The organism is Streptomyces pluripotens (genome assembly GCF_000802245.2).
GTDB classification, from domain to species: Bacteria; Actinomycetota; Actinomycetes; order Streptomycetales; family Streptomycetaceae; genus Streptomyces; species Streptomyces pluripotens.
Genome location: NZ_CP021080.1, coordinates 3,046,963 through 3,103,470, shown reverse-complemented (window position 1 = coordinate 3,103,470; position 56,508 = coordinate 3,046,963). Strand labels below are relative to the sequence as shown.

Below are 56,508 nucleotides of genomic sequence, written 5' to 3'. Positions count from 1 at the left end.
CGGGTGAGCTTCAAGACCAGGGACGTGGAGGACCTGCTGACGCTGTACGGCATCACCGACGATGCCGAGCGCGAGTCGCTCCTCTCCCTCGCCAGGGAGGCCAACGTGGCGGGTTGGTGGCACAGTTACACGGATGTCCTGCCTACCTGGTTCCCCACCTATGTGGGGCTGGAGGGAGCCGCCTCCCTGATCCGCGCCTACGAGGTCCAGTTCGTGCACGGCCTGCTCCAGACCGAGGAGTACGCCCGCGCAGTGGTCCGGCGCGGCATGAAGGGGGCGAGCGCCGCCGACGTCGACCGGCGGGTGGCACTGCGCCTGGAGCGGCAGAAGTGCCTGCACTCCGACAGCGCCCCGGAGTTCCACATCGTCCTGGACGAGGCCGCGCTGCGCCGCCCCTACGGTGACCGCGAAGTGATGCGCGGTCAGCTGCAGCACCTGATCGACGTCTCCGAGCTGCCCAACGTGCGGCTGCAGATCATGCCGTTCAGCTTCGGCGGGCACTCCGGCGAGAGCGGCGCCTTCACCATCCTCAGTTTCCCCGAGTCCGACCTGTCCGACGTGGTCTACCTGGAGCAACTGACCAGTGCCCTCTACCTGGACAAGGGCGAGGACGTCGCACAGTACGAACAGGCACTGAAGGAGCTGCAGCAGGACAGCCCAGGGCCCGTCGAGAGCCGGGACCTGCTTCGAGGGCTCCTTCAACTCTCTTGAAACGCAAGTACGATGACATGTGATCAGATCTGGCGTAACTCTGGTGTCCGCTAGCGATTGAGGGATCACATGGCGTCCTACTTCACCGACCTGGCCCAGCAGTACATCGACGGCGAGTGGCGCCCGGGCACCGGCTCCTGGGACGTGATCGACTTCAACCCTTACGACGACGAGAAGCTGGCCTCGATCACGGTGGCCACGGTCGACGAGGTGGACCAGGCCTACCGGGCCGCTGCCCGCGCGCAGAAGAAGTGGGCCGAGACCAACCCCTACACCCGGCGCGCGGTCTTCGAGCGGGCGCTCAGGCTGATAGAGGACCGCGAGCAGGAGATAGCCGACCTGATCATCGCGGAACTGGGCGGCACACGCGTGAAGGCCGGCTTCGAGCTGCACCTCGCCAAGGAGTTCCTGCGCGAGTCCATCCACCTCGCGCTGCGCCCCGAGGGCAAGATCCTGCCCTCCCCGGCCGACGGCAAGGAGAACCGCGTCTACCGAGTGCCGGCCGGGGTCGTGGGCGTGATCAGCCCGTTCAACTTCCCCTTCCTGCTGTCGTTGAAGTCGGTGGCACCGGCCCTCGCACTCGGCAACGGCGTGGTTCTCAAGCCGCACCAGAACACCCCGATCGCCGGCGGCACCCTGCTGGCCAGGATCTTCGAGGACGCCGGGCTGCCTGGTGGTCTGCTCAACGTCGTCGTCACCGACATCGCCGAGATCGGTGACGCGTTCATCGAGCATCCCGTACCCAAGGTCATCTCGTTCACGGGTTCCGACAAGGTCGGACGGCACGTCGCCACCGTCTGCGCCGCGAACTTCAAGCGCTCCGTACTCGAACTCGGGGGCAACAGCGCACTGGTGGTCCTGGACGACGCCGACGTCGACTACGCGGTGGACGCGGCGGTCTTCAGCCGGTTCGTCCACCAGGGGCAGGTCTGCATGGCCGCCAACCGGGTCCTCGTGGACCGCTCCGTCGCCGACGAATTCACCGAGAAGTTCGTCGCCAAGGTCCGGACCCTCAAGGTCGGAGACCCGCGTGACCCGCAGACCGTCATCGGCCCAGTGATCAACTCCGCGCAAGCGAACGCGATCTCGGGCACCGTCGAACAGGCGCTCGCCGAGGGCGCCACGGCCCTGGTACGCGGCGCCACGGCCAACAACCTGGTCGAACCCAGTGTCCTGACCGACGTCCCCGCCGGCTCCGCGCTGCTCCAGCAAGAGGTCTTCGGTCCGGTCGTCTTCCTCATCCCGTTCGACGGAGAGGAGGAGGCGGTCCGCATCGTCAACGACACCCCGTACGGCCTCAGCGGCGCCGTCCACACGGGTGACGTCGAGCGGGGTGTCGCCTTCGCCAAGCAGATCGACACCGGCATGTTCCACGTGAACGACGGCACCGTCCACGATGAGCCGCTGGTGCCCTTCGGCGGCGAGAAGCACTCCGGCATCGGCCGGCTGAATGGTGAGACGACGCTGGAGGCATTCACCACGATCAAGTGGATCTCGGTGCAACACGGCCGCAGCGGATTCCCGTTCTAGCCCCAATGCCGTGTAGTTAGGCGCTGAGCTGTTGTGTCAAGGTGCCTGAAGCAGAGATGGAGCTCCTGCTAGAACCGTGTCGACCAAGATCACTGTTCAGCAGGAGCTCCATTGGACGCCAAGTCTGTCATTTCTCATGAGGTAGCGGTTGCCGCGGGGCCGTTCGCCCCTGGCCATCTGGGCGAGTTAACGCGGATCGTCCCGTTCGAGATGGTCGACGAGGTGTTGTCCGAGACCGGCAGGACACAGCAGCGGATACGCGACCTTCCTTCTCGTGTGGTGGTGTATCTGCTGCTGGCCGGGGTCCTGTTCCCCGGGATCGGCTGGCAGCAGGTGTGGCAGCGGCTGACGGCAGGTCTGGAAGGACTGCAGACAGCAACTCCGACGGCCGGCGCGCTGGCGCAGGCCCGCAGGCGGGTCGGGACCGGGCCGCTGCGCTGCTTGCTCGACCTGCTGCGGGGACCGGCCGCCGGGATCGGCACCGTGGGAGCGTGGTGGCGGGGCCTGCTCGTCTGCGCTGTCGACGGCACGCTGGTGGCTGTGCCCGACAGCCCGGCGAACCAGGCCGAGTTCATCAGGCACCGCTGCAACAACGGCGGGGTGGGATACCCCTTCGCTCCGTCTGCTGGTTCTGGTGTCCTGCGGCACCCGTACCGTCCTGGACGCGGTGTTCGGGCCGACCGCGAACGGGGAGACGTTCTATGCACCGAGCCTGGTCCGCAGCCTGCGCGAGGGCATGATCGTTCTGCTGGATCGGAACTTCGCCGTCCAGGCACTGGTTGAGGCGATCACCGGGACGGGCGCGCACGTCCTGGTCCGCGTGAAAGAACACCGCAGGCTGCCGGTCCTGCAGCGTTTCCCTGACGGCTCCTACCTGTCCAGGCTCGGCGCCGTTGCGGTCCGCGTCGTCGACTGCGAGATCACCGTCAGCACCTCCCAGGGACGCCGCACCGCCACCTACCGTCTCGTCACAACCCTGACCGACTCCCAGACGCACCCCGCCGCCGAGCTGATCAGGCTCTACCACGAGCGATGGGAGGTCGAGACCTCCTACCTGGAGATCAAGTCCACCATCCTGGGCGGTCGGGTCCTTCGCGCCCAAACCCCTGCCGGCGTCGCGCAGGAAGTCTTCGCACTGCTGGTCACCTACCAGGTCCTGCGACTGGCCATGGCGGATGCCACCGGCATCCGCCCGGACACCGACCCCGACCGGGCCAGCTTCTCCATCGCCCTGAACACCGCCCGCGACCTGCTGGTCCAAGCCGCAGGCGTCTTCAAGGACACGGCCGTCGACCTCGTCGGCATCATCGGCCGCCGGGTCCTGGCCGACCTCATGCCCGACCGGCGCATCCGCACCCGGCCACGCGTCGTCAAACGGGCCATCTCGAAGTACAACGCCCGAGGCACCATCGACAGGACCAGCTACAAGGGCACCATCAGCATCGACATCCTGACCACCCGCACCCCTTGACGATGCACACCCAGCGCTAACTACACGGCATTGGATCTAGCCCTGTGCGGGAGGGCCGGGCTATTGCGGACAGAACCTGACCGCAATAGCCCGTAACGTCATCGGTGCCGGGGAAACGGACCCCGGCGAACCGACCCGACGAAAGGCGGTAGGCCATGGTCACTCACGTGCCGACGGAGGCGCAGGGCGATGAGCGCGGGGCGCTGTTGTCGTTCCTGGAGGAACAGCGTGGTGGCATCCGCCGGGCGGTGCTCGGCTTGACGGAGGAGCAGGCTCGCTCCCGTCCCAGCGCCAGTGAGCTGTCCCTGGGCGGGTTGCTCAAGCACGTTGCCGAGACCGAGCAGGGCTGGGTGGCCCGTGCGAAACAGGAGCCGCCGGCCGTGCAACGCGACCAGTCGAACTGGAGCGAGTGCTTCCGGCTCGCCGACGACGAAACGGTCGCATCGCAGCTGGCGTACTGGGAAGAGGTCGCCGCCGAGACGGAGAAGTTCATCCGGTCCGTGGCCACCCTGGACGACACCTTCCCCCTGCCGCCCGACCCGTGGTTCCCGCCTCAGGGCCGGGTGTCGTTGCGCTGGTTGTGCCTGCACCTGATCCGGGAGACGGCCCGGCACGCCGGCCACGCCGACATCATCCGTGAGTCCCTGGACGGGAGGACCGCCTTCGAGCTGGTGGCCCTGGAACGGGAGGGGCAGCAAGGGCAGGGCTAGGGCTGAACGGGCCCGGCCACGGCCGGGCCGCAGGGGCTGACCGGTGACCCGGCGGTGGGCGCGTGGCCGTTCAGGGGGAAGGGCCAACCGTTCACGGGCGTGTGCGGCGATGACCGGACCGGGAGAACCCCTTCGCGATGGGTCAGCGGCACCCCGGGAATGACCGAGTGGCACCCCGGGAACGACCACTGGCCGGATTCTCCTAGTGGTGGAAGCCGGTCTCCGTCGCCCTGTCCCCGGTCAGCGGTCCTTGCTGCTGACGCAGCTCCGGCAGCAGCCGGGACAGGTCGTCGATGAACAGGTCGGCCAGGTCGTGCGAGAAGCCGTTGCGGCACACGACCCGCAACACCGACAGGTCCTCACGGTTGGCCGGGAAGGTGTACGCAGGCACCAGCCAGCCGTGCTCGCGTAGCCGCCGGGAGACGTCGTAGACGTCGAAGGCCTTGACGTCGTCGGCCGTGGTGAGCGCGAATACCGGCAGTTCGTCCCCGCGGGTGAGGAGCCGGAAGTCGCCGAGCGCCTCGATCCGTTCGGCGAGCGAGCGTGCCACGTTCCGCGTCGACTGCTGCACCGCCCGGTAACCTCCGCGGCCCAGCCGCAGGAACGAGTAGTACTGCGCCACGACCTGGGCGCCGGGGCGGGAGAAGTTCAGCGCGAAGGTGGGCATCTCGCCGCCCAGGTAGTTGACCCGGAAGACCAACTCCTCGGGCAGCGCCTCCCTGTCCCGCCACAGGGCCCAGCCGACCCCCGGGTACACCAGCCCGTACTTGTGTCCGGAGGTGTTGATCGAGGCCACGCGGGGGAGACGGAAGTCCCACACCAGATCTTCGTCCAGGAAGGGCGCCACCATGGCGCCGGACGCTCCGTCCACATGCACCGGGATGTCCAGCCCGGTGCGCTCCTGGAGGTCGTCCAGTGCCGCGCACAGCGCCGCGATCGGCTCGTAGGAGCCGTCGAAGGTCGAGCCGAGGACGCCGACGACCCCGATGGTGTTCTCGTCACACAGCTCGGCGGCTGCCTCGGGGGCCAGGTGGTAGCGGTCGCCCTCCATCGGGACCTGCCGGGCTTCCACCTCCCAGAAGTTGCAGAACTTCTCCCAGCACACCTGGACGTTGATCCCCATGACCAGGTTGGGCCGCGCGCCCGGGTACCGGTCAGCGTTCCGAGTCGCCCAGCGGCGCTTCAGCGCCATTCCGGCGAGCATGCACGCCTCGCTCGATCCGGTCGTCGAACAGCCCACCGCCGCCGACGGGTCCGGCGCGTTCCACAGATCGGCGAGCATCGCCACACAGCGACGTTCCAGCTCGGCCGTGCGCGGGTACTCGTCCTTGTCGATCATGTTCTTGTCCCGGCACTCCGCCATCAGCACCGCGGCCTCCGGCTCCATCCAGGTGGTGACGAAGGTGGCCAGGTTCAACCGGGAGTTGCCGTCGAGCATCAGCTCGTCGTGGACCAACTGGTAGGCCGTGGACGGGGGCAGCGGGGCATCGGGCAGTCGGTGTGTGGGCGGGGCCTCGGTCATGCCGCCGACGGGGTTGGCCTCGCCGAAGAACGGGTTGACCGACATCGTCCGCTCTTCGTGCTTCGCGGGACCTTTGTGCAGGGCCATGGGGACCTCCTCTCGGCCACCATAAGCGGACGACGGCGGCCCAACATCCGGAACGACCCCGATTTGCCCCGGGAATGACCCGGACTTGCACCTCACGTGGCGTGAGGCCGCAACGTGGGGGCGTACCGACCGAAGGAGCGGAAAAGTGAGCTACTCCGTGGGACAGGTCGCGGGGTTTGCCGGGGTCACGGTGCGTACCCTGCACCACTACGACGAGATCGGCCTGCTCGTGCCCGGCGAGCGCACGTACGCCGGGCACCGGCGCTACAACGACGCCGACCTCGACCGGCTCCAGCAGATCCTGTTCTATCGGGAGCTCGGCTTTCCGCTCGACGAGGTCGCGGTCCTGCTCGACGACTTGGAGACCGGCAGAGGTGACCCGAGCGCGCACCTGCGCCGCCAGCACGAACTGTTGACCGCCCGGATCGAGAAGCTGCAGAAGATGGCCGCGGCCGTGGAGCACGCCATGGAGGCACGCAAGATGGGAATCAACCTCACGCCCGAGGAGCGTTTCGAGGTCTTCGGGGACCAGGACCCCTTCAACGAGGAATATGCCGAGGAGGCGGAGCAGCGGTGGGGGGACACCGAGGCGTGGACCGAGTCCCAGCGCCGTACCACCCGCTACTCCAAGGAGGACTGGAAGCGCATCAAGGCCGAGAGCGACGCCTGGAACGAGCGGTACGTCGCGCTGGTGGCCGCGGGTGAGCCGGCGGGCAGCGAGGCCGCCACGGACTTGGCCGAGGAACACCGGCAGCACATCAGCAGGTGGTTCTACGAGTGCCCGTACGAGATGCACCGGTGCCTCGGGGAGATGTACGTCTCCGACGAGCGCTTCACGGCGTACTACGACGCCATGCGGCCCGGGCTCGCCGAGCACCTGCGTGACGCGATCCTCATCAACGCCGACCGTCGCACCGCCTGAGCCGCCAAGCGGCGGGTCGTCCTGCACGAGTGGTCGGGACGGGTCGCACCGCGGGATCGGTTGCCGCGGGAGGCCGGTCCCGGCCCGGGGCGGACGGGGTCACTCCCGGGCCAGCACCACCGCCGTGCCGTAGGCGCACACCTCGGTGCCGACGTCCGCGGCCTCCGCCACGTCGAAGCGGAACATGAGTACCCCGTTGGCCCCGCGTGCGCGTGCCTGTGCCACCAGGCGTTCCATGGCCTGGTTGCGGGTCTGCACGAGCGTCTTGGTGAGCCCCTTCAGCTCGCCGCCGATCATCGACTTCAGCCCGGCGCCGATCTGGCTCCCGAGGTGCCGGGAGCGCACGGTCAGCCCGAAGACCTCGCCGAGCACCTCCTGCACCCGGTACCCGGGTACGTCGTTCGTCGTCACGACCAGCACATCCGACGCGGGTTCCTGGCCACCGCCGTACTCATCGAGTCCCATGGGGCACAGCTTTCTCCGAGTCGGCCCACAGTGCATCCTGGAGGCACCGGTGGAACCTGTGGTGGCCACCTCGCGTTGGTAGCTTTGTACGGCCCCACACGGCCGCCGAAGTTCCCTTCACCCTCCCAGGAGCCGGACTCGTGACGACACTCGCCCTCGGCCCGAGCTGGCTGGACCCCAACTATCTGCTTGACACCTACGGCATCTGGGGTCTGCTGCTCGTCGTCTTCGCCGAGTCCGGCCTGCTCATCGGGTTCTTCCTACCGGGCGACTCGCTGCTGTTCACCTGCGGTCTGCTGATCACGTCGAAGCAGCTGGACTTCCCGCTGTGGGCCGCCATCGCGCTGATCTGCCTGGCCGCGGTCCTGGGCGACCAGGCGGGTTTCATGTTCGGTAGAAAGGTCGGACCGTCCCTGTTCAACCGGCCGGACTCACGCCTGTTCAAACAGGAGAACGTCACCAAGGCGCATGAGTTCTTCGAGAAGTACGGGCCGAAGTCCTTGGTCCTGGCCCGCTTCGTCCCGATCGTGCGCACGTTCACGCCGATCGTCGTCGGCGTGAGTGGTATGCGGTACCGCCCGTTCCTGACCTTCAACGTCATGGGTGGCGTGCTGTGGGGCGCGGGCGTCACCCTGCTCGGCTCCTGGCTCGGCAACATCGACTTCGTCAAGAAGCACATCGAGTCGATCCTCATGCTGATCATCCTCGTTTCGGTGGTCCCGATCGCGATCGAGTTCCTCCGGGCCCGTGGCAAGAACAGCAAGGCCGAGCGGACCGACCCCACCGAGCCGCCGTCCTCGCAGCAGTCCCAGTACCAGCAGCCCCAGCCCCACCCCCAGTTCCAGCAGTCCCAGTACCAGCAGTCCCACCCTCAGTACCAGTACCAGCAGCAGCCCCCGGTCTTGGACGACGCCACGACCCGCCTGCGCCGCATCGAGCCCGAGGAGCAGTACGGCCAGCGGTACGAGCAGCAGGATCAGCAGCCGCAGCAGCAGGACTGGAACAATCAGTACTACGATCAGCCCCAGTACCAGCACCCCCAGTACCAGCACCCCCAGTTCCAGCACCCCCAGTTCCAGCAGCCCCAGTACCCGGAGCAGCAGTACGGCCAGCAGCAGTACCCCTATGACCCTCGCAACCAGTGAGGGTCAGAACCCCCGGGTCCTCTTGGCAGCCCTCCGCTTCCCGGCGGAACCGACCCGCAGGAACAGCCGGGAGATCTCCGACCCCAGATTGACCCCAATGGCGATGGCCAGCGCCAGGGAAGCCGCCTTCGCCAGCGACACCAGACCCTTGTCCACCTCGTTCTGCGCGATCGACAGCAGCCCGAAGTAGGTCGCCGAACCGGGCAGCAGCGGACCGACCGCCGCCGTCGTGTACGGCAGCGCCGATGCGAAGCGGTACCGCGACAGCAGCTGCCCGAACAGGCCCACGAGCCCCGCGGCCACAGCCGTCGAGGCCACCGGCGAGATGTTCCCGGCATAGTGCATCGCGCCGTACACGGACCACGCCACGCCCCCGTTGAGGGTCACCCAGAGCACTGTGGACCGCTCCTGCTGCAGCAGCACCGCGAAGGTCAGTGACAGCAGCATGGAGGCCGCGATCTGGATCAGGGGCCGTCCGGTGATGCTGAGCGTCGCGTCCGGGTTCAGCTTTCCGCCGACCTTCACGCCGAAGTACAGGACGACCAGCACGCCGGCGACGATGCCGACGAAGAAGTACATGACCTCCAGCAGGCGGGCGGAGGCGGTGATGTAGAAACCCGTCAGGCCGTCCTGTACGCCTGCCACCAGCGCTCGCCCGGGCAGCAGCGCGAACAGCCCACCGGTGATCACGGCGGAGGCCTTCACGTCGACGTGTGCCAGCGTGAGCGCGACCCCGATCGCCGCGGGCGGCATCGCGGCCACGGTGAACTGGTAGAACTCCGGCAGCCCGCGTCCCGCGCACAGCCAGGCCAGCCGGTCCCCGAGCATCGCGCCGAACGCCGCTGCGACGAACACCAGTGCACCACCACCGACCAGCACCGACGCGGTCCCGGCCAGCAGACCACTGGCCAGGGTCAGCGCCCAACTGGGGTAGGGGTGCCGGTTGCGGCGGATCTCCGCCAGGCGCCGGTAGGCCTCCTCCAGTGAGACATGGGTCTCCGGGTCAGTCAGGTCGTCCACCAGCTGGAACACGGCTGCCAGACGCGTGTAGTCGGTGATCCGCCGCCGCACCGTCCGGGACGCCGTCACCGGGTCCTCCACCAGGGAGGGCTGGTGCGAGATGGACAGCAGGGTGAAGGTGACGGTGGGCTCGCAGCGGTCCAGGCCGTAGGACCGGCACACCGCGAACATCGCGGCCTCCACGTCCTCGGCTCCCTCACCGCCCGCCAGGAGCAGCTCGCCGATGCGCAGGGTCAGGTCGAGCACGCGCGGGACGGCCGGACCGCCCTCCTCCGCGCGCTGCACCGGTTCCGGTGCCGGCCGCTCGGTCACCGGCATCCGCAGCATCGTGCGCATCCGGTCCTGCCAGGGAGCGTCCCCGATCAGCCCGACCAGCGGCACTCCGGTGGCCGGCGTGAACGCGGTGGGGGCCGGCCCGGCGCCGTAAGTGCTCGGCGCGCTGAACGCCGATCCCTCCGGCTCGGCGCCCGACGACTGTGGCGCCACCAGTCCCTCCGGCACGGCGAACTCGGAGATCGTCTCTGGTTCGGCGGGTGCTCTGGGGGCGTCCAGGCCTTCGGGAACGGCGAACTCCGACGTGATCTCCGGGTCGTACCGCGCCTCGTCCGACCGGGGCTTGCGGTCCTCCGCCTCCGACACCTCGCACCGCTCCCTGAACGACACCTTCCGTAGGCCTCAGTATGCGCGCGCGCAGCTGAACGCATGCACGCGTGCGGGGCGGGCGCACGCAGGCACGCAAAGGGCCGCGGCACCAGCAGGGTGCCGCGGCCCTTTGCGGAACGAACCGGCCGGTCAGTGGCCGCCCTGGTCCTTGAAGCGCTTGTAGGATCGCTCGATCTCGGCCTCCGCGTCGGAGCGGCCGACCCAGTCGGCGCCCTCGACGGACTTGCCGGGCTCCAGGTCCTTGTACACCTCGAAGAAGTGCTGGATCTCCAGGCGGTCGAACTCCGACACGTGGTGGATGTCACGCAGGTGCTCGACGCGCGGGTCGGTGGCCGGAACGCACAGCAGCTTGTCGTCGCCGCCGGCTTCGTCCGTCATGCGGAACATGCCGATCGCACGGCAGCGGATGAGGCAGCCCGGGAAGGTCGGTTCGTCCAGGATGACCAGCGCGTCCAGCGGGTCACCGTCCTCGCCGAGGGTGTTCTCGACGAAGCCGTAGTCAGTCGGGTAGGCGGTCGAGGTGAAGAGACGACGGTCCAGGCGGATCCGACCGGTCTCGTGGTCCACCTCGTACTTGTTCCGCGAACCCTTCGGAATCTCGATCGTGACGTCGAACTCCACCGGTGGCTCCTCCATGATCAGCACATAGTTCTGGTGGTTAAGTGTCCCTCACGCAGGTGTGTGATCGCGAAAGGGGCTGGTGGTAGTGCCAGAGCTGAGGCCTTGGCGAGCCGCGAGACCGCAGGTGGTGCGGCTCGCGAACGCCGTACGACCGCGGCTGGCGCGGGCGGCGACGGCCGCGAAGCCGCAGGTTGCACGACTGAGGAGGGGCCTGCGCCCCCGGCCTTTGCACCTCCCCCGTTCGCGGACCGTCCGGACCTGGCAGTACACCGCGGGCGCCGCAACCGTCGGCCTGGCACTGGCCGTCGGCGTGGTGACCGTGGCCGGTCCCTGGGACGCCGACGGTCAGCGTACGGCCGAGCGGGACCGGGCCGCTGCCCTGGAGCAGCCAGGTGGCGCAGATCACGGCAGTTCCGCCGTTCAGGCGGGGGCGCCGCGACCCGCGCCGAGCGCCGCGCCCGTCCTGGTGGGTCTGGGCGGCGCCTCGGACGTTGTCGGCACCAGGAAGGCCGCACCGGGCGGAAAGCCCTTCTCGGACGTCCTGGGGCCCCTCCTGGACGTCTCCGCGCTGGGGGGCAGCCATGCCGCGGTGGTCGTGGACGTGAGCACCGGCAAGCGCCTGTACGGCGCCGATCCCGACGAGCCCCTCACCCCGGCCTCCACCACCAAACTCGCCACCGCCGTCGCCGCCCTGTCCGCGCTCGGCGCCGACCACCGCTTCACCACCCGCGCCGCGCTCGAACCCGACACCGGGGAACTCGTCCTGGTCGGCGGCGGCGACCCCACGCTCACCGCCCGCCAGGATGCGGGCGACTGGGCGAGCCTGCGCACCCTCGCCACGCGAACCGCGGAGGTCCTCCACAAGCGCGGCATCGACCAGGTGACGCTCTCCTACGACACGACCCTCTTCTCCGGCCCCGCGCTGCACCCCATCGGCGTCAACGAAAACCTCGCTCGGGTGAGCGCCCTGACCGCCGACGAGGGGCGCACCGACGATTCCACCAGCGGCCCGGCCACCCGCGTGACGGACCCGGCCGCGTCCGCGGCCGGCAAGTTCGCGGCCTTCCTCCAGGGCGCCGGCATCAAGACCACTTCCCCCGGCCCCTCCAAGGCCACCACCCGCGCCGAGATCCTTGCCACCGTCTCCTCGCCCCCGCTGTCCGCCCTGATCGAGCGCATGCTGACGCACAGCGACAACGACATCGCGGAGGCCCTGGCCCGCCAGACGGCACTGGCGAGCGGCGAACCCGCGAGCTTCAGCGGTGGTGCCAAGGCGATCGCCACCCAGCTCAGGAAACTCGGCATGCCGATGTCCGGCGCCTCTTTCCACGACGGCAGCGGCCTCAACCGCGCCGACAAGGTGACGGCGGACCTCCTCACCGCCCTTCTGGCCAAGGCCGGCGACCCACACCGCCCCGGCCTCCGCCCCGTCCTCACCGGCCTGCCGGTGGCGGGCTTCACCGGCACTCTGGCCCACCGCTACACCGACGGCGCGGCCGGTGTCGTGCGGGCCAAGACGGGGACCCTGACCGGCGTGAACACCCTGGCGGGCACAGTGGTCGACAGCGACGGCCGGCTGCTCGCTTTCGCGTTCCTGGCCTCGGACACCACCAACCCCTTCGAGGCCCAGTCGGCTCTGGACCGGACCGCTACGGCGCTGGCGGGCTGCGGCTGCCGGTAGGCACCCCGCCGGGGTCCACCGGAGACCGTGCCCCGGCCGATGCCGTGGCCTGCCCCGAAGGGGATCGCTCACGTACGGTTGACAGCATGACGAGCTTCGGTGGCACCGCATCTCCCGGGATGGTCGACTGGAACCTCGCGGTGGCAACCGCGACACGGCTCGTACGACCGGGCCCCGACGTCACCCGTGATGAGGCCAGAACCGTCGTCGCGGAGTTGCGGCGGCACGCGAAGGCCTCGGAGGAGCACGTCCGGGGCTTCACTCGCATGGGCACCGAGGAGACCCACGACACCCCCGTCCTCGTGGTCGACCGCCCCGGCTGGGTGCGTGCCAACGTCGCTGGGTTCCGGGAGATCCTCAGGCCCCTGCTGGAGAAGATGCAGGCGCGACGCGGCGACAACCCGGGCAGCGCCGTCCTCGGTGCCGTGGGCGGCAAGGTCACCGGCGTCGAACTCGGCATGCTGCTGTCGTTCCTGTCCTCCCGCGTCCTCGGCCAGTACGAGACCTTCGCCCCGGCCACCCGCGACCTCCCCGCCGGCGAGAACGGCGGCGGCCGGCTGCTGCTCGTCGCGCCGAACGTCGTGCACGTCGAGCGCGAGCTCGACGTGGACCCGCACGACTTCCGCCTGTGGGTGTGTCTGCACGAGGAGACCCACCGCACCCAGTTCACGGCCGTGCCCTGGCTGCGCGACCACCTGGAGGGTGAAATCCAGTCGTTTCTGGCGGAGACCGACGTGGACCCGATGACCTTCCTGGAGCGTGTCCGGGAAGCCGCCCAGTCCCTCGCCGGCGGTCGCCCCGAGGGCGAGGAGGAGGACGGTGGACGCTCCTTCGTGGAGCTGGTGCAGACCCCCGTCCAGCGCGAGATCCTCGGCCGCCTCACCGCGGTGATGTCCCTGCTGGAGGGCCACGCCGACTACGTCATGGACGGAGTGGGCCCGAGCGTCGTACCGACCGTCTCCGAGATCCGCGAGAAGTTCCAGCAGCGCCGTGCCAAGGGCGCCTCCCGCCTCGACCTCGCCCTGCGGAAGCTGCTCGGTCTGGACGCCAAACTGAAGCAGTACCGGGACGGCGAACGCTTCGTCCGGGCCGTCGTCGACGAGGTCGGCGTCGACGGCTTCAACCGAGTGTGGACCTCCCCCAATACCCTGCCCACCAAGGTGGAGATCGCCAAACCGGCGGACTGGGTCGCGCGGGTGCACCGCAAGGCCGACTCGTGAAGGGGCCGCAGAAGTCGTGAAACGAAACCGGCCGACGGCAGTCGAACGCCCCTCCAATCACCCGTCCGAGGGACCGTGAGCCATACGTAGGCGTGCAATGCTCGGGGAACGGCCCGCTTCTGTCACCATCTACACACTCAGAGTGACCGAACTTCGGGCTCACCCCCGAACACTTCATGAAGGGAACCGGACATGGGTCCCCATCCTGCGGTCGCGGCGATACGCCTGGCGGTCCGCCGCGTCCTCCACGACGTCCTGAACCACCACCAGACCTCCGGTGCACGCCCGCACGAGCGGATCTCCGGCGCACGCCCGGGGCGGCACACATCCGGGGGGCGCCCGGGCCAGACAGCCGAGCGGCTCCCCTCCCCGCTCGTGTCCCCGCTCGTGCTCGTTGCGTGCTCGGGCGGTGCCGACTCCATGGCGCTGGCCTCCGCCCTCGCCTTCGAGGCCCCCAAGCTCGGCGTCCGGGCCGGCGGCGTCACCGTCGACCACGGCCTTCAGCCCGGTTCCGACCTCCGCGCGGACGAGGTCGTCCTGCGACTGCGTGAACTCGGACTCGATCCGGTGGAGTCCGTCGCGGTGACCGTCGGGCGCGGTGGCGGCCCTGAGGCCGCGGCCCGCGACGCCCGCTACGCCGCTCTCGACGCCGTGGCCGAACGTCACGGCGCCGCCGCGATCCTGCTCGGCCACACCCGCGACGACCAGGCCGAAACCGTCCTGCTGGGCCTCGCACGCGGCTCCGGTATCCGCTCCCTGTCCGGAATGGCCGCGGTCTCGGGGGCCGGCGGCCGATACCGGCGCCCCTTCCTGCAGCTCGATCGGCAGACCGCACGCAAGGCCTGCCTGGTCCAGTCCCTGTCCGTCTGGGACGACCCGCACAACATCGATCCCGCCTACACCCGCTCCCGGCTCCGGCAAGAAGGCCTGCCCGCCCTGGAGAAGGCCCTTGGCAAGGGCGTCGTCGAGGCCCTCGCCCGCACGGCCCAGCTCTCCCGCGACGACGCCGACGCCCTCGACGCCTGGGCCGGCCAGGCCGAGGCCTCGGTACGCGACGCCGCGGGCCTGTTGGAGTGCGCCAAGCTCTACGCCCTGCCGCCCGCCGTACGCCGCCGGGTCCTGCGCCGGGCCGCCATCGAGGCCGGTGCCCCGGCCGGTTCACTGTTCGCCCGGCACATCGAGGAAGTCGACCGTCTGATCACCGGCTGGCGCGGTCAGGGAGCCATCAACCTCCCGGGCAAAGTCGTCGCCCAGCGACAGGGTGGCAGACTGGTGATTCGGCAAGGCTGAATCCCGACCCCCCGGAGCGACCTCCGGCGGCCGGCCCGGGCAGCCGGAGGCCGTAAGTGCGGGACGACCGAAAGTGATGCGGGTGGACGCGAAAGACATGGGTGCCGACCTCCAGCAGGTGCTCATCACCAAGGAAGAGATCGACGCGAAGCTGGCCGAGCTGGCCGCGAAGATCGACGCGGAGTACGCGGGCAAGGACCTGCTCATCGTCGGTGTGCTCAAGGGCGCCGTGATGGTCATGGCGGACCTCGCCCGGGCGTTGTCCACCCCCGTCACCATGGACTGGATGGCCGTGTCCTCCTACGGTGCGGGCACCCAGTCCTCCGGTGTGGTCCGCATCCTCAAGGACCTCGACACCGACATCAAGGGCAGGGACGTCCTGATCGTCGAGGACATCATCGACTCCGGGCTGACCCTGTCCTGGTTGATCAACAACCTCGGCTCCCGCGAGCCCGCCTCCCTGCGCGTGTGCACGCTGCTGCGCAAGCCGGACGCCGCCAAGGTGGCCATCGACGTGGAGTGGGTCGGCTTCGACATCCCGAACGAGTTCGTCGTCGGCTACGGCCTCGACTACGCGGAGAAGTACCGCAATCTGCCGTTCGTGGGTACGCTCGCGCCTCACGTCTACGGCGGCTGAGCCAGTCGGCCCAAGCCCGGTAGGACGATCGGGAACCCCGGCGGGTTCCGTGCCGTTGAAGATGCAGAGACGGGTTTCCCAGCCGTCGAAACGTCTTCGTGCGGCTTCGGGCAACCACGCTGGGGTACCGTCAGAAGAACTGTCTAATCAAACTCACTATGGCAGGAGGGACGGGGCGGCACCGCTCCGTATGGATGGACGTGAAGCGATACTTCCGTGGGCCGGTCATGTGGATCGTGCTGGCCGTCCTTGCCGTGGTCGTGTTGATGCAGGTCGTCGGCTCGTCCGGCGGCTACAAGACGGTGGACACCGGCCAGGTCGTGGCGGCGATCAACGACAACAAGGTCGAGTCGGCCAAGCTCACCACCGGTGACGAACAAAGCATCAAGGTCACGCTCAAGAACGGCTACAAAGTCGACGGCAGCTCGAAGATCCAGGCGAGCTACATCGACACCCAGGGCGCGACCATTGCCGGCACGCTGCAGGACAAGTACCAGAACAAGCAGATCCCGGACGGTTACACGGTTTCGCCGTCCAAGCAGAACCCGTTCCTCGGGGTCCTGCTCTCCCTGCTGCCCTTCGTCCTGATCGTGGTCGTGTTCCTGTTTCTGATGAACCAGATGCAGGGCGGCGGCTCCCGGGTGATGAACTTCGGCAAGTCCAAGGCCAAGCTCATCACCAAGGACACGCCGAAGACGACCTTCTCCGACGTCGCCGGCTGCGACGAGGCCGTCGAAGAACTCCACGAGATCAAGGAATTCCTCCAGGAGCCGGCCAAGTTCCAGGCGGTCGGCGCCAAGATCCCCAAGGGTGTGCTCCTCTACGGCCGCCCGGGTACGGGAAAGACGCTCCTCGCGCGCGCCGTCGCAGGCGAGGCGGGCGTCCCGTTCTACTCGATCTCGGGTTCCGACTTCGTCGAGATGTTCGTCGGTGTCGGCGCCTCCCGAGTCCGTGACCTGTTCGAGCAGGCCAAGGCGAACGCCCCGGCGATCGTCTTCGTCGACGAGATCGACGCGGTCGGCCGTCACCGCGGCGCCGGCCTCGGCGGTGGTCACGACGAGCGCGAGCAGACCCTCAACCAGCTGCTCGTCGAGATGGACGGCTTCGACGTCAAGGGCGGTGTCATCCTGATCGCCGCTACCAACCGCCCGGACATCCTCGACCCGGCCCTCCTGCGCCCCGGCCGCTTCGACCGCCAGATCGCGGTGGACCCGCCGGACCTGCAGGGCCGTCTGGAGATCCTCAAGGTCCACCAGAAGGGCAAGCCGGTCCAGCCCGACGTCGACCTGGCCGCCGTCGCCCGCCGCACCCCCGGCATGACCGGCGCCGACCTCGCCAATGTCCTGAACGAGGCCGCGCTGCTCACGGCCCGCAGCGACCAGAAGCTGATCGACAACAAGGCGTTGGACGAGGCGATCGACCGTGTGGTCGCGGGCCCGCAGAAGCGGACCCGGATCATGTCGGACAAGGAGAAGAAGATCACCGCGTACCACGAGGGCGGTCACGCCCTGGTCGCGGCGGCCTCGCCCAACTCCGACCCGGTCCACAAGATCACCATCCTGTCCCGCGGTCGTGCGCTCGGCTACACGATGGTCCTGCCCGACGAGGACAAGTACTCGACCACGCGCAACGAGATGCTCGACCAGCTCGCCTACATGCTGGGCGGCCGGGCAGCGGAGGAACTGGTCTTCCACGACCCGACCACCGGCGCCGCCAACGACATCGAGAAGGCCACCAACCTGGCCCGCGCGATGGTCACCCAGTACGGCATGACCGAGCGACTCGGCGCGATCAAGTTCGGCGGCGACAACAGCGAGCCCTTCCTCGGCCGTGAGATGGCTCACCAGCGCGACTACTCCGAAGAGGTCGCCGCGCTGGTCGACGAGGAGGTCAAGAAGCTCATCGAGACGGCGCACAACGAAGCCTGGGAGATCCTGGTCGAGAACCGCGATGTGCTCGACAACCTCGTTCTGGCCCTCCTGGAGAAGGAGACGCTGGGCAAGGAGGAGATCGCCGAGGTCTTCGCGCCGATCGTCAAGCGTCCGCCGCGTCCCGCCTGGACCGGCTCCTCCCGCCGTACGCCGTCCACCCGCCCGCCGGTGCTTTCTCCGAAGGAGCTGGCACTGACCAACGGCGCGAACGGCGCGACGGCGGCGATCAGCACGGCCAAGTCCACCGCCGTGGAGTCCCCCGCCGGGGCGGACCCGACCCCGGAGGACCGCTCAGAAAGCTGACCGGTTTCGGTCGACAGGCCCGGAAAGAATGCCGTGCCTCCTCAGGTTTTACTCTGGGGAGCACGGCATTTTCCATGCCTGCATGCGAGACGTATCAGGAACGAGGCACCAGATGACCGACCCCGTGACGCTGGCCGGTGACGGCCCTATCGGCGAGTTCGACGAGAAGCGCGCCGAGAACGCCGTGCGTGAACTCCTGATCGCGGTCGGTGAGGACCCGGACCGCGAGGGTCTCAGGGAGACGCCGGCACGGGTCGCCCGGGCGTACCAGGAGATATTCGCGGGGTTGCGGCAGAAACCCGAGGACGTCCTGACGACGACCTTCGATCTGGGGCACGACGAAATGGTGCTCGTGAAGGACATCGAAGTCCTCAGCTCCTGCGAGCACCACCTCGTGCCGTTTGTTGGATTCGCGCACGTCGGGTACATCCCGTCCGTGGACGGGAAGATCACGGGTCTCTCCAAGCTGGCTCGTCTGGTGGACGTCTATGCGCGACGCCCGCAGGTGCAGGAGCGATTGACTACGCAGATCGCCGACTCCCTCATGAAGATCCTGGAGCCGCGCGGGGTGATCGTGGTCGTCGAGTGCGAGCACATGTGCATGACGATGCGGGGGGTACGGAAGCCCGGGGCCAAGACCATCACGTCGGCGGTCCGCGGCCAGCTCCGCGACCCTGCTACCCGTAACGAGGCAATGAGCCTGATCATGGCTCGGTGACCCGATGGTCGATCGTGCCCGCGACCGCCCCGACCAGCCGGCCGGTGATCACCCACCGGGTCAGCCCGGGTGACGGTCAGGCCACCGGTTCGGCGCCCGGGTGGTTCTGGTCGTCGTCCTCCGGGAGCCGGCAGACCCGCTGCAGGAACAGGGCCGCCGCTATCACGCCCAGACCGGCCACGACCGAGAAGCCGGCGTAGATGGCCTGATCGCGGCGGGCGGGCATGTCGAGAAGTTCCAACAGGAAGACGCCGGTGCCGCCGTACATACCGGCGACCAGGGCGGCGACCAGGGCACTGGCCTGGCCGAAGACGACCGCGCGGGCCGCCATCAGAGGGTCGACGCCCTTTGCACCCGGGCGGCGTTCCCGCTGGGCCTTGAGGCGGGCGCGCAGCGAGAGCGCCGTGGCGAGGAGGACCACGGCGATCAGCGCCAGGACGATGGGGGCGGCCAGGGGGACGCTGGGCAGGGTCCCGATCGAGTTCCAGAGGCGGGCGCCCGCCCAGGACAGGACTCCGGCCACGACGAACACGCCTACCAGCACCCTGATGCGCAGCTCTCTCACGGTGTCCCTTCAGTTCCCCCGGACCGGCCCCGGACTCTGGTCGGCATGACCTTGCCGTCTTGACCTTAACGACTACTCGGGCAGCCGGAGTTCCAAGTCCCCTCGTACCTCCACGCCCTCGCGGGTGACGGCCGACAGCAAATCGGCCACCGGGCCGTGGCCGGGCAGCTGGGCCCGCGGGTCCACGTCGTGCCAGGGCGCTAGCACGAAGGCGCGCTCGTGGGCGCGCGGGTGGGGCAGGGTGAGGCCCGCGTCGTCGGAGGTGACGTCGGCGTAGGCGACGATGTCGACGTCAAGGGTGCGCGGTCCCCAGCGTTCGTCGCGGACGCGGTTGAAGGCCTCCTCGATGGCGTGCGCCCGTTCCAGCAGGGAGGAAGGGGGCAGGGTGGTCTTGAGGACCACGACCGCGTTGAAGTACGAGGGCTGGCTACCGGGCTCCACGCCCCACGGTGCGGTCTCGTACACCGGGGAGACGGCCTTGACGCGGACGCCCGGGGTGTCCTCCAGCGCGTCGACAGCACCCTGGAGGGTCTCCAGCCGGTTGCCGAGGTTGGAACCGATGGAGATGACGGCCCACTGGGGGTTGTGCAGGGTCGTGTCCGCGGCGTCGACTTTCTCGACCACCGAGGTAGGTACCGGTTGGACGGTCGGGTCACTGTGACCCTGGGTGAACGGTCGGGTCATACTCGGCTCCGGGTGATGGTGACGGTCACGTCGTCGAAGGGCACGGTGATCGGTGCGTCCGGCTTGTGCACGCAGACCTCGACCTCCTGGACCCCGTCGTGCTTCAGGCAGGTCCGGGCGATCCGCTCGGCGAGCGTCTCGATGAGGTTCACCGGTTCGCCCTCGACCACGGCAACGACTTCCTCGGCCACGATGCCGTAGTGCACGGTCTTCGTCAGGTCGTCGCCGGCCGCGGCCGGCCGGGTGTCCAGGCCGAGGACGAGGTCCACGATGAAGGTCTGGCCCTCGTCGCGCTCCTTGGGGAACACCCCGTGGTGCCCGCGGGCCTTGAGGCCGCGCAACGCGACACGATCCACGCGAATCACTCCTGCAATCGTCGGGAACGGCCGGTCGGTGTCGCGTGCGGGCGGCACACCGGCCTCAGACGAATCTACCTGCGGGCTCTGACGGAGCCGGGCCGTGGGGGCACGGACCGGCGCCGGGGCCCGGAGGGTTCACCCTGTGTTTCCCCCAGGGAACCCGGCAGTGTCACGGGGAGGTTGCCCCGCTTGTCCGGAACGGGTGACTCCAGCCGTTCGCCGTCCTCCGCGAGTCTCTTCCCGGTGTGTCCGGCGACGTGTCCACCCGTTCAGGTGAGCGGGCCGCCGTCCGGTTCGGCGTCGCTCGCGCCGGTGTCGTCGTCGCCGTCGTTGCTCTCGGCCAGGACGGGGGAGGCGTGGTGGGACCAGAGTTTCCAGCCGGTGGGCGTGCGCCGGAACACATTCGTGGCGACGACGAGCTGGCCGACCAGCGGCCCCAGCTCCGCGCCGTCGGCCGGGGCGGGGCCGCCGCTGAGGATGTTCTCCGTGCAGGTGACGAGAGCGGTGTCACCGGTGACGGAGACGTGTACGTCGGTGAGGAAGAACTGGATGTAGTCGGTGTTGGCCATGATCAGTGCGTACGACCTGAGGACCTCGCCGCGGCCGGTGAGCACCGGCCAGCCGGGGTGCACGCAGGAGATCACACCGCTGTCGGCCGGGTCGTGGTACTCCTCGTCCACGCCCAGGTCGGAGGGGGTGAGCCAGAGCGTGGAGACCTCGTCGAAGTCGCCGCGTTCGAGCGCCTCGTAGAAGGCGGTATTGGCCGCCTCTACCTGTTCGACGTCGGTGTGCGGTGCGCTCACCGGTCTCCTTCCGCACGGTGCTCGCCGTGGGAGCCGGGCGCGTACTCGGTGTCATGCGCCTCCCCCTGGCCTCCGGCACCCGGCGCGTGCCCAGTGTCCTTCGCCCCGTGCTCGCTGTCCACGCCTGGCGCATGACCGGTGCGGTGCGACCCGCGCTCACTCTCGGTGTCCGGCGCCGCTCCCGCAGCGCGCGCTCCTTCCACGGCCCGTGCGACCCGTACCGCATCCGCGGTGGCGCGCACCTCGTGGACGCGTACCGCCCATGCGCCGGCCTGCGCAGCGAGGGCGGAGACCGCGGCAGTGGCGGCGTCGCGCTCCCGGGCCGGAGGAGGTGCCCCGTCCGGCCCGGCCAGGACCCGACCGAGGAACCGCTTGCGGGAGGCGGCGACGAGCAGTGGGTGGCCGAGGCCGTGCAGGCGGTCCAGGTGGGCGAGGAGGGTGAGGTCGTGCTCGGCCTCTTTGGAGAAGCCGAGGCCGGGGTCGACGACGATGCGGTCGGGGGCGACGCCGCCCGCCAGAACGGCCTCCAGGCGGGTGCGCAACTCGCTCACGACTTCGGCGACGACATCCTCGTAGTCGCCCTTGACGTTGCCGCCCTGGAGGAAGCCGCGCCAGTGCATGACGACGAACGGGGAGCCGGCATCGGCGACCACCGGGATCATCGCGGGGTCGGCTAGGCCGCCGCTGACGTCGTTGACCAGGGCGGCGCCGGCCGCCAGGGACTGCTCGGCGACGGAGGCGCGCATGGTGTCGACGGAGACGGCCACACCCTCGGAGGCGAGGCCGCGCACGACCGGGACGACACGGCGCAGTTCCTCGGCCTCGTCGACCCGGGTGGCACCGGGCCGGGTGGACTCGCCACCGACGTCGATCAGGTCCGCGCCCGCGGTGACGAGCCCCAGGCCGCGTTTGACGGCGGCGGACGTGCCGAACCAGCGACCCCCGTCGGAGAAGGAATCGGGGGTCACGTTCACGACTCCCATGACCGCGCACCGGTCCCATGACGGAAGGCCGGCCACTCGGCCACGCCAGCTGACGTTGTTCATACGTTCAGCGTAGGCCCAGGCGGGCACCGCGAACGCGCGGTGACCCGGGCGGAAACCCCTGTGCTGGAGGGGGTGGGGCTTCCGCCCGGGCCCGTTCTGGGGCCAGGCGCTCCGTCCTGCGCTCAGGCCGCTCGGACGTCCCGCTCGGCCATGGCGTGTGCGCACGGTCGTTCGGCGGTCGCCCGGCGCCGGCGCAGGAAGCGCGGCAACGGCAGGGCGAAGTTGACGAAGCCTTCCGCCTGCATCGCGGCGAAGCCGATGCGGGGTAGGTCGGCGGAGGCGCGGTAGACCACGAAGCGGGGCTCCCAGCGCGGCCGGAACTTGGCGTTGAACTTGTACAGCGACTCGATCTGGAACCAGCGCGAGAGGAACACCAGCAGGCTGCGCCAGGCGCGCAGCACCGGGCCGGCACCGATCTTCTCCCCGCGCGCGAGCGCGGAGCGGAACATCGCGAAGTTCAAGGAGATCCGGGTGATGCCGAGCTTGGGAGCGGCCTGCAGGGCGGCGACGATCAGCAGTTCGTTCATGCCCGGGTCGGCGCTGCGGTCACGGCGCATCAGATCCAGCGAGACGCCGTCCTTGCCCCAGGGCACGAAGTGCAGGATCGCCTTCAGATCGCCGTACTCGCCGGGCTCCTCGTCCTGCTTGTGGGCGGTGGCGATCAGGCAGTCGCCGTCGGCGGGGTCGCCGATGCGGCCGAGCGCCATCGAGAAGCCGCGCTCGGTGTCGGTGCCGCGCCAGTCCTCCGCCGCCTGCCGGATGCGCTCCAGTTCGGCCTCGCCGAGGTCATGGATGCGCCGTACTCGGGTTTCGTAGCCGGCCCGCTCGATCCGCTTGACCATTTGGCGCACGTTGCGCATCGCGCGTCCGGCGAGTGAGAAATCCGCCACATCGACCACCGCCTCGTCACCCAGTTCCAGGGCGTCCAGGCCGGTTTCACGGGTCCAGACCTCGCCGCCCGTCTCCGAGCAGCCCATGACCGCAGGGGTCCAGGAGTGTGCCTTGGCCTCGTCCATGAAGCGCTCGATGGCGCCGGGCCAGGCCTCGACGTCGCCGATGGGGTCGCCGCTGGCGAGCATGACGCCGGAGACGACGCGGTAGGTGACCGCGGCTTTGCCGCTGGGGGAGAAGACGACGGCCTTGTCGCGGCGGAGCGCGAAGTGGCCGAGGGAGTCCCGGCCGCCGTGCTTCTCCAGCAGTGCCCGCAGCCTGACCTCGTCCTCCTCGGTCAGGCGCGCGGCCGGGTGTTCGGGGCGGAAGGCCAGGTAGATGGTGGTGACCGCGGTGATCCAGCCGAGGGCACCGAGGGAGAAGGCCACGGTCCAGGAGGTGCTGCCCTGGTAGTTGACCGGCCCCTCGAAACCGAACAAGCCGTAGACGACGTGGGTCAGCCTGGCGGCCAGGCTCGGGTCGCCGATCGTCCGGTGTGGGTGGACGCTGACGATGATGAGTCCCAGGGCGAGCGAACCGGCGCTCATGAGGACGAAGTTGGCGAGGGCGCGCCATCTGCTGCGTGGATCGGGCAGGGCCGCGAACTGGTCCCGGTGGCGCAGCAGAGGCACGAGCAGCGCGACCGCGATGAGCATGCCGACGATCGAGTGCCGGTACGCGAACTGCGCCGTCGCGCCCGCCGGCAGAAGCGCGACCGCGGCACGCCACGCCCGCCGCTTGCGCCGTTTGAGACCGTGCGCGAGCAACAGCAACAGCACGCCTGCGCTGAGCGACAGGGCTGCCACGAAGGGCCCGAAGGAGCCCGGCAGCACCTCGACGAGGGCGTGCATACGGCTGTGGCGGAAGCGCGGGAACACACCCGCGGCGATGTCCAGGACGCCTACGAGCGCCGCCGCCCTGCCGATCAGGGCGGGAACGACTTCGGGGCGCGGGCCGCGCACTATGCGCCGCACCCGGCTTGATCGGCCCGGAACCCCGCCCGACATTTCCCCATCTATCCTGACAGACATCGCATCCTGTAGTTCTGCGAGAGACCTTGAACCCGGTGCCGATCGGGGCATCCGGCGGACATTGCGTCATCTAGGACGGTGTCTCGGGGAGACAGGTTCACTCCCCACCGGAAAGTCCGGTCAAAGGCAAAGGAAAGCCTCGGGCAAGCCTTCGCGGCCAAGCGGGGGAGCGGCACGGGCGGAAAGCGCAGGCAGGTAACACCCCATGGGTCTCACGAGCAACAAAGTGCTGGTGTTGGCGATGGTGGCCGCCGCCGTGCTGTTCATTGGCACGGTGTGGTTGTGGCCACGCCTTTCCCGGCAGAGCTGGCGGGCCGTCGGAGGACGGGTCGGGCTGATGCTGTCCACCCAGCTGGCGCTCTTCGCCTCCGTCGGACTCGCCGCCAACCAGGCTTTCGGTTTCTACGCCAGCTGGGCGGACCTGTTCGGCAGGGAGACCGGCCAGGGGGTCGTCGTCGACCACTCGACCAACGGTGTCACCGGCGGTCCGCTCCAAGTCGTCTCCGCGGCCAATGTGAAGGGCGTGCGGGGCTCGCGGCCGGCCACCACCGGACAGGTCCAGAAGGTCGACATCATCGGCCGCAGGAGCCACATCGCCACACCGGCGTTCGTGTACCTGCCGCCGGAGTACTTCCAGCCGCAGTACCGCACGCGTACGTTCCCCGCGGCCGTGGTGCTGACCGGTTACCCGGGCACGGCCAAGGCGCTGGTGGACAAGCTGCACTACCCCCGTACGGCACAGCGATTGGCCAAGGACGGGCGGATGCAGCCGATGATCCTGGTGATGCTGCGGCCGACCGTGGCGCCGCCACGGGACACCGAGTGCGCGGACATTCCGGGCGGCCCGCAGACGGAAACGTTCTTCGCCGAGGACCTCCCGGAGGCTGTGCTCGCGCACTACCGGGTGGGCAAGCGCCCCGGTAGCTGGGGCATCGTCGGCGACTCGACGGGCGGCTACTGCGCGCTGAAGCTCGCCATGCACCATCCCGGGGTGTACGCGGCAGCCGCCGGGCTGTCGCCGTACTACAAGGCGCCGATCGACCCCACGACCGGCGACCTCTTCGGGGGCGACCGGAACCTGCAGAACCGTGCCGACCTGTGGTGGCTCCTCAAGCACGAACCGGCGCCGGACACCTCCCTGCTCGTCACCAGCAGCAAGCTCGGTGAGCACAACTACAAGGACACGCTGAAATTCATCAAGCGTGTACAGGCCACGAACCTGACCCGGATCTCGTCGATCATCCTCGACAGCGGCGGGCACAACTTCAACACCTGGCGGCGCGAGATCCCCGCGACGCTGCAGTGGATGAGCGGGCGGCTCACCGACCGCTGAGGTCCTGCCCGGGCGCTCCGCGAAGCCCGCGGTGTAGCCGTCTTTTTACGGGGCGGGGGTCCGTGATTCGCCTACGCGCGGTAAGTTTCTGGCCATGCCACGTGGACGCCACCGCCATTCCCCGCCTCTGCACCGGCTGCTGCCTCCGTCGGCGATCGCCGGAGTCTCCGTCGTCTGTGCGCTGGGGCCATGGGTGTTCTCCGAGGCCACGGTGGTGCGTGCACTGGCCGCAGCCGCCGCGGCGACGACGGTGGTCGGCGCGGTCGTGTTGCGCCGCTGGGACACGAGCGCGGGCAAGCAGGTCGCCGACCTCACGCGCGCGCGTGTCAGCGACGAATGGCGGTACGAGGAACGGATCGCCGAACTGGAGACCGACCTCGAGGAGTCCCGCGAGCTGCGCACGAAGCTGGAGCAGCGGTTGCGCGCCAAACGGGCGGAGCTGGCGGGCCTGCGCAACGAGCACGCGGCCCTGCTGCGCCGGTACGCCACGGCGGAGACCGAGCGCGCAAGCGCACTGGAGGGGCGTCGGCTGCTGGAGGTCGAGGCGACCCTGCCCGTACCTACCCCCTCGTCCTCACCCGCGCTGCCGCCCGCGCGCAGCGCCGAGCCGGAGCCGGCCGAGCAGCCGGAGCCGGCCGGCCCCGAGAGCCCTGGGGTCACGGGAAGCCCCGCGGGCAAGGGGTTGGCGCATGCGGTGTTCTCTCCCGAGGGCGCCCAGCTGTACCGGCGGGCCCTGGCCGCCCTGGCCCGGTTCGGTGGGGGCGCACCGGCCGTGCCCGTTGCCGACGGGAGCGAGACGGGCGCCGGGACCGGGCCGGTGGCCGAGGCAGTCGCAGGTGCAGCCGCCGAAGGTGAGGTGGCAGAGGGAGAACCTGCCAAAGGTGAGGTGGCAGAGGGGGAAGCTGCCAAAGGAGCAGGCACCGAGGACGGAGTGACCGACGCTTCCGACGTTTCCCGGAGCGAGGCCGGTGCGTCGCCCGCCCGGGGGGACGGGGCACACCGGGAGGACGGGGCAGAAGAGCGCCCCGCGGCGGCCGGTTCCCCCACGGCCCCGGCCGAGACCGCCGAGCCCGTGGGGCAGCCGCCCGCCGGTCATTTCACGGTGCCGACCGCGGTGGCCGTCGCCCCCTCCCCGCCCGTACGGCGCCCGGTGGCCGAGGGCGGCTTCGACTTCTTCGGCACCCAGAAGGGTGCGCCGAAGACCGCGCTGGACTCCGTGCAGAACGAGGACCTCGCCGACGTCGTCGGCCAGGAGGCCCTGGCGGTGCACAAGGCCGAGACGGAGGCCGAGTTCAAGCCCGCCGGCGCGCAGGCCCTCGATGCCGGCCAGGTGATCGACCTGACCGCACACGACGCGACCGAGCAGATCGACATCCAGGGACTGCGCAGCGCGGCTTCCTGAGCCTGTGCCGGGCGGTCCTGGGGTCCGAGTCGGCCCCAGGCGCCTGCTGGTTCCCCTTCGCCTGCCAGTCCCGGCGGGCAAAGGCCCTGACCCCGCCGGGACCGGCCTGTCCCGGGTCCGGGCTCAACCGGTCATCCAGCGGTCCGGGCGGGCGTTTCGGCGCCCGGTACGGGAGCGCTCCGCCTGGGCGTGCAGCAGACGCGCCGCCTCCCCGGCGTCCCGCAGACGTGCCGTCACCACTGTGTTGGCACCGGTGTCCACCTGCACGCCGGCGAGTCCGCAGGCACGTGTCCAGGGCCCCTGGGTGAGTCGTACGCTCTGCACCTTGGCGTGTGGGACCAGCGAGAGCCTGCGGCACAGCAGCCCCTGACGGGTGGCGAAGACCGCGTCGGTGACCGCGAGGTGCTCTCCGCGCCACCACACCGGCAGACGCCACCGGGCCCGCCGGGGGGCCCGCGCGAGGCTCTGAGGAACCCGCACGCCGGGCAGTACGCGCGCGATGACCGAATCGGCGACGGCGCGCGGGGCGACCGGCACCAGTACCGAGTCGGCGGCCCCGGCCACATCGAGTTCCACCCGCACCCAGCCGAGCCGCCGCCACAGCAGCGGCTCCACGATCCGCACGGCCTGGACCCGGCCGGGCGGCACCGTGGAGTGCGCGCGGTCGAGCAGCCCACGGTCGATGTGCAGCCCGTCCGGAGACTCGCCGACCGTCCAGTCGAACTCGGTGACGAATCGTCCCGCGCTGCTGGCGCCGGCCGCGCCGAGCAGTGGCAGGAGGGCGGCGAGGACCGTCCACGGGCTGGAGGTGGCGAACCACAGCACGGTCGGGACGACGAGCGCGGCGCACAGCGAGCCCCAGGTGGCGCCGGTCAAGACCAAGGAGCGCGCCAGCTCGCGCGGGGGCACGCGCAGTAGCTCCCGCACCGGTGCCTCGCCGACCTCGTGCGCGGTCTCGGGGGCGAAGCCCGCCGCGCGTGCCAGCAGCTCCGCGCGCAAGGCGCGCGCCTCCTGCTCGCCCAGGAAGGCCAGTTCGTCCTTGGCGTCCGCCCCGACGACGTCGATCCGCAGTTTCGCGACGCCCGCCAAGCGCGCGAGGAGGGGCCGGGAGACGTCCACGGCCTGGATGCGCTCCAGCCGGATGTGCGCGGTGCGCCGGAACAGTAGTCCCGTACGGATGCGCAGTTCGGTGTCGGTGACCGCGAAGTGCGTGAACCACCAGGACAGGAAGCCGTAGAGGCCGGCTACCGGCACCAGCACCGCGACTCCCAGCAGCAGCACGGTGGTGGTCAGCCGGGCCAACTGCTCCTGCGCCCCGTCCGGGTCGTGCACCGCCCAGCCGGCCAGTACGGCGATCGGCGCCCACGCGCGGCGGAAGGGAGTGACCGGGTGCAGGCGGCGCTCGACGACGGGCGGCTGCCCCGGCCGCTCCGGTTGCCCGGGCCGCTCACGTGTGCCGGTGTCGGGACCCGGGGACGTCACAGGCCCGCCGATCGGGCCTCGCCCAGCTCGGTGAGCCGGTCGCGCAGACGTTCCGCCTCGGCCGGAGCGAGCCCGGGGATGGTCGCATCGGTCGCGGCGGCCGCCGTGTGCAGCTGCACGGTGGCGAGCCCGAAGCGCCGTTCCACGGGGCCCGAGGTCACCTCCACCAGTTGCATCCGCCCGTACGGCACGATCGTCTCCTCGCGCCACAGGACACCCCGGCTGATCAGCAGGTCGTCGGCGCGCTCGGCGTACCGCCACGAGCGCCAGTTGCGCTCCAGCAGCCGCCAGCACCAGACGGCGCACAGCAGGGGCAGCAGCGCGCAGGCCGCCCACGCGGGCCCCACCAGCAGGGCCGCCAGTAGCCCCGCCGCGACCGCGAGCACCCCCGTCCAGGCCACCAGCAGCAGCCGGCGCATGCGCAGCAGGCCGGGCGGCAGTTGCCGCCACACCGGTTCGTCCCCCCGTATCCCGGCCCCTTCCGGGCTCCCCGTCTCCATGGGGCCAGCGTACGTGGGGGAAACTGGGGCCATGACTCCTACGACGGAGACCACGGTCGGGATCGGCGGCGCCGCGGAGAACACCGACATGGTGCTCAACATCGGGCCCCAGCACCCGTCCACGCACGGCGTGCTGAGGCTCAGGCTCGTGCTGGACGGGGAGCGCATCGTGCGTGCGGAGCCGGTGATCGGCTACATGCACCGCGGTGCCGAGAAGCTCTTCGAGGCCCGTGACTACCGGCAGATCATCATGCTCGCCAACCGCCACGACTGGTTGTCGGCGTTCTCGAACGAGCTGGGCGTGGTCCTCGCCGTGGAGCGGATGCTCGGCATGGAGGTACCCGAGCGGGCGGTGTGGACGCGCACGCTGCTCGCCGAACTGAACCGGGTGCTCAACCACCTGATGTTCCTCGGCTCCTACCCGCTGGAGCTGGGCGGGATCACTCCGGTGTTCCACGCCTTCCGGGAGCGCGAGGTGCTCCAGAACGTCATGGAGGAGGTCTCCGGCGGCCGTATGCACTACATGTTCAACCGTGTCGGCGGCCTCAAGGAGGACCTGCCGGCCGGCTGGACCGCACGCGCGCGTGCCGCCGTCGCCGCTGTGCGCTCGCGCATGGACGTCTTCGACGACCTGGTGCTCGGCAACGAGATCTTCCGGGGGCGCACGCGCGGAGTGGGGGCGCTCACACCGGGGACCGTGCACGCCTACGGCGTGAGCGGGCCCATCGCACGTGCCTCGGGCGTCGACTTCGACCTGCGCCGCGATGAGCCGTACCTGGCCTACGGTGACCTCCAGGACACCCTGAAGGTCGTCACCCGCGGGGAGGGCGACTGCCTCGCCCGTTTCGAGGTCCTGCTGGAGCAGACCCACAACGCGCTGGACCTTGCCGACGCCTGTCTGGACCGGTTCGCCGAGCTGCCGCCCGGGCCGATCAACCAGCGGCTGCCGAAGGTGCTGAGGGCGCCCGAGGGACACACCTACGCGTGGACCGAGAACCCGCTCGGCATCAACGGCTACTACCTGGTCAGCAAGGGCGAGAAGACCCCGTACCGGCTGAAACTGCGCTCGGCGTCGTACAACAACATCCAGGCCTTGACCGAGCTGCTGCCGGGGACGCTGGTCGCGGACATGGTGGCGATCCTGGGCTCGCTGTTCTTCGTGGTCGGGGACATCGACAAGTAGCCCCTGCGGCGGGTCCGCGAGGAGGTCACGCGGCGGACGGACGGGCACGTCACGCCGGGGGCGGCGCCCCCGGCTCCAGCGGGTTGGGGATTCCGGCCGGTTGGACCAGCCAGGCGAAGTCGCCGAGGCCGCCCGGGGCGGTGAGCTCGGCGGCCTCACCGGCGAACGTGAGGGCGCGCACGTAGGCGGCGGGGTCCGTGGAGGCCAGCGCGAGTGGGGGGCGGGCGCCGTTGATGTCCAGAGCGTGCAGAGCGGCGCGCTGCGTGAGCAGGCGCGCGGCGGGGAGGGCGCGCGCTGTTCCGGACGGATGTTGGGTCCCGGTGGGAGACGTGCACGGCGCGTCCGGGGGCGTCCGCCGGGTGCCGGGCACCGCCCCCGGCGCGCAGGCCGCCGCGCAGGCGTCCAGCGCCACATGCGCCGTGATGTCGCAGGATCCGTCCGGCACCGGTGCCGTCTCGCGTCCCTCCCGGAAGCCGGTGAGCGTCCCGAACGGGGGGCGGGTGTCCACTGTGTGTGCGTAGTCCACGGCCACTGCGAGCCCACGTGCCACTCTGCGCACGGCCGATGACCACGCCTGGTCCCGGGGCAGCCCGATCTCCGCCCGCAGCCCCTCCTCGGCCGGCAACGGCCACCAGCGCGCGAGCCAGTCCTGGTCCGCTCCGGCGACCGGTTTCCCGAGCTGTTCGGAGCCGTCTGCCGCGACCAGCACCAGCCGGGGCACGCCCGCCGAGTCCACCTCGGCGACGTCCACGGGCACGTTGTCCAGCCACTCATTGGCGAACAGCAGCCCGGTGACCGACTCTGGGGGTTCGTTCAGCCAGGTGATCCGCCGGTCCAGGCCGGCCGGGCGTCCGGCGATCTCGACCGCGTACCCGTGTACCCGGGCGGCCACGTCGGCGGGCAGCGCGGCGAGCACTCCGGTGACCAGTTCGCCGTGCCCGGCCCCCATGTCGACGAAGTCCAGCACCGCCGGTTGCCCCAGCGCCGCGTCGACCCGGCACAACAGCCGGGCCACGGCCCGGGCGAACAGCGGGGACGCGTGCACGGACGTCCGGAAGTGGGCGGCCGGACCCTCGGGGCGCCGGTAGAAGCCGCCGGGACCGTACAGCGCCGCTTGGGCTGCGGCACGCCAGCCGCGCGGACCGTGCCGGCCGGGCTCCTCGCGAAGGTTCTCCGCCGTCGTCTCATCCGCCACCGGAACAGCCTAGAAGACTGCTGAAAATCTCGGGTTCTGGCCCCGGCTCGGTGGAGTCGGGGCCAGTCTTGTAGGCATGCAGGGGGAATGGGCCGGAGAGATGGTCGGGCCGGATGTGTGGGAGACCTGCCGGGAGTTGATCCCGGCAGGGAGTGTGTTCGCGTTCCTCGCCGAGCATCGCGAGGTGCTGTTCCCGCCAGGAATGTTCACCGACATGTACCCCTCGTCCAACGGCCGTCCGAGTCTGCCGCCGCAGGTCCTGGCCGTGACGGTGGTGCTGCAGAGCCTGCACGGGCTGTCGGACTTCGAGACAGTCCAGGAGTTGCGGTGTGACCTGCGGTGGAAGGCCGCCTGCGGGCTCGGCCTGTACGACACCGCTTTCGACCCGTCGCTGCTGACGTACTTCCGGCGCCGGCTGCGTCACTCGGCCGACCCGACGCGGATCTTCACCAAGGTCAAAGAGGTCGTGGCCGGGACCGGCGTGCTCAAGGGCAAGCAGCGGCGGGCACTGGACTCCACCGTCCTCGATGACGCGGTGGCCACCCAGGACACCGTCACCCAGATCATCTCCGCCGCCCGACGGGTGATCCGTGAGGTCCCCGGCGCGCAGGAGACCGCGGAGCAGTGGTGCACGGCACACGACTACACCGACCCCGGCAAGCCGAGGATCGCCTGGGACGACGAGGCCGCCCGCGCCGCGCTGGTCGACGCGCTGGTCACCGACGCCCTCAACCTGCTCGGTCACCTGCCCGAACAGGAACTGGGCGAGAGGGCGGCGAACGCGGTGGGCCTGCTGGCCCTGGTCGCGGGCCAGGACGTGGAGCCGGCCGAGGACTCCGACGGACGCGACGGACGCTGGCGCATCGCCCAGCGCACGGTCGCGGACCGGACCGTGTCCACCGTCGATGCGGACGCGCGGCACATCCACAAAAACCGAACCCGCCACCAGGACGGCTTCAAAGGGCATGCGTCCTTCGAGCCGGAGACCGGGCTGTTCACCGCGGTTGCCCTCACCAGCGGCTACGGCCCCGACAACCACGAGGCCGCCGTCGCCTGCGATCTGCTGGCCGACGAGGACGAGGGCCAGGAGTTAACCGTGCTCGGCGACTCCGCATACGGCACCGGCGATCTGCGCGCACACCTGCAGGCCGACGGCCACACCCTGGTGATCAAGCCGCCGCCGCTGCGGCAGGCCATCCCCGGCGGCTTCACCATCGACGACTTCCACGTCGACTCGGCGGCCGGCACCGCGACCTGCCCGGCCGGACACACCGCCAACCTCGGACAGGTCAAAGCGGACGGTGCTCGCACCGCCCAGTTCAAGCGCATGTGCACCGACTGCCCCCTGCGCGGACGCTGCACCACCTCCAAGACCGGGCGCACCCTCAACGTCCACCCCCAGCACGAACTGCTCACCGCAGCCCGCCACCAGGCTGCCACCGACCCCGTCTGGCAGGACGAATACCGCAGATGGCGGCCCCCAGTCGAACGTGCCATCGCCTGGCTGGTCGCCAAGGGAAACCGCCGGGTCCCCTACCGCGGCGTCATCGCCAACAACGTCTGGCTCCACCACCGCGCCGCCGCCCTCAACCTCCGCCGACTGATCAACCTCGGACTCACCAGGGCCAACGGCAGCTGGCACCTCACCCCGGCCACCGCATAAGCAAGAAGGGCTGTCCGACCTACGGCTGGACAGCCCACGACAAGATCTTCAGCAGTCTTCTAGACGCACAGATGATCACATCCTCCACCTTGCGGAGTACGCGCGCCGGGCGCGGATCGGCCCTCCGGTTGACCCCTGCGCGCGTCCGGTTTCCCTACGCTGGGTTACGTGCAGCGCCTCTACGACTTCCTCCGACGCCATCCGACCGGGGTCGACACCTTCTGGGCCGTCGTCCTGTTCGGTCTGGGCGTGGTCAGTCTCCGAGAGGTGCCCAGTCACCACGGAGCACTGGTCCCGGGACTGGCCGTGTCCGCCGTTCTGTGCGTCGTCGTCGCGCTGCGTCGCTGCTTCCCGGAGCCGATGCTGCTGCTGGCCCTCGCGACCGGATTGGCCCAGCTGGTCCTGGACATCGAAACGACCGTCGCCGACTTCGCGATGCTGGTGATCACCTACACGGTCGCGGCGATCGGCGCGCGCTGGTCGTCCCGGCTGGCGCTCGCCGCCAGCTTCGGAGCGGCGGCCCTCGCCCAGCTCCGCTGGCCGGACCAGCAGGCCAGTGCTCTCGGGCAGGTGGCGGTCGTGGTCTTCCAGACGGTGCCGTTCGCGCTCGCCTGGGTGCTCGGCGACTCCATGCGCACCCGGCGTGCCTACTTCGCCCAGCTGGAGGAGCGCGCGGCCCGCCTGGAGAAGGAGCGCGAGGCGCAGGCGAAGGTCGCGGTGGCTGCCGAACGTGCCCGCATCGCACGCGAGTTGCACGACGTCGTCGCGCACAACGTGTCGGTGATGGTGGTACAGGCCGATGGCGCCGCCTACGTCCTTGACGTGGCGCCCGACCAGGCCAGGAAGGCACTGGAGACGATCTCCTCCACCGGCCGTCAGGCCCTGGCCGAGATGCGCCGCCTGCTCGGCGTGCTGCGCACCGGTGAGCACCAGGAGAGCGGGGAGTACGTCCCGCAGCCCGACGTCGGGCAGATCGACGACCTCGTCGAGCAGTGCCGCGACGCAGGCCTCCCCGTCGACTTCAGGATCGAGGGCACGCCGCGCCCGCTGCCCAGCGGCGTGGAACTGACCGCGTACCGGATCGTGCAGGAGGCGCTCACCAACACCCGCAAGCACGGCGGCCCCAACGCGGGCGCGAGCGTACGGCTGGTCTACTTCGACGACGGGCTCGGCCTGCTCGTCGAGGACGACGGCAAGGGCGCCCCGCACGAGTTGTACGAGGAGGGTGGCTCCGACGGTCAGGGACACGGGCTGATCGGCATGCGCGAGCGGGTTGGCATGGTCGGCGGCACACTGGACGCCGGCCCGCGCCCGGGCGGAGGATTCCGCATCAGTGTCCTGCTGCCGCTCAAACCAGCGCACTGACGGCTTCCCGTGCCCCCCGGCCGGCACCTGTGCACCCAGGTGCCACCTGCATCCGGGTGCCGCCGATGATGTCGACCCGCTGAGCGGCGGCGAGCAGTGCAGTTCAGCGCGTCGGACCGGGCCCGTTCACAGCCCCCGGGAACGGGGCCCTCTGCTGCGTACTCTGACGGTATGACAGCCTCAGAAAGCCCGGCGCCGGCAGGGCGCGTAAGAGTCATGCTCGTCGACGACCAGGTGCTGTTGCGCACCGGGTTCCGGATGGTGCTCGCCGCGCAGCCGGACATGGAGGTCGTCGCGGAGGCGGGCGACGGCGTCGAGGCACTCCAGGTGCTGCGTTCCACCGCCGTCGACGTCATCCTGATGGACGTCCGGATGCCGAAGTTGGACGGGGTGGAGACCACCCGGCGGATCTGCGCCGAGCCCGATCCGCCGAAGGTGCTGATCCTCACCACCTTCGACCTGGACGAATACGCCTTCTCCGGGCTGAAGGCGGGTGCTTCCGGCTTCCTGCTCAAGGACGTGCCACCGGGCGAGTTGCTGGCCGCCATCCGGTCCGTGCACAACGGTGACGCGGTCGTGGCACCCTCCACCACTCGGCGTCTGCTGGACCGGTTCGCACCGATGCTGCCCTCCGCCAACACCGAGCCCCGGCATAAGGAGCTGGGCCGGCTCACCGACCGGGAGCGCGAGGTGATGATGTTGGTCGCGCAAGGCCTGTCCAACGGCGAGATCGCGGCCCGGCTGGTATTGAGCGAGGCGACGGTCAAGACGCATGTCGGCCGCATTCTGACCAAGCTGGGGCTGCGGGACCGGGTACAGGTCGTGGTGCTCGCGTACGAGACGGGCCTGGTACGCGCCGGCGGCCACGGCTGACCGAGGCCGGCGACCACGGGTTGATCGCGGCCCACCCACGGCTGACGAGGCACCCCCCGGGCACCCGCGGCTGCCCGGGGCCTCAGCGCAGCACGCCTCCTACGAGTCGTTGCCCAGCCGAGTCGCGCCGGAGGGGTCCAGCTGGTGCTGGACCCTCGGTGAGCGTGGCGCCCGGCACACCGGCGTCGTCCGGTGTGCCGGGCGCCGACCGGCCGCGTCCGCGCTCGCTGTGATCACACCGCGGGCAGGCGGGCCGCGAAGTCGGCCACAGCCGCCCGTACGTCCTGCGCCGTCCACTCCAAGCCGTCCGCCGCGACGGTGACCTCCGTGACCGCCAGGCCCGGCCCGCCCTGCTCCCAGGGGGCCCCGAACAGCAGTACCGACGTCTCCTCGGCCTGGCGTACCGCGGCCTCCTCCAGCACTTCGGGGCGGTACGGCAACCACAACCGGAACTGGTGGGTGTGCGGCTCGTCCGGGTGGACCCGCACCCAGGGCAGGGCGGACGCCGCGAAGCCTTCCCGCAGCGCGGCGGCCACCACACGCGCGTGCCGCACATAGTCGGGTAGCCGGGGCAGCTCGCGCGCGAGTCCGGCGAGCGCCGACAGAACGGTCGGGAACTGTTGGAAGACCGTCCCGCCGTACCGGTGCCGCCAGGTCTTCGCCTCCGCGACGAGGCTCTCCGGGCCGGCGAGCGCGGCTCCGCCGAAGCCCCCGAGCGACTTGTAGAACGACACGTAGACCGTGTCGGCGAGGCTGGCGATCTCCTTCAGGGGGCGGCCGAAGTGGAGGGTGGACTCCCACAGGCGCGCGCCGTCGAAGTGCACCACCGCGTCGCGGTCCCGCGCCGCTTCGACGACCTCGGTCAGCTCCTCCCAGGTGGGCAGCAGAAAACCGGCGTCCCTCAGGGGCAGTTCCAGCATCAGCGTGCCGAAGGGTTCCTCGAAGTCGCGTATCTCCGCGGCCGTGGGCAGCCGGGGCTCCCGGGTCACATGGACCGGGCGCAGGCCGCTGACCTGGCTGAACGCGTCCCGTTCGTGTACTTCGGGGTGGGAGAGCGGGTGCAGGGCGACCGTGGGGTTGCCGGTGCGGGCCGCCCAGCAGCGCAGGGCGACCTGCTGGGCCATCGTGCCGGTCGGGAAGAACACCGCAGCCTGTGTGCCCAGCAGCGCGGCGACCCGCTCCTCCAGGGCGGCGACGATCCGGTCGCCGTACACGTCCGCCGGCTCGTCCAGGTCGTGGACCTGGGGTGCCGTTTCCACCAGCCAGGTCAGCCTTTCGCGGAGCGTGTCCCGGACGCCCGGACGCCACAGGGTGCGCCGTGCTTTCCGCCCTGCGGTCGCGCGCCGCTCACGCACCGGTCGCTGCCCGTTCTGCTCAGACCGCCGTTCGTCCTGTTCAGCCGTGTCGCTCATGCCGTTGAGCATGCCCTTCCGCACCCGCTCGGGCACCCGGATTTCCGTGCCGCGGTCCCGGAGCGGTGACGTGGGGTAACCCACAGCCTGTGGACGACCGGCCGCCGTCCGACCCGATAGCGTTAACATGACGAGAAATCGTCCGGTACATCGTCCGGTACCCAGAGCGGACTGGAACGGGAAGGCCGCCGTCGCGTGAGTACAGTCCATCAGCCAGACCTCAAGGGCCGCCCCGCGCGGCTCACCGTCGGTGTCGTCGGCGCCGGACGCGTGGGCCCCGCGCTCGCGGCGTCCCTGCAGCTCGCCGGGCACCGTCCGGTGGCCGTGTCCGGCGTCTCCGACGCCTCCCGGAGGCGCGCCGGGACCATGCTCCCGGACGTGCCGTTGGTACCGCCCGCCGAGGTTCTCCGGCGCGCGGACCTGGTGCTCCTCACCGTCCCCGACGACGCCTTGCCCGGCCTGGTCTCCGGGCTCGCGGACACCGGTGCCGTACGGCCGGGACAACTGCTCGCGCACACCTCGGGTAGGTACGGTGCACGAGTCCTCGACCCGGCCCGGCGCGCCGGCGCGTTGCCGCTGGCGCTGCATCCGGCGATGACCTTCACCGGCACTCCGATTGACGTGCAGCGGCTCGCGGGCTGCTCCTTCGGCGTCACCGCGCCGGAAGAGCTGCGACTGGCCGCCGAGGCCCTGGTCATCGAGATGGGCGGTGAGCCCGAGTGGATCAGGGAAGAGGACCGCCCGCTATACCACGCGGCTCTCGCCCTCGGCGCCAACCACCTGGTGACCCTGGTCGCCCAGTCCATGGAGTTGCTGCGCGCAGCCGGCGTCGAGGCACCCGACCGGATGCTCGGCCCGCTGCTCGGCGCCGCCCTGGACAACGCGCTGCGCTCCGGCGACGCGGCCCTCACCGGGCCCGTCGCGCGCGGGGACGCCGGCACGGTCTCCGCGCACGTCACCGAATTGCGCAAGCACGCACCGCAGACCGTGGCTGGGTATCTGGCGATGGCCCGGGCGACCGCCGACCGGGCCCTCGCGCACGGGCTGCTGAGGCCGGAACTCGCGGAGGACCTGCTCGGCGTGCTCGCCGACGGAACACACCGTGCGAACGCCGCTGACAGCACTGACAGCACCGAGGAGAACGAGGACAGCGAGGACAGCGAGGGCACCGACGGCACCGAGGGGAACGACCGATGACCACCGTCCTGCTGAGCACCGCGGGGGAGCTGCACGCGCGCGTGCGCCACGGCCGCCGGGCCGTCGTGATGACCATGGGCGCCCTGCACGAGGGCCACGCGACCCTGATCCGCTCCGCGCGGCAGATCGCCGGCCCGGACGGCGAGGTCGTCGTCACCGTCTTCGTCAACCCGCTGCAGTTCGGCGCCGGCGAGGACCTGGACCGCTATCCGCGCACCCTGGAAGCCGATCTGAAGCTCGCCGAGCAGGCCGGCGCGGACGCGGTGTTCGCCCCCTCCGCGGCGGAGGTCTATCCGGGTGGTGAACCCCAGGTGCGCATCTCGGCCGGCCCCATGGGCGAGCGGCTGGAGGGCGCGTCCCGGCCCGGGCACTTCGACGGGATGCTCACGGTCGTCGCCAAGCTGCTGCACCTCACCCGCCCGGACGTGGCCCTGTTCGGGCAGAAGGACGCCCAGCAACTGGCACTGATCCGACGCATGGTGCGGGATGTGAACTTCAGTGTGGAGATCGTCGCCGTGCCGACCGTGCGCGAGGAGGACGGGCTCGCCCTGTCCAGCCGCAACCGCTACCTCTCGCCCGACGAGCGGCGTACCGCGCTTGCCCTGTCCCGCGCGCTCTTCGCCGGCCGCGATCGGCACGCCGCGCAGGAGGCGCTGCGCGCGCGGGCCCGGGAAGTGCCCTCCACGCAGGCGCGTGCCGAGGCGCTCAGCGCCATAGGGGAGTCCCGCGCAGCTGCCGACGCGCACGCGGTGGCCACGGTCGCGCCCGGCGGTCCGGCGACCGTCCGTGCCGCCGCCGGCCAAGTCCTGGACGAGGCCGCGCACCTCGACCCGCCGCTCCAACTGGACTACCTCGCCCTGGTCGACCCCGCCGACTTCACCGAGATCGGTGCCGACTTCACCGGCGAGGCAGTGCTCGCCGTCGCCGCCCGGGTCGGCACGACCCGGCTGATCGACAACCTCCCCCTCACCTTCGGATCCCTCGGAGCCGCCTCGTGACCAGCACAGGCATACGACTGCACGCGCCCGCCCCCGGGTGGTCCATCGACGCGGACGTGGTCGTCGTCGGCTCCGGAGTGGCCGGCCTCACCGCGGCCCTGCGCTGTGAGGCCGCGGGCCTGACGACGGTCGTCGTCACCAAGGCCCGCCTGGACGACGGTTCCACGCGCTGGGCACAGGGCGGCATCGCCGCCGCTCTCGGCGAGGGCGACACCCCGGAACAACACCTGCAGGACACCCTCGTGGCAGGCGCGGGCCTGTGCAACGAGGAGGCGGTACGGATCCTCGTCACCGAGGGCCCCGACGCCGTGCGGCGGCTCATCGACACCGGTGCCCACTTCGACGAGTCATCCGAGGGACGACTGGCACTCACCCGCGAGGGCGGCCACCACCGCCGCCGGATCGCGCACGCCGGAGGCGACGCGACCGGCGCGGAGATCTCCCGGGCGCTCGTGGAGGCCGTACGCGCGCGTGGGCTGCGCACCGTCGAGAACGCGCTCGTGCTCGACCTGCTCACCGACGCCCACGGCTGCACGGCCGGTGTCACGCTGCACGTGATGGGCGAGGGCCAGCACGACGGGGTGGGCGCCGTGCACGCGCCCGCGGTGATCCTCGCGACCGGCGGCATGGGTCAGGTGTTCTCCGCCACCACCAACCCCTCCGTGTCCACGGGTGACGGCGTGGCGCTGGCCCTGCGCGCGGGCGCGGAGGTCAGCGACCTGGAGTTCGTGCAGTTCCACCCCACCGTGCTGTTCCTCGGCACGGACGCCGAAGGGCAGCAGCCGCTCGTCTCCGAGGCGGTGCGCGGCGAGGGCGCCCATCTGGTGGACGGCGACGGGGTGCGCTTCATGGTCGGTCAGCACGAGCTGGCCGAGCTGGCGCCCCGGGACATCGTGGCCAAGGCCATCATGCGGCGGATGCAGGAGCAGGACGCCGAGCACATGTTCCTCGATGCGCGGCACTTCGGTGCCGACATGTGGGAGCACCGTTTCCCGACCATCCTGGCCGCCTGCCGGGCCAATGGCATCGACCCGGTCGCCGAGCCCATCCCGATCGCCCCGGCCGCCCACTACGCCTCCGGCGGCGTCCGCACCGACGCTCACGGCCGCACGACCGTGCCCGGGCTCTACGCGTGCGGCGAGGTCGCCTGCACCGGCGTGCACGGCGCCAACCGGCTTGCCTCCAACTCCCTCCTCGAAGGCCTCGTCTACGCCGAGCGCATCGCCACCGACATCGCCACCTGCGGGGACGACGGCCGTCCCGGTACGCGCGTGCCCGAACCGGTCCGGTACTCCAACGAGCCGCAGCACCCGCTGCTCGCCCCGGAGACCCGGTTCGCCATCCAGCGGATCATGACCGAGGGCGCGGGTGTGCTGCGCTCGGAGGAGTCCCTCGCCAAGGCCGCCGAGCAGCTCCGGCACCTGCACAGCGAGGCCCGCGACGCGCTCGACCAGAACGGCAAGACCGCCGAGCCCGGCGTCGACACCTGGGAGGCCACCAACCTCATGTGCGTGGCCCGTGTGCTGGTCGCCGCCGCCCGGCTGCGCGAGGAGACCCGCGGCTGCCACTGGCGTGAGGACCACCCCGAGCGCGACGACACCCACTGGCGGCGCCACATCGTCGTGCGACTCAGGTCGGACCGGTCGTTGGCCGTGGGCACCACCGACACCGCAGATTTCCCCCCTGTCCTCCCGCAGGCTCCCGGCTCCGTCCGGGCAGGGAGGCACCCCCGTCCCCAGCGCCCCCAGGAGCAGTGACAGACGTGAGCACCGACGACCTTCCTCTCGCCCCGACCGGTGGCTGCGGCGACGGCTGCGCCTGCGGCGCGGACGGCGGAGAGGAGTACGAGAAGTACGTGGAGTGCGGGCTCGACCCCACGCTCGCCGAGCTGCTGGCCGCTTCCGGGCTCGACCCCGTGGAGGTCGAGGACATCGCCAACGTCGCCGTCCAGGAGGACCTGGACGGCGGCGTGGACGTCACCACCGTCGCGACCATCCCCGAGGACGCGGTGGCCACCGCGGACTTCACCGCGCGCGAGGCGGGCGTCGTGGCCGGCCTCCGGGTCGCTGAGGCCGTGCTCTCGGTGGTCTGCACCGACGAGTTCGAGGTGGAGCGGCACGTCGAGGACGGCGACCGGATCGAGGCCGGCCAGAAGCTGCTGTCGGTCACCACGCGTACCCGGGACCTGCTCACCGCCGAGCGCAGTGCGCTGAACATCCTGTGCCGCCTGTCGGGCATCGCGACCGCGACGCGCGCCTGGGCGGACGCCCTGGAGGGCACCCGTGCCCGCGTGCGGGACACCCGCAAGACGACACCCGGCCTGCGCTCGCTGGAGAAGTTCGCCGTGCGCTGCGGCGGCGGCGTCAACCACCGCATGTCGCTGTCCGACGCGGCCCTGGTGAAGGACAACCACGTGGTCGCCGCCGGTGGCGTCGCACAGGCCTTCAAGGCCGTCCGGGAAACCTTCCCGGACGTACCGATCGAGGTCGAGGTCGACACGTTGCACCAGCTGCGTGAGGTCGTCGACGCGGGCGCCGACCTGATCCTGCTGGACAACTTCACGCCCGGCGAGTGCGAGGAGGCCGTCGGTATCGCCGGTGGCCGGGCGCTGCTGGAGGCATCCGGCCGGCTGACACTCGGCAACGCGCGTGCGTACGCCGACACCGGCGTGGACTTCCTGGCCGTCGGCGCGCTCACCCACTCCTCGCCGATCCTGGACATCGGCCTGGACCTGCGCGAGGCGGAGTAACGGTCATGCTGCTCACGATCGACGTCGGCAACACCCACACCGTCCTCGGCCTGTTCGACGGCGAGGACATCGTCGAGCACTGGCGCATCTCCACGGACGCACGCCGCACGGCGGACGAGCTGGCGGTGCTGCTCCAGGGGCTGATGGGCATGCACCCGCTGCTGGGCGACGAACTCGGTGACGGCATCGACGGCATCGCGATCTGCGCCACCGTACCCTCCGTGTTGCACGAGCTGCGCGAGGTCACCCGGCGCTACTACGGTGACGTGCCCGCCGTCCTGGTCGAGCCGGGCGTGAAGACGGGCGTGCCGATCCTCACCGACAACCCCAAGGAGGTGGGCGCCGACCGGATCATCAATGCGGTCGCCGCCGTCGACCTCTACGGCGGCCCGGCGATCGTCGTGGACTTCGGCACGGCGACCACGTTCGACGCGGTTTCCGCGCGCGGGGAGTACGTCGGCGGCGTCATCGCACCCGGCATCGAGATCTCCGTGGAGGCGCTCGGCGTCAAGGGCGCGCAGCTGCGGAAGATCGAGGTGGCCCGGCCGCGCAGCGTGATCGGCAAGAACACGGTCGAGGCCATGCAGTCGGGCATCGTGTACGGATTCGCCGGGCAGGTCGACGGGGTCGTCAGTCGGATGGCGCGCGAGCTGGCGGACGACCCGGACGATGTGACCGTGATCGCCACGGGCGGGCTCGCGCCGATGGTGCTGGGAGAGTCCTCGGTGATCGATGAGCACCAGCCGTGGCTCACGCTGATCGGGCTGCGCCTGGTGTACGAGCGGAACGTGTCGCGCCTGTGAGGCGGCCGGCGCCCGCGGAGCGCCGGTGGTTCTGGATACCCGGTCAGGTCCGATGGCCCCGGTCGGGGGAAACCGAAAACGACATACCGCGACACATCATCTCGATCCATCACTTTTGTCCGATTAGCGATACCGTCGCGTGCATGCCCACGCCATACGGATCCCGCGGCGGCATGGCGTTCGGCGCGGAGGAGCTGTGTGTGCTCCGCCGCGCCCTCGCCCTCGCCCTTCACCCCGGCCAAGCCTCCACCGAGGACGTCCAGGACTGTTTCCGCCTCGCCGAGTCACTCGACGAGGCGATGAGTGAAGGGGTCAGACTGCGCGCCTTCCTGGTGGCCGACCTCGGCCGCTACCGCGCCGCCCTTCCAGGGACCGTCGGTGGTTATCTCGCCCTCCTGGAGGAGGCGCTGGGCGCCGGGTACCGGCCCGGGGTGGACGACCTCGCCGCGCTCCGGGCGCTGCGCGGGAACCCCGCGGCGGCGGCCCTGCTGGACCGCTGCCAGGCGTTGGCCGCGCAGGACGTGCGGGCCCGGTTCACGCAGGGTGCGCGCAGGGTCCCCGCACCCGCCGTACCACCCTCCCGGACCCGCCTGCTGGCCCTTCCGGGCGGTGTGGGCGACCCCGTGGTGCGGCAGGCCGAAGAGGCACAGAAGCCCGCACAGAAGCCCGCACAGAAGCCCGCACAGAAGCCCGCACAGAAGCCTGCGCCGAAACCCGCACAGAAGCCCGCGCCGAAGCCCGGGCCTGCCCCTGCGGAGCGCCCCGCTACGGAACCGGTGGCGCCGAAACGGCCCGTCCCCACGCCGGGTGAGGTCTTCCCGCGCCGCAAGCCCGTGCCCCCGGCGCAGACGCGACAACTCGCCGCGGGGTGAGCATCCGGCCTCGGGGCGCCCGGGCCCGCTCGGGTCCGTCCGGGTGGTTGGCGCACCCCGCCCTTTTCGCCCGTGCCCCCGTGGCTACCCTGGAGGCATGGACTATGTCTCCGCGCTCGTACCCCCGGTCGTGATGGCCGGGTTCTTCATCGCCGTGGTCAGGGTGATCGTGAAGACCCAGGGCGGCGCCGCCAAGGCCAAGGAGGACGCGGCCGTCGACTCCGTCCTCGCGCGTGCGGAGGGCACACGTCAGGCCTCCGCCGACGCCCACCAGGTCTGACGCGAAGGGGTCGAGCCGGACGGCGCCGGACCTGACCGCGAGGTCCGAAGGCGCCGGATCCTGGGGCGTCGACCCGGTCACCGCCACCTCGTCCAGCGCCGGGTGCTCCGCCCGCTGTGGACGGGCGGCCTCCGTGTGCGCCGGTGACGTCCGGATCGTGCGCCCTTTTTGTTCATGTTCATCGTCTTGGCGCACGTCCGGTGCGCCATTACCGGTATCGCCCACTATTGTTCTGAGCTGTGCCTCGCCCCTTGGGAGAACTCGAAGACGCGGTCATGACGCGGGTGTGGAAGTGGAACCGCCCGGTGACCGTTCGGGAAGTCCTGGAAGACCTGCAGCAGGAACGCTCCATCGCGTACACCACCGTGATGACCGTCCTGGACAATCTCCATCAGAAGGGCTGGGTGCGCCGCGAGGCGGAAGGGCGTGCCTATCGATATGAGGCCGTCTCCACGCGTGCCGCGTACGCCGCCGCGCTGATGAACGACGCCTGGTCGCAGAGCGACAACCCGGCCGCCGCTCTAGTCGCCTTCTTCGGGATGATGAGCGAGGAACAGCGTCAGGCCCTCCGGGATGCCGTACGCATCGTCCAAGGGCCGGAAGAAACCCGGGAAGCCGAAGCCCGGCAAGAGGAGAACCCCGGTTCCACCGAGGGCGGCAACGGACGATAGCGTCCGCTCATGTCAGCAGAGCGTCCCGAAGTCTCCGCAAAAGCCATCACCGTCCGGCGGGCCCGGACCAGCGATGTCCCTGCCGTGCGTCGTCTCCTCGACACCTACGCCCGTGACCGCATCCTGCTCGACAAAGCCACGGTCACGCTTTACGAGGACATCCAGGAGTTCTGGATCGCGGAACGCGACGACAACGCCGAGGTGGTCGGCTGCGGCGCACTGCACGTCATGTGGGAGGACCTCGCGGAAGTCCGCACTCTGGCGGTGAAGCCCGGTCTCAAGGGCGCAGGCGTTGGCCATCAGTTGCTGAAGAAGTTGCTACAGACCGCGCGCTGGCTCGGTGTGCGCCGGGTTTTCTGTCTGACCTTCGAAGTCGACTTCTTCGGGAAGCACGGCTTCGTGGAGATCGGTGAGACGCCGGTCGACACCGATGTGTACGCGGAGCTGATGCGTTCCTATGACGAGGGCGTCGCGGAGTTCCTCGGTCTCGAACGAGTGAAACCGAACACCTTGGGTAACAGTCGGATGCTTCTGCATCTGTGATCGCCATTGCCCAGGTGCCCTATGTCCGAAACGCGCATGTTTACGGGTGGGGTGCTGCACTGAACCTCTCCCGGGGGTTTGTGTTTTTCCGGCAAAAGCGGTTTGCTTTCCGACGTGCTGCAGTACTGCATATAACAGGGGCGGCGAAACGGCGGGCGCCGCACAGCCCTGACACCTCAAACGTTATCGATGAAAGGAAATCCGGTGGCACAGAAGGTTCAGGTCCTTCTTGTCGACGACCTCGACGGCGGCGAGGCGGACGAGACTGTGACGTTCGCGCTGGACGGCAAGACGTACGAGATCGATCTCACGACTGCCAATGCGGACCAGCTGCGCGGTCTTCTCGAGCCCTATGTCAAGGGCGGTCGTCGCACCGGAGGCCGTGCCTCTGGCGGGCGTGGAAAGGCGCGTGCCGCTTCCAGCGGTAACCAGGACACCGCGGCGATCCGCGCCTGGGCGAAGGAGAACGGCTTGGAGGTCAACGACCGCGGCCGTGTGCCCGCGGCGATCCGCGCGGCCTACGAGAAGGCCAACGGCTGATTCCGCGACGACCGGGACAAGGCCGACGGCCGGTCCCGTCGACGGGCGGGCGGCCCGGCGCAGGCGAGACGCAGTCGGACGCGGTGACACTGCGCTGCCACCGTGTCCACCAGTCGTACGAGATCGGGCGCACTATCCCCGCGCCCCATGGCCGGCAGCGCCGGCAGCGACGCCTCCAGCTCGCACCCGGTTCCAGGGGGCCGCAACCACACAGCGGCCCCCTGGGCGGAACCGTCCGGCCCCCAGCCTCGGGAGGCCGCCGGCGGCGCCGGCGCCGCCATGGCGTCCCCGACCCCCAGGGCCCGCAGATCTAGGGCGACGGCGCTCCACTCCAGCCAGTCCAGCAGTGCCGGCAGTTCCTCCGTGCTACCCGCGGCCACCAGGAGCCACATCCGGTCGCCGCTCAGCGCCACCGGGGACTCCGCCGCCAGGTGTCGCAGCGCCCCCGTACCCGCTTCGGCTGGTACGTCCAGGACGTCGAACCGCACCCCGGTGGGCAGTCGCAGCGGTCGCCCGGGCGCCGTCGCCCACCCCAGATCGCTCTCGTACCAGCACCGGACCCGGTCGTCCGCGCCGTCCGGACCAGACGGGAACGCAGCGGGTGATTCCGGTTCCGGGTCGAGAGGTGGCCGCGGAAGGGGGATCGTATGTGTCGTGAGGTGTGACGGCGATGAGGTTGATGCGGTGCCCGAGGAAGCCATGGGGGCCGAGCAAGCCATGCCACGTGCAACTGGCGAAGCGTACGAGAGGTTACGCTGGGTGTGCGATCAACCGCACAAGGTGCCGAAAGAGGGGGTGCGAGGGCCTCGGGGGAGGCGCAAGGCTGTTCGCCCATAGCGGAGCGAACCGGTGTGCGCGGCATGGAGTGTCAGCCCCCGCGGGTAAGACATGCCTAGTGAGAGGGGGCGACACGCAGGATGGGCTGTCTCACGTTCGCCATGGGCGTACTGGCGACTGGGGTAAGTGCCTGGCCTGCGGGAACATCGTCTCGCACCATCGGGTTGGAGCAGATGTCGGCGTTCGGGGTCAGGAGGCCATCGACGGTGTCGGCAGTTGGAATGAGCGGTCCCCGCTTGCGGGACTAAGCTGCGGAAGGACAGGGAGGGGAAGTTCCCCCCACTGCCTGACCGCTCTGAGGAGCGATTAACGATGTTCGAGAGGTTCACCGACCGCGCGCGGCGGGTTGTCGTCCTGGCTCAGGAAGAAGCCCGGATGCTCAACCACAACTACATCGGCACCGAGCACATCCTCCTGGGTCTCATCCACGAGGGCGAAGGTGTCGCCGCTAAGGCCCTGGAGAGCCTCGGCATTTCGCTTGAGGCGGTCCGCCAGCAGGTGGAGGAAATCATCGGTCAGGGCCAGCAGGCCCCGTCCGGGCACATCCCCTTCACCCCCCGTGCCAAGAAGGTCCTGGAGCTGTCGCTCCGCGAGGCCCTTCAGCTGGGCCACAACTACATCGGCACGGAACACATCCTGCTCGGCCTGATCCGTGAGGGCGAGGGCGTCGCGGCCCAGGTCCTGGTCAAGCTGGGCGCAGACCTCAACCGGGTGCGGCAGCAGGTCATCCAGCTGCTCTCCGGTTACCAGGGCAAGGAGACCGCCACCGCGGGCGGCCCGGCCGAGGGCACTCCCTCGACCTCTCTCGTCCTGGACCAGTTCGGCCGGAACCTTACCCAGGCCGCTCGTGAGTCCAAGCTCGACCCGGTCATCGGGCGCGAGAAGGAGATCGAGCGGGTCATGCAGGTGCTGTCCCGTCGTACCAAGAACAACCCGGTGCTGATCGGTGAGCCCGGTGTCGGTAAGACCGCCGTCGTTGAGGGTCTCGCCCAGGCCATCGTCAAGGGCGAGGTGCCCGAGACGCTCAAGGACAAGCACCTCTACACCCTGGACCTCGGCGCTTTGGTCGCCGGCTCCCGCTACCGCGGTGACTTCGAGGAGCGCCTGAAGAAGGTTCTCAAGGAGATCCGCACCCGCGGCGACATCATCCTGTTCATCGACGAGCTGCACACGCTGGTCGGTGCGGGTGCCGCCGAGGGCGCCATCGACGCGGCCTCCATCCTGAAGCCGATGCTGGCCCGCGGTGAGCTGCAGACCATCGGTGCGACCACCCTCGACGAGTACCGCAAGCACCTGGAGAAGGACGCGGCCCTGGAGCGCCGTTTCCAGCCCATCCAGGTCGCCGAGCCGTCCCTGCCGCACACGATCGAGATCCTCAAGGGTCTGCGCGACCGGTACGAGGCGCACCACCGCGTCTCCATCACGGACGAGGCCCTGGTGCAGGCAGCCACTCTGGCCGACCGCTACATCTCGGACCGGTTCCTGCCGGACAAGGCGATCGACCTGATCGACGAGGCCGGTTCCCGGATGCGCATCCGTCGGATGACCGCTCCGCCGGACCTGCGCGAGTTCGACGAGAAGATCGCCGGCGTCCGCCGGGACAAGGAGTCCGCGATCGACTCGCAGGACTTCGAGAAGGCCGCTTCCCTGCGCGACAAGGAGAAGCAGCTCCTGGCCGCCAAGGCCAAGCGGGAGAAGGAGTGGAAGGCCGGTGACATGGACGTCGTCGCCGAGGTCGACGGCGAGCTGATCGCCGAGGTCCTCGCCACGGCCACCGGCATCCCGGTCTTCAAGCTGACCGAGGAGGAGTCCAGCCGCCTGCTCCGCATGGAGGAGGAGCTGCACAAGCGGGTCATCGGTCAGAACGACGCCGTCAAGGCGCTGTCGAAGGCCATCCGCCGTACGCGTGCCGGTCTGAAGGACCCGAAGCGTCCTGGTGGTTCGTTCATCTTCGCCGGTCCGTCCGGTGTCGGTAAGACCGAGCTGTCCAAGGCGCTCGCGGAGTTCCTCTTCGGTGACGAGGACGCGCTGATCTCCCTCGACATGTCGGAGTTCAGTGAGAAGCACACGGTCTCCCGCCTCTTCGGTTCGCCCCCCGGCTACGTGGGCTATGAGGAGGGTGGCCAGCTGACCGAGAAGGTCCGTCGCAAGCCGTTCTCGGTCGTCCTCTTCGACGAGGTCGAGAAGGCCCACCCGGACATCTTCAACTCGCTGCTGCAGATCCTGGAGGACGGCCGCCTGACCGACTCCCAGGGCCGGGTCGTGGACTTCAAGAACACGGTCATCATCATGACGACCAACCTCGGCACCCGGGACATCTCCAAGGGCTTCAACCTCGGTTTCGCCGCCGCGGGTGACACGAAGACCAACTACGAGCGCATGAAGAACAAGGTGTCGGACGAGCTGAAGCAGCACTTCCGCCCCGAGTTCCTCAACCGTGTCGACGACGTGGTCGTCTTCCCGCAGCTGACGCAGCAGGACATCCTGCGGATTGTCGACCTGATGATCAGCAAGGTGGACGAGCGCCTCAAGGATCGGGACATGGGCATCGAACTGTCCCAGTCCGCCAAGGAACTGCTGTCCAAGAAGGGCTACGACCCCGTGATGGGTGCCCGGCCGCTGCGCCGCACCATCCAGCGCGAGGTGGAGGACACCCTCTCGGAGAAGATCCTCTTCGGCGAAGTGCGCCCCGGCCAGATCGTGGTCGTGGACACCGAGGGCGAGGGCGACGCCCAGACCTTCACCTTCCGTGGTGAGGAGAAGTCGACCCTGCCGGACGTTCCGCCGATCGAGCAGGCGGCCGGCGGTGCCGGCCCGAACCTGAGCAAGGACGCGTAACCCGCCGGCCGACGGGCCGGGAAAGGGGCCGGTGCCTTCGGGCATCCGGCCCCTTCGCCGTCTCTGGGCCCCGGCCCGCCGCCGAGTGCCGGGGCCTGTCCGTTCCGCCGCCGGCGGCACGGCAGGCGGACGGACGGGGTCCCACCGGAGACTTCGGCTGCCGTGCGTCAGGACAACTGTCCGTTGTAGTCCGGCAGTTTGAAGGACTTCTCGGCGTGACCGCCCGACAGGTCGGTGGCGCTGTTGCCGATGTTCGCGATGATCGTGTAGCCCTTGTGCTCGATGTCGACGCGCTGGGCGGTCTTGTAGGCGGCGACGTTCTTGAAGAGGTCGAACAGCCCGCGGGTATAGAGGCCGGAGACGTCGTAGCCGTCGTGGTGCAGGTTGTACTCGGTGGGCCAGTAGATGACGCTGGGCCGGGCGGTGACGAAGAAGAGGGAAACGCCGTGCTCCTGGGCGTATTCGGCGACCTTCAGAACGGGCTTGTTCGCCGGCTGGGGATAGCTGAAGCCGTAGTCGGTCTCCAGCGTGGTGTTGTCGATGTCGAAGACGATCGCCTGCCTCTCGCCCGGCTTGGCGCCGGCGACGCGGCCCTTCACGTACGGCAGGGCCCGGTCCATCACCTCCTGGCAGTCCTTTTGCCAGGTGGCGTAGTCGACCTTCGTGGAGGTGCTGGAGGCGCTCGACGAGTCGGAGGAACTACGCGCCGTCGCGGCGTGGACCGGTGCGGCCGTCGCGGCCAGGGCGGCCAAGGAGACGGCGGTCACGGATATGCGGTGAGCCCAGGGGCGTTTGGTCATCGGTGGGGGGTCCTCTCACGTCCGTACACGTGCCTGAATGTCAGGGGCATGATCTGAGGTGAGGATGGCGCGAGGGGAACCGTAAGGTTACCGACCGGTAGATGCCTAGGGGTGTGCGTCACATTTTCCTGCCCGCCCATGCGGTCGGCCGGTGATAAGCCGCACAGGCGATTTATCCGGTACTAGCCGAGATAGTGGAATCCAAATATTGGACAAAAAGGGCGTTCTCCGCGGAGTCCTGCGTGAAGGAACGGCGACGTCAGGGCAGGTGCCCAAAGAGTTGCCGGCCTGTCAAGAAGTGAATGGTTTTACATTCGCCTACTACTGAATGCCGTAGATGGGCGTTTTGTGGGTCGATGGGGTGCTCGGTTACCAAAGGACGGCCGCTCTGGTGCATATCTGTGCGCCGGGCGGCCGACCCGTCCCCGAGTCCATGAGGTCCCGATGTTCCAGCGCGTCATGTCCCGCTCTTCCCGTACGTCCCCGCTCCGCACCCGGGTGGCCGTCCTGGCTGCCGGAATCGGCGCCACGGCCGTGCTGGGAACCGGGGTTGCCAGCGCCGCCACCGCGTCCGCCACCTCCTGGGTCGACCCGGTGAAGAAGTACACGCTCTCCGCCAGCTTCAACCAGGCCGGCAGCCACTGGGTCGCCAAGCACAGCGGTCAGGACTTCGCCGTGCCGACCGGCACCGAGGTCGTCGCCGCACATGGCGGCACCGTCGTCAAGGCCGGCCCCAACGGTGCCGGTGACGGTCCCGCGTACGGCAACGCCATTGTCATCAAGCACGGCAACGGCAGGTACTCGCAGTACGCGCACCTGTCCCGGATCGACGTCAAGGTCGGCCAGGTCGTCAGGACCGGTCAGCACATAGCCCTGTCCGGCTCCACCGGCAATTCCACCGGCCCGCACCTGCACTTCGAGATCCGCACCACCCCGAACTACGGTTCCGCCATCGACCCGGTCGCGTTCCTGCACTCCAAGGGCGTGAAGGTCTGACCTACCGGTCCCGGCGGGCGTGCTCGTGCGCCTGCCTGACCATGTCCAGGGCGACTTCGAGGGAGGCCTTGCGCTTCCTCTCGGGGTCGCCCTCCAGGTCCTGCATCACGAACAGTCCGGCGTGCAGCGTGAACAGTGCGCTGAGGGAACGGACCTGGTCGACCAGGTCGGCCTCGGGGTCGATGATGATGTCCTTCAGGCCGCGCATCCGGTCCCGGAAGGTGTCGCCGATGCGCAGTTCCCGCACCGTCGCCTGGTTCTCCTGCATGAATCGGAAGAGGGGTTCCGCCTCGGTCAGCGCCGCACTGTAGCGCCGGACGATCTCCTGCTTCGTCTGCAGGGTGTGCGGCTGTTCCCGGCCCCACTCGATCAGGTCCTCGATCGGCTTCGTCAGATCCTCGAAGAGGCTGACGATGATCTCTTCCTTGGTCCTGAAGTGGTAGTACAGGGCCGCTTTGGTGACGTCGAGGCGCTCGGCGATCTCGCGCAGGGAGGTCTTCTCGTACCCCTGCTCCGCGAAGAGTTGGAGTGCTACGTCCTGGATGCGCTGGCGGGTGTTGCCGCGGCGCTGCTGCTTGGTGCCGTCCATGGTGCCGACCATCCTCGTACTCCTCGCACTTCCGCGGAAACTTACTTGACGCCCGGCTAGTGACGGGTCTACCTTCCGAGTGTAGTGAACTAGCCGGGCGGCAAGTAAGTGGTGCCGTAGGGGGAGAGGGAAGAGATGGCGGGCACAGCCGAGAGCGCCGTGGAGGACCAACAGCCCAGGAGCGTGCGCGTGGTACTGCTCGCGCTCATGATCGCGATGATGCTCGCGATGCTCGACAACATGATCGTGGGCACGGCGATGCCCACCATCGTGGGCGAACTGGGAGGCATGGAGCACCTGGCCTGGGTGGTCACCGGCTACACCCTGGCCACCGCGGCATCGACTCCGATCTGGGGCAAGCTCGGTGACATGTACGGGCGCAAGGGAGCCTTCCTCACCTCGATCGTGATCTTCCTGGTCGGTTCGGCGCTGAGCGGTATGGCGCAGGACATGGGGCAACTGATCGGCTTCCGGGCCCTGCAGGGACTCGGCGCCGGAGGACTGATCGTCGGCGTCATGGCGATCATCGGTGACCTCGTGCCGCCGCGGGAGCGGGGCAAGTACCAGGGCATGATGGCCGCTGTCATGGCGCTCGCGATGATCGGCGGCCCGCTGGTGGGTGGCAGCATCACCGACAACTGGGGCTGGCGCTGGTCCTTCTACATCAACCTGCCGCTCGGCGTGGTCGCGCTCGTGCTGGTCACCGCCGTGCTGCACCTGCCGAAGAAGCGGGCCAAGGCGGGCATCGACTACCTCGGCATCCTGCTGCTGACCGTCGGGATCACCTCCATCGTGCTGGTCACGACCTGGGGCGGCTCCGAATACGCCTGGACCTCGGCGCGCATCATGGAGCTGATCGGGATGGGCGTCGCCGCGCTGGTCGGCTTCGTGTTCTGGCAGATGAGGGCCGCCGAGCCCGTCCTGCCGCTGCACATCTTCCAGAGCCGCAACTTCACCCTGATGGCGGTGATCGGCTTCGTCGTCGGCTTCGTGATGTTCGGTGCCACGCTGTTCCTGCCGCTGTACCAGCAGGCGGTGCAGGGGGCCTCCGCGACCAATTCCGGTCTGCTGCTCCTGCCGATGCTCGGCGCGATGCTCGTGACCTCGCTGGTCGTCGGACGGGTCATCACCAGCAGCGGTCGCTACAAGGTCTTCCCGGTCGTCGGTGGCGTCCTGATGGTCGTCGGCATGTACCTGCTGTCCCAGATGGACACGAGCACCACCCGACTGACTTCGGGTCTCTACATGGCCGTGCTCGGCCTGGGCATGGGCTGCCTGATGCAGATCACCATGCTGGTGGCGCAGAACAGTGTGCAGATGAAGGACATGGGCGTCGCGTCCTCGTCCGCGACTCTCTTCCGCACGCTCGGTTCGTCCTACGGCGTGGCCATCATGGGTGCCCTGTTCAACCACCAGGTGCAACACGTCATGGCCGAGAAGGCCGGGGCACTGGGCAAGAACGTGACCGAGACGTCGGCGCGGCTGGACGCGAAGAGCCTGCAGCACCTGCCGCCGCTGGCGCGGGAGGCGTACCAGCACGCGGTGTCCGCCGGTACGCACGCGGCGTTCCTGCCGGGCGCGGTGATCGCCCTGGTCGTCCTGGTCGCGGCGCTCTTCGTGAAGGAAGTGCCGCTGCGGAGCGGTCAGGAGACGGCGTCCGCCGATGGTGCGGACTCGGTGTCGGCGTCCATGGCCGAGGCGGTATGAGCAGTTTGTGAGCGGCTGAACGACCGCGTCCGACGAGCCGGTCGGGCCAACCGGGCCGAGCGAGCCGGCGGGGAGGGACGTCGAGCCGAAGGCTCCAGCGGGTGTCCGCCCCGGGGCCTTCGGCTGTTCGGTCCGCTCGTCTGCGGGCCCCGGTCAGCCCGCGCCCCCGGACAGTGGCAGCACCGGATAGCTTCCGGTGTCCGTCGGGGCGTGTTCCGGGAGCCACAGCACGGCCACCGCGCCTTCCGCCGGGGTGCCGGCGGGAGCTCCGCCAGGGCGTACGTTGCGGAACGTCAGACGGGCGCCCAGCACCCGGGCCTGGCCGGCCGCGATGGTCAGGCCGAGGCCGTGGCCCTGCCCGGCGCGGTCCTTGCTGCCGGTGCGGAACCGGCTCGGGCCCTCGGCGAGGAGTTCCTCGGGGAAGCCGGGGCCGTGATCGCGGACCCGGATGACCCGGCCCTCGACGGTCACCTCGATCGGTGGCCGGCCGTGCCGGGCCGCGTTGGCGAGCAGGTTCAACAGCACCCGTTCCAGACGCCGCGGGTCGGTGGTGACCTCCGACTCGTGCACCACTCGGACGTCGATGTCCGGGTCCTTGACGGCCACCCGGCGGCTGACGAACTCGCCGAGCAGGATGTCCTGCAACTCGGCCCGTTCCGAGGCCCCGTCCAGCCGGGCCACTTCCAGGACGTCCTCGACCAGAGTGCGCATGGCCTTCGCCCGGTCCAGTACCAGTTCCGTGGGCCGGCCCGGCGGCAGCAGTTCGGCTGCCGTCAGCAGGCCGGTCACCGGGGTGCGCAGCTCGTGGGCGATGTCGGCGGTGACCCGCCGCTCCGCCTCCAGCCGTTGCCGCAGCGCGTCCGCCATGGCGTCCACCGCCCGCGCGAGATCGTCGGTCTCGTCCCGTACGACCCCGCCGATGGCCTCCCGCACCCGGACGTCGGTCTCGCCCTTGGCGACCTGGTTGGCCGCGGCCGCCGCTTTGCGCAGCCGCCGGGACAACTGACCGCCGATCAGCACGCCGAGCGCGCTGCCGCCCAGTACGACCGCGACGGAGCCGATCACCAGGGCCTGGTCGAGGTCGTTCATCACGTCGGTGCTGCGGTCCGGCAGATGGCTGTGCAGGGACAGCACGTGCCCGTCCTTGGCCGGAACGGCCGCCCAGATGTCCGGCACCCCGCCGTGGTCGGTGACGTCGCTGACCCTGCGGCCCTCCTCGACCTTCTCCCGCAGCGCGGCCGGCAGCCCGGGGTCGTCGACCCTGATGTTGGGGAAGTTCGGGCCGCGGTTCTGCTCGTAGTTGCGCTGCGCGATCTGCACCCGTTGGTTGGCCAGGTCGCGCGCGTTGTCCAGCATCGAGACCCGGGCGGCGTTGTGCACGACCAGGCTGAGCGCGGTGGCCACCAGACCGGCGACCAGTGCGATCGCCGCGCTGAGCTTCCATCTGAGCCCGGTCTTGAGACCCGCGCGCTCCATCCAGAGTGCCGGCCGCCGAAGGATGCCCCGCATGTCTGCCCCGCTCAGGCCTTCAGCTTGTAGCCGAAGCCGCGGACCGTCTCGATCCGGTCCTGGCCGATCTTCTGGCGCAGCCGCTGCACATGCACGTCGACCACCCGGGTGTCCCCGCCCCAGCCGTATTCCCACACGCGTTCCAGCAGCTTGTCACGGGAGAGCACGGTGCCCGGCGCGGAGGAGAACTCCAGCAACAGACGCATCTCGGTCGGGGTGAGCGCCACCGGCTGCCCGGCCCGGTGCACCTCCATGCCCTCGGTGTCGACCTGCAGGTCGCCGAAGCTCAGCGTGCCGCCGTTCACCCCGGAGGCGGACTCCTCCGCGTGCGTGACCCCGCCGGCGTGTCCGAAGCGGCGCAGTACCGCGCGGATGCGTGCCACCAGCACGGCGCCGTCGAAAGGTTTGGTCACGTAGTCGTCGGCGCCCGCCTCCAGGCCCAGGACGACGTCGATGGAGTCCGCGCGCGCCGACAGCATGATCACCGGCACGGTCGACTCGTCCCGGATGCGCCGGCACAGGCTCACGCCGTCCAGGCCCGGAACCATGACGTCCAGCAGTGCGATGTCGGGGCGGTTCGCCCGGAACGCCTCCAGGCCGGACAGGCCGTCAGGCATCGCGGTGACCGCGAAACCGTCCCGCTCCAGGGCGAGCTGGGTGGCCTCGCGGATGACATCGTCGTCCTCGACGAACAGGACGTGGGTCTGGTCTGCCATCCCGGTGCTCTCAGTCCTCGTGGTGTGTGCCGTGGGTCAGTTGTCCTCGGCCGGGGCCACGGTGCCCAGGCCGGCGGACTTGCTGTACTCGTTGCGGACGCTCTTGCCGGGGACGAATCGTCCCCCCTTCCACCTGTAGGGGGTCACGATCTCACCGGACGGGCTGGAGACCGGGTCGCCCTTCTCGTAGAACTGTCTGGTCACTGACAGTTGGCCCTCTTCGATGTCCGCGTAGACCGGTGATTCCTCGGTCTTGAAGACGTTCTCGAACGTGCCCTTCTCGTCCCGGTACACATACGAGCCGATCCCGACCGCGTCGGCACAGGTCAGTACGTTGATGACGACGTCGTCCACCGGGCCACCGGTCAGATCGCCGTACGAGACGTCGAGCGGGTACTCGTGGCCGGTGCACGGCTTCAACCCCCGCTTGACCGATTCCGAGACCGCCGGGTCCCTCAGGAGCAGCGCCACCGCGTCCACCCGCCGGTAGGTACCGGACGGGCTCGGCACGGGGGAGGCTACGGCGCCTGCCACCGCCGATGCGTGCGCCGGGCCCTCGTCCCGGGCGCCCGTGCCCCCGGTGCCGCAGGCGGCGGCGAAAAGGGCGAGGGCGGTGATCGAGGCCACCGCCGCGATCACCGCCAATGAACTCCCTCGGGCCTCCTCGGACCCGGCCCCGGTCAGGCCGCGCAACGCTCCCGCTCCTCACGCTCCAGCGCGCGTGCGTCCAGATCGCGGGCCTCCAGCTCCTCACGGAGCCGGGCGAGCGCCCGGTGCAGCGTGCTCTTGACCGTCCCGGCCGACATGCCAAGGGCCGTGGCCGTCTCCTCCGTGGACATCTGCTCCCAGTGTCGCAGCACCACGACACTGCGCTGCTTCGGTGCGAGCACTTTCATCACATCCATCAGCAGGGCCCGGTCGGCATGCTGCTCGGTGGAGTCTTCCACCGAGGCGTCCGGCAGCTGCTCGGTGGGGACCTCCTCCAGCTTGCGCGCCCGCCACCACTCGGTCCGCGTGTTGATCATCACCCGGCGCAGGTACGCGTCGGCGAGCCGTTTGTCGGCGATGCCCTCCCAACGGCCGTACGTCCGCACCAGTGCGGTCTGCAGCAGGTCCTGGGCGTCGACGGGGTCCGGGACCAGCCGGCGGGCACTGCGCAGCAGCGCCTCCTGCCGGGTGCGGACGTACTCCTCGAATTCGAGCACCTCGCCCTGCGCCATGATCGACCGCCTCCGTTCCCCGTTGTTCCTCCGGCCCCTGCCGGAGGTCCCGCGTCGCCTGCCCTCGTGGTCTGCCGGGCACGGAGAAGAAGCTACGGAGTGGTTGTCACGGCGCTGTGCGTACCAGCCTGCGGCTAGCAATCGGCTATCCGTCGGTTGTGTAACGGAAG

At 69.9% G+C, this 56,508-nt stretch carries 51 protein-coding genes and 2 pseudogenes (1 of these 53 only partly in view); 32 read left to right on the top strand and 21 right to left on the bottom strand.

The window, feature by feature from the left end:
• The 5 genes and pseudogenes from LK06_RS13870 to LK06_RS13855 all read left to right on the top strand — a co-directional run.
• A protein-coding gene (locus LK06_RS13870; protein WP_052270044.1) for a helix-turn-helix domain-containing protein crosses the window boundary here: on the top strand, nucleotides 1–711 show its 3' portion. It extends 114 nt beyond the left edge of the window; only the last 711 of its 825 coding nucleotides appear in the window; its start codon lies off the left edge, out of view; it ends in the stop codon at nucleotides 709–711.
• 69 nt (nucleotides 712–780) lie between these two features.
• Nucleotides 781–2,241, top strand: a complete 1,461-nt coding sequence (locus LK06_RS13865; protein WP_039654257.1) for an aldehyde dehydrogenase family protein — start codon at nucleotides 781–783, stop codon at nucleotides 2,239–2,241.
• Nucleotides 2,242–2,451: 210 nt separating this feature from the next.
• Nucleotides 2,452–2,625, top strand: a pseudogene (locus LK06_RS34330) (transposase domain-containing protein); the annotation flags it as partial.
• A gap of 250 nt (nucleotides 2,626–2,875) precedes the next feature.
• The gene (locus tag LK06_RS34325) at nucleotides 2,876–3,712 is read left to right on the top strand and encodes a transposase (protein ID WP_234367407.1); all 837 of its coding nucleotides are present in this window, start codon (nucleotides 2,876–2,878) and stop codon (nucleotides 3,710–3,712) included.
• Between the two features lie 155 nt (nucleotides 3,713–3,867).
• Nucleotides 3,868–4,422, top strand: a complete 555-nt coding sequence (locus LK06_RS13855; protein WP_039654256.1) for a DinB family protein — start codon at nucleotides 3,868–3,870, stop codon at nucleotides 4,420–4,422.
• Nucleotides 4,423–4,624: 202 nt separating this feature from the next.
• Here the strand turns inward: LK06_RS13855 and gad are convergent, their stop codons facing one another.
• The gene (gad, locus tag LK06_RS13850) at nucleotides 4,625–6,031 is read right to left on the bottom strand and encodes a glutamate decarboxylase (protein WP_039654255.1); all 1,407 of its coding nucleotides are present in this window, start codon (nucleotides 6,029–6,031) and stop codon (nucleotides 4,625–4,627) included.
• A gap of 145 nt (nucleotides 6,032–6,176) precedes the next feature.
• Here gad and LK06_RS13845 point away from each other — a divergent pair, with 145 nt between their 5' ends.
• A complete protein-coding gene (locus LK06_RS13845; RefSeq protein ID WP_039654254.1) occupies nucleotides 6,177–6,953 on the top strand; it encodes a MerR family transcriptional regulator in 777 nt (258 codons plus the stop codon).
• A 99-nt stretch (nucleotides 6,954–7,052) separates the two neighbouring features.
• Here the strand turns inward: LK06_RS13845 and LK06_RS13840 are convergent, their stop codons facing one another.
• Complete coding sequence (locus tag LK06_RS13840) at nucleotides 7,053–7,418, bottom strand: YbjQ family protein (protein WP_039654253.1); 366 nt, start codon at nucleotides 7,416–7,418, stop codon at nucleotides 7,053–7,055.
• Nucleotides 7,419–7,558: 140 nt separating this feature from the next.
• Between LK06_RS13840 and LK06_RS13835 the strand changes: the two genes are divergently transcribed.
• Entirely contained in the window at nucleotides 7,559–8,563 is a 1,005-nt protein-coding gene (locus tag LK06_RS13835) for a DedA family protein (RefSeq protein WP_043432718.1), read from the top strand.
• 3 nt (nucleotides 8,564–8,566) lie between these two features.
• Here the strand turns inward: LK06_RS13835 and LK06_RS13830 are convergent, their stop codons facing one another.
• Both LK06_RS13830 and LK06_RS13825 read right to left on the bottom strand, forming a co-directional pair.
• On the bottom strand, nucleotides 8,567–10,222 hold the full coding sequence (locus tag LK06_RS13830) for a threonine/serine exporter family protein (RefSeq protein ID WP_039654251.1): 1,656 nt from the start codon (nucleotides 10,220–10,222) through the stop codon (nucleotides 8,567–8,569).
• Between the two features lie 153 nt (nucleotides 10,223–10,375).
• On the bottom strand, nucleotides 10,376–10,867 hold the full coding sequence (locus tag LK06_RS13825; RefSeq protein ID WP_039654304.1) for an inorganic diphosphatase: 492 nt from the start codon (nucleotides 10,865–10,867) through the stop codon (nucleotides 10,376–10,378).
• 79 nt (nucleotides 10,868–10,946) lie between these two features.
• Between LK06_RS13825 and dacB the strand changes: the two genes are divergently transcribed.
• The 6 genes from dacB (at nucleotide 10,947) to folE (ending at nucleotide 18,647) form a co-directional block, all read left to right on the top strand.
• Entirely contained in the window at nucleotides 10,947–12,548 is a 1,602-nt protein-coding gene (gene dacB, locus LK06_RS13820; RefSeq protein ID WP_411572769.1) for a D-alanyl-D-alanine carboxypeptidase/D-alanyl-D-alanine endopeptidase, read from the top strand.
• A gap of 86 nt (nucleotides 12,549–12,634) precedes the next feature.
• Nucleotides 12,635–13,768 carry a zinc-dependent metalloprotease gene (locus LK06_RS13815; protein WP_039654249.1) on the top strand — a complete coding sequence of 378 codons (1,134 nt, stop codon included), beginning with the start codon at nucleotides 12,635–12,637 and terminating at the stop codon, nucleotides 13,766–13,768.
• 192 nt (nucleotides 13,769–13,960) lie between these two features.
• A complete protein-coding gene (gene tilS, locus LK06_RS13810) occupies nucleotides 13,961–15,058 on the top strand; it encodes a tRNA lysidine(34) synthetase TilS (protein ID WP_039654248.1) in 1,098 nt (365 codons plus the stop codon).
• Between the two features lie 76 nt (nucleotides 15,059–15,134).
• Complete coding sequence (gene hpt, locus LK06_RS13805) at nucleotides 15,135–15,695, top strand: hypoxanthine phosphoribosyltransferase (protein ID WP_039654247.1); 561 nt, start codon at nucleotides 15,135–15,137, stop codon at nucleotides 15,693–15,695.
• 194 nt (nucleotides 15,696–15,889) lie between these two features.
• Complete coding sequence (ftsH, locus tag LK06_RS13800; RefSeq protein WP_039654246.1) at nucleotides 15,890–17,929, top strand: ATP-dependent zinc metalloprotease FtsH; 2,040 nt, start codon at nucleotides 15,890–15,892, stop codon at nucleotides 17,927–17,929.
• Between the two features lie 112 nt (nucleotides 17,930–18,041).
• Complete coding sequence (gene folE, locus LK06_RS13795; protein ID WP_039654245.1) at nucleotides 18,042–18,647, top strand: GTP cyclohydrolase I FolE; 606 nt, start codon at nucleotides 18,042–18,044, stop codon at nucleotides 18,645–18,647.
• Nucleotides 18,648–18,723: 76 nt separating this feature from the next.
• On the opposite strand, the gene LK06_RS13790 is transcribed toward folE, so the two are convergent.
• The 6 genes and pseudogenes from LK06_RS13790 to LK06_RS13765 form a co-directional block, all read right to left on the bottom strand.
• Nucleotides 18,724–19,212, bottom strand: coding sequence for a DUF3180 domain-containing protein (locus tag LK06_RS13790; RefSeq protein ID WP_039654244.1), 489 nt, complete (start codon nucleotides 19,210–19,212; stop codon nucleotides 18,724–18,726).
• Nucleotides 19,213–19,284: 72 nt separating this feature from the next.
• Nucleotides 19,285–19,896, bottom strand: a complete 612-nt coding sequence (gene folK / locus LK06_RS13785) for a 2-amino-4-hydroxy-6-hydroxymethyldihydropteridine diphosphokinase (RefSeq protein WP_039654243.1) — start codon at nucleotides 19,894–19,896, stop codon at nucleotides 19,285–19,287.
• Nucleotides 19,893–20,252, bottom strand: coding sequence for a dihydroneopterin aldolase (folB, locus tag LK06_RS13780; protein WP_039654242.1), 360 nt, complete (start codon nucleotides 20,250–20,252; stop codon nucleotides 19,893–19,895). The genes folK and folB overlap by 4 nt, the downstream gene beginning before the upstream one ends.
• A 272-nt stretch (nucleotides 20,253–20,524) precedes the next feature.
• Entirely contained in the window at nucleotides 20,525–21,058 is a 534-nt protein-coding gene (locus LK06_RS13775) for a nuclear transport factor 2 family protein (protein WP_043432092.1), read from the bottom strand.
• 169 nt (nucleotides 21,059–21,227) lie between these two features.
• Nucleotides 21,228–22,104 (bottom strand): annotated as a pseudogene (gene folP, locus LK06_RS13770) (dihydropteroate synthase); the annotation flags it as partial.
• Between the two features lie 122 nt (nucleotides 22,105–22,226).
• Nucleotides 22,227–24,041, bottom strand: coding sequence for a phosphatidylglycerol lysyltransferase domain-containing protein (locus LK06_RS13765; RefSeq protein ID WP_039654240.1), 1,815 nt, complete (start codon nucleotides 24,039–24,041; stop codon nucleotides 22,227–22,229).
• 229 nt (nucleotides 24,042–24,270) lie between these two features.
• Between LK06_RS13765 and LK06_RS13760 the strand changes: the two genes are divergently transcribed.
• Both LK06_RS13760 and LK06_RS13755 read left to right on the top strand, forming a co-directional pair.
• Nucleotides 24,271–25,398 carry an alpha/beta hydrolase gene (locus LK06_RS13760; protein WP_039654239.1) on the top strand — a complete coding sequence of 376 codons (1,128 nt, stop codon included), beginning with the start codon at nucleotides 24,271–24,273 and terminating at the stop codon, nucleotides 25,396–25,398.
• 94 nt (nucleotides 25,399–25,492) lie between these two features.
• Nucleotides 25,493–26,800 carry a hypothetical protein gene (locus LK06_RS13755; protein ID WP_174673868.1) on the top strand — a complete coding sequence of 436 codons (1,308 nt, stop codon included), beginning with the start codon at nucleotides 25,493–25,495 and terminating at the stop codon, nucleotides 26,798–26,800.
• 123 nt (nucleotides 26,801–26,923) lie between these two features.
• On the opposite strand, the gene LK06_RS13750 is transcribed toward LK06_RS13755, so the two are convergent.
• Both LK06_RS13750 and LK06_RS13745 read right to left on the bottom strand, forming a co-directional pair.
• Nucleotides 26,924–28,282 (bottom strand): PH domain-containing protein, encoded by a 1,359-nt coding sequence (locus tag LK06_RS13750; protein WP_052270033.1) that lies wholly within the window; start codon nucleotides 28,280–28,282, stop codon nucleotides 26,924–26,926.
• Nucleotides 28,279–28,782, bottom strand: coding sequence for a PH domain-containing protein (locus LK06_RS13745; protein WP_039654237.1), 504 nt, complete (start codon nucleotides 28,780–28,782; stop codon nucleotides 28,279–28,281). Before LK06_RS13745 ends, LK06_RS13750 begins: the two co-directional genes overlap by 4 nt.
• 31 nt (nucleotides 28,783–28,813) lie before the next feature.
• On the opposite strand from LK06_RS13745, the gene LK06_RS13740 reads away from it, so the two are divergent.
• Nucleotides 28,814–29,965, top strand: coding sequence for an NADH-quinone oxidoreductase subunit D (locus LK06_RS13740; protein WP_039654236.1), 1,152 nt, complete (start codon nucleotides 28,814–28,816; stop codon nucleotides 29,963–29,965).
• Nucleotides 29,966–30,014: 49 nt separating this feature from the next.
• Here the strand turns inward: LK06_RS13740 and LK06_RS13735 are convergent, their stop codons facing one another.
• Entirely contained in the window at nucleotides 30,015–31,160 is a 1,146-nt protein-coding gene (locus LK06_RS13735) for an SAM-dependent methyltransferase (protein ID WP_174673867.1), read from the bottom strand.
• Between the two features lie 76 nt (nucleotides 31,161–31,236).
• Here LK06_RS13735 and LK06_RS13730 point away from each other — a divergent pair, with 76 nt between their 5' ends.
• From LK06_RS13730 to LK06_RS13720, 3 genes are all read left to right on the top strand, one after another.
• Nucleotides 31,237–32,823, top strand: a complete 1,587-nt coding sequence (locus tag LK06_RS13730) for an IS1182 family transposase (RefSeq protein ID WP_086083060.1) — start codon at nucleotides 31,237–31,239, stop codon at nucleotides 32,821–32,823.
• A 168-nt stretch (nucleotides 32,824–32,991) separates the two neighbouring features.
• Nucleotides 32,992–34,188 carry a sensor histidine kinase gene (locus tag LK06_RS13725; protein ID WP_039654235.1) on the top strand — a complete coding sequence of 399 codons (1,197 nt, stop codon included), beginning with the start codon at nucleotides 32,992–32,994 and terminating at the stop codon, nucleotides 34,186–34,188.
• Nucleotides 34,189–34,359: 171 nt separating this feature from the next.
• Nucleotides 34,360–35,061 carry a response regulator gene (locus tag LK06_RS13720; RefSeq protein ID WP_052318850.1) on the top strand — a complete coding sequence of 234 codons (702 nt, stop codon included), beginning with the start codon at nucleotides 34,360–34,362 and terminating at the stop codon, nucleotides 35,059–35,061.
• Nucleotides 35,062–35,294: 233 nt separating this feature from the next.
• Here the strand turns inward: LK06_RS13720 and LK06_RS13715 are convergent, their stop codons facing one another.
• A complete protein-coding gene (locus LK06_RS13715; protein WP_039654299.1) occupies nucleotides 35,295–36,473 on the bottom strand; it encodes a threonine aldolase family protein in 1,179 nt (392 codons plus the stop codon).
• 195 nt (nucleotides 36,474–36,668) lie between these two features.
• Between LK06_RS13715 and LK06_RS13710 the strand changes: the two genes are divergently transcribed.
• The 10 genes from LK06_RS13710 to LK06_RS13665 all read left to right on the top strand — a co-directional run bounded on the left by LK06_RS13710 (nucleotide 36,669) and on the right by LK06_RS13665 (nucleotide 45,126).
• Nucleotides 36,669–37,670 carry a Rossmann-like and DUF2520 domain-containing protein gene (locus LK06_RS13710; RefSeq protein ID WP_039654233.1) on the top strand — a complete coding sequence of 334 codons (1,002 nt, stop codon included), beginning with the start codon at nucleotides 36,669–36,671 and terminating at the stop codon, nucleotides 37,668–37,670.
• Nucleotides 37,667–38,668 (top strand): pantoate--beta-alanine ligase, encoded by a 1,002-nt coding sequence (gene panC, locus LK06_RS13705; protein ID WP_039654232.1) that lies wholly within the window; start codon nucleotides 37,667–37,669, stop codon nucleotides 38,666–38,668. Before LK06_RS13710 ends, panC begins: the two co-directional genes overlap by 4 nt.
• A complete protein-coding gene (locus LK06_RS13700) occupies nucleotides 38,665–40,425 on the top strand; it encodes an L-aspartate oxidase (protein ID WP_039654231.1) in 1,761 nt (586 codons plus the stop codon). The genes panC and LK06_RS13700 overlap by 4 nt, the downstream gene beginning before the upstream one ends.
• A 5-nt stretch (nucleotides 40,426–40,430) precedes the next feature.
• A complete protein-coding gene (gene nadC, locus LK06_RS13695) occupies nucleotides 40,431–41,417 on the top strand; it encodes a carboxylating nicotinate-nucleotide diphosphorylase (protein WP_043404256.1) in 987 nt (328 codons plus the stop codon).
• A 5-nt stretch (nucleotides 41,418–41,422) separates the two neighbouring features.
• A complete protein-coding gene (locus tag LK06_RS13690; protein WP_039654229.1) occupies nucleotides 41,423–42,220 on the top strand; it encodes a type III pantothenate kinase in 798 nt (265 codons plus the stop codon).
• Between the two features lie 173 nt (nucleotides 42,221–42,393).
• Entirely contained in the window at nucleotides 42,394–43,092 is a 699-nt protein-coding gene (locus LK06_RS13685) for a hypothetical protein (RefSeq protein ID WP_043432556.1), read from the top strand.
• Between the two features lie 97 nt (nucleotides 43,093–43,189).
• Complete coding sequence (locus LK06_RS13680) at nucleotides 43,190–43,372, top strand: hypothetical protein (RefSeq protein ID WP_039654227.1); 183 nt, start codon at nucleotides 43,190–43,192, stop codon at nucleotides 43,370–43,372.
• Nucleotides 43,373–43,647: 275 nt separating this feature from the next.
• The gene (locus LK06_RS13675) at nucleotides 43,648–44,043 is read left to right on the top strand and encodes a BlaI/MecI/CopY family transcriptional regulator (protein ID WP_039654226.1); all 396 of its coding nucleotides are present in this window, start codon (nucleotides 43,648–43,650) and stop codon (nucleotides 44,041–44,043) included.
• 9 nt (nucleotides 44,044–44,052) lie between these two features.
• Nucleotides 44,053–44,586, top strand: a complete 534-nt coding sequence (locus tag LK06_RS13670; protein ID WP_039654225.1) for an amino-acid N-acetyltransferase — start codon at nucleotides 44,053–44,055, stop codon at nucleotides 44,584–44,586.
• Nucleotides 44,587–44,790: 204 nt separating this feature from the next.
• A complete protein-coding gene (locus tag LK06_RS13665) occupies nucleotides 44,791–45,126 on the top strand; it encodes a histone-like nucleoid-structuring protein Lsr2 (protein ID WP_039654224.1) in 336 nt (111 codons plus the stop codon).
• On the opposite strand, the gene LK06_RS13660 is transcribed toward LK06_RS13665, so the two are convergent.
• Nucleotides 45,105–45,827 (bottom strand): SCO3374 family protein, encoded by a 723-nt coding sequence (locus LK06_RS13660; protein WP_234367406.1) that lies wholly within the window; start codon nucleotides 45,825–45,827, stop codon nucleotides 45,105–45,107. The genes LK06_RS13665 and LK06_RS13660 overlap by 22 nt on opposite strands.
• Before the next feature lie 448 nt (nucleotides 45,828–46,275).
• Between LK06_RS13660 and LK06_RS13650 the strand changes: the two genes are divergently transcribed.
• Entirely contained in the window at nucleotides 46,276–48,801 is a 2,526-nt protein-coding gene (locus LK06_RS13650) for an ATP-dependent Clp protease ATP-binding subunit (protein ID WP_039654223.1), read from the top strand.
• A 167-nt stretch (nucleotides 48,802–48,968) separates the two neighbouring features.
• Here LK06_RS13650 and LK06_RS13645 read toward each other — a convergent pair whose 3' ends face one another.
• The gene (locus LK06_RS13645) at nucleotides 48,969–49,601 is read right to left on the bottom strand and encodes an HAD family acid phosphatase (RefSeq protein WP_039654222.1); all 633 of its coding nucleotides are present in this window, start codon (nucleotides 49,599–49,601) and stop codon (nucleotides 48,969–48,971) included.
• Nucleotides 49,602–50,045: 444 nt separating this feature from the next.
• On the opposite strand from LK06_RS13645, the gene LK06_RS13640 reads away from it, so the two are divergent.
• On the top strand, nucleotides 50,046–50,597 hold the full coding sequence (locus LK06_RS13640; protein ID WP_039654221.1) for a M23 family metallopeptidase: 552 nt from the start codon (nucleotides 50,046–50,048) through the stop codon (nucleotides 50,595–50,597).
• A 1-nt stretch (nucleotide 50,598) separates the two neighbouring features.
• On the opposite strand, the gene LK06_RS13635 is transcribed toward LK06_RS13640, so the two are convergent.
• The gene (locus LK06_RS13635; protein ID WP_039654220.1) at nucleotides 50,599–51,198 is read right to left on the bottom strand and encodes a TetR/AcrR family transcriptional regulator; all 600 of its coding nucleotides are present in this window, start codon (nucleotides 51,196–51,198) and stop codon (nucleotides 50,599–50,601) included.
• A 123-nt stretch (nucleotides 51,199–51,321) separates the two neighbouring features.
• On the opposite strand from LK06_RS13635, the gene LK06_RS13630 reads away from it, so the two are divergent.
• A complete protein-coding gene (locus LK06_RS13630) occupies nucleotides 51,322–52,893 on the top strand; it encodes an MDR family MFS transporter (protein WP_174673866.1) in 1,572 nt (523 codons plus the stop codon).
• Between the two features lie 153 nt (nucleotides 52,894–53,046).
• Here the strand turns inward: LK06_RS13630 and cseC are convergent, their stop codons facing one another.
• From cseC to LK06_RS13610, 4 genes are read right to left on the bottom strand one after another with little or no spacing between them, the layout of a single operon-like run.
• Complete coding sequence (gene cseC / locus LK06_RS13625; RefSeq protein WP_039654219.1) at nucleotides 53,047–54,402, bottom strand: two-component system sensor histidine kinase CseC; 1,356 nt, start codon at nucleotides 54,400–54,402, stop codon at nucleotides 53,047–53,049.
• Between the two features lie 11 nt (nucleotides 54,403–54,413).
• Nucleotides 54,414–55,118, bottom strand: a complete 705-nt coding sequence (gene cseB / locus LK06_RS13620) for a two-component system response regulator CseB (RefSeq protein ID WP_039654218.1) — start codon at nucleotides 55,116–55,118, stop codon at nucleotides 54,414–54,416.
• 36 nt (nucleotides 55,119–55,154) lie between these two features.
• Nucleotides 55,155–55,811, bottom strand: coding sequence for a hypothetical protein (locus LK06_RS13615; RefSeq protein ID WP_234367405.1), 657 nt, complete (start codon nucleotides 55,809–55,811; stop codon nucleotides 55,155–55,157).
• Nucleotides 55,799–56,338, bottom strand: a complete 540-nt coding sequence (locus LK06_RS13610; protein WP_039654216.1) for a SigE family RNA polymerase sigma factor — start codon at nucleotides 56,336–56,338, stop codon at nucleotides 55,799–55,801. Before LK06_RS13610 ends, LK06_RS13615 begins: the two co-directional genes overlap by 13 nt.
• Nucleotides 56,339–56,508: the final 170 nt, after the last annotated feature.

What these genes read in the sequence shown, in the direction of transcription:
- LK06_RS13670 (WP_039654225.1), top strand. Translation starts at nt 44,053, where the DNA reads ATGTCAGCAGAGCGTCCCGAAGTCTCCGCAAAAGCCATCACCGTCCGG.
- gad (WP_039654255.1), bottom strand. Translation starts at nt 6,031, where the DNA reads ATGGCCCTGCACAAAGGTCCCGCGAAGCACGAAGAGCGGACGATGTCG.
- LK06_RS13610 (WP_039654216.1), bottom strand. Translation starts at nt 56,338, where the DNA reads ATGGCGCAGGGCGAGGTGCTCGAATTCGAGGAGTACGTCCGCACCCGG.
- LK06_RS13630 (WP_174673866.1), top strand. Translation starts at nt 51,322, where the DNA reads ATGGCGGGCACAGCCGAGAGCGCCGTGGAGGACCAACAGCCCAGGAGC.
- LK06_RS13645 (WP_039654222.1), bottom strand. Translation starts at nt 49,601, where the DNA reads ATGACCAAACGCCCCTGGGCTCACCGCATATCCGTGACCGCCGTCTCC.
- LK06_RS13650 (WP_039654223.1), top strand. Translation starts at nt 46,276, where the DNA reads ATGTTCGAGAGGTTCACCGACCGCGCGCGGCGGGTTGTCGTCCTGGCT.
- panC (WP_039654232.1), top strand. Translation starts at nt 37,667, where the DNA reads ATGACCACCGTCCTGCTGAGCACCGCGGGGGAGCTGCACGCGCGCGTG.
- LK06_RS13745 (WP_039654237.1), bottom strand. Translation starts at nt 28,782, where the DNA reads ATGGAGACGGGGAGCCCGGAAGGGGCCGGGATACGGGGGGACGAACCG.
- LK06_RS13680 (WP_039654227.1), top strand. Translation starts at nt 43,190, where the DNA reads ATGGACTATGTCTCCGCGCTCGTACCCCCGGTCGTGATGGCCGGGTTC.
- LK06_RS13640 (WP_039654221.1), top strand. Translation starts at nt 50,046, where the DNA reads ATGTTCCAGCGCGTCATGTCCCGCTCTTCCCGTACGTCCCCGCTCCGC.
- cseB (WP_039654218.1), bottom strand. Translation starts at nt 55,118, where the DNA reads ATGGCAGACCAGACCCACGTCCTGTTCGTCGAGGACGACGATGTCATC.
- LK06_RS13815 (WP_039654249.1), top strand. Translation starts at nt 12,635, where the DNA reads ATGACGAGCTTCGGTGGCACCGCATCTCCCGGGATGGTCGACTGGAAC.
- tilS (WP_039654248.1), top strand. Translation starts at nt 13,961, where the DNA reads ATGGGTCCCCATCCTGCGGTCGCGGCGATACGCCTGGCGGTCCGCCGC.
- LK06_RS13690 (WP_039654229.1), top strand. Translation starts at nt 41,423, where the DNA reads ATGCTGCTCACGATCGACGTCGGCAACACCCACACCGTCCTCGGCCTG.
- LK06_RS13855 (WP_039654256.1), top strand. Translation starts at nt 3,868, where the DNA reads ATGGTCACTCACGTGCCGACGGAGGCGCAGGGCGATGAGCGCGGGGCG.
- folE (WP_039654245.1), top strand. Translation starts at nt 18,042, where the DNA reads ATGACCGACCCCGTGACGCTGGCCGGTGACGGCCCTATCGGCGAGTTC.
- LK06_RS13715 (WP_039654299.1), bottom strand. Translation starts at nt 36,473, where the DNA reads ATGAGCGACACGGCTGAACAGGACGAACGGCGGTCTGAGCAGAACGGG.
- LK06_RS13720 (WP_052318850.1), top strand. Translation starts at nt 34,360, where the DNA reads ATGACAGCCTCAGAAAGCCCGGCGCCGGCAGGGCGCGTAAGAGTCATG.
- LK06_RS13865 (WP_039654257.1), top strand. Translation starts at nt 781, where the DNA reads ATGGCGTCCTACTTCACCGACCTGGCCCAGCAGTACATCGACGGCGAG.
- LK06_RS13660 (WP_234367406.1), bottom strand. Translation starts at nt 45,827, where the DNA reads ATGGCTTCCTCGGGCACCGCATCAACCTCATCGCCGTCACACCTCACG.
- LK06_RS13755 (WP_174673868.1), top strand. Translation starts at nt 25,493, where the DNA reads ATGCCACGTGGACGCCACCGCCATTCCCCGCCTCTGCACCGGCTGCTG.
- cseC (WP_039654219.1), bottom strand. Translation starts at nt 54,402, where the DNA reads ATGCGGGGCATCCTTCGGCGGCCGGCACTCTGGATGGAGCGCGCGGGT.
- LK06_RS13760 (WP_039654239.1), top strand. Translation starts at nt 24,271, where the DNA reads ATGGGTCTCACGAGCAACAAAGTGCTGGTGTTGGCGATGGTGGCCGCC.
- LK06_RS13635 (WP_039654220.1), bottom strand. Translation starts at nt 51,198, where the DNA reads ATGGTCGGCACCATGGACGGCACCAAGCAGCAGCGCCGCGGCAACACC.
- hpt (WP_039654247.1), top strand. Translation starts at nt 15,135, where the DNA reads ATGCGGGTGGACGCGAAAGACATGGGTGCCGACCTCCAGCAGGTGCTC.
- LK06_RS13740 (WP_039654236.1), top strand. Translation starts at nt 28,814, where the DNA reads ATGACTCCTACGACGGAGACCACGGTCGGGATCGGCGGCGCCGCGGAG.
- ftsH (WP_039654246.1), top strand. Translation starts at nt 15,890, where the DNA reads ATGGACGTGAAGCGATACTTCCGTGGGCCGGTCATGTGGATCGTGCTG.
- LK06_RS13685 (WP_043432556.1), top strand. Translation starts at nt 42,394, where the DNA reads ATGGCGTTCGGCGCGGAGGAGCTGTGTGTGCTCCGCCGCGCCCTCGCC.
- LK06_RS13730 (WP_086083060.1), top strand. Translation starts at nt 31,237, where the DNA reads ATGCAGGGGGAATGGGCCGGAGAGATGGTCGGGCCGGATGTGTGGGAG.
- LK06_RS13765 (WP_039654240.1), bottom strand. Translation starts at nt 24,041, where the DNA reads ATGTCGGGCGGGGTTCCGGGCCGATCAAGCCGGGTGCGGCGCATAGTG.
- folK (WP_039654243.1), bottom strand. Translation starts at nt 19,896, where the DNA reads ATGACCCGACCGTTCACCCAGGGTCACAGTGACCCGACCGTCCAACCG.
- LK06_RS13840 (WP_039654253.1), bottom strand. Translation starts at nt 7,418, where the DNA reads ATGGGACTCGATGAGTACGGCGGTGGCCAGGAACCCGCGTCGGATGTG.
- LK06_RS13675 (WP_039654226.1), top strand. Translation starts at nt 43,648, where the DNA reads ATGACGCGGGTGTGGAAGTGGAACCGCCCGGTGACCGTTCGGGAAGTC.